At 39.3% G+C, this 57,671-nt stretch carries 45 protein-coding genes, 1 tRNA gene, 3 pseudogenes and 1 riboswitch (2 of these 50 cut by a window edge); of the genes and pseudogenes, 19 read left to right on the top strand and 30 right to left on the bottom strand.

The window, feature by feature from the left end; genetic code table 11:
• The 6 genes and pseudogenes from BQ4443_RS06040 to BQ4443_RS06015 form a co-directional block, all read right to left on the bottom strand.
• Positions 1 to 136: the 5' portion of an RNA-binding S4 domain-containing protein gene (locus BQ4443_RS06040; RefSeq protein ID WP_071058377.1), read on the bottom strand. 86 nt of this gene lie to the left of the window's left edge; 136 of the gene's 222 nt are visible here — the first part of the coding sequence; the start codon lies at positions 134 to 136; the stop codon falls past the left edge of the window.
• 319 nt (positions 137 to 455) lie between these two features.
• Positions 456 to 1,346: pseudogene (locus BQ4443_RS12625) on the bottom strand (branched-chain amino acid ABC transporter permease); the annotation flags it as partial.
• 99 nt (positions 1,347 to 1,445) lie between these two features.
• Positions 1,446 to 2,330 (bottom strand): annotated as a pseudogene (locus BQ4443_RS12620) (branched-chain amino acid ABC transporter permease); the annotation flags it as partial.
• Between the two features lie 64 nt (positions 2,331 to 2,394).
• Positions 2,395 to 3,595, bottom strand: a pseudogene (locus tag BQ4443_RS06025) (ABC transporter substrate-binding protein).
• 36 nt (positions 3,596 to 3,631) lie between these two features.
• On the bottom strand, positions 3,632 to 4,348 hold the full coding sequence (locus BQ4443_RS06020) for an ABC transporter ATP-binding protein (protein WP_071058373.1): 717 nt from the start codon (positions 4,346 to 4,348) through the stop codon (positions 3,632 to 3,634).
• A gap of 1 nt (position 4,349) precedes the next feature.
• Positions 4,350 to 5,123 carry an ABC transporter ATP-binding protein gene (locus BQ4443_RS06015; RefSeq protein WP_071058372.1) on the bottom strand — a complete coding sequence of 258 codons (774 nt, stop codon included), beginning with the start codon at positions 5,121 to 5,123 and terminating at the stop codon, positions 4,350 to 4,352.
• Positions 5,124 to 5,271: 148 nt separating this feature from the next.
• Positions 5,272 to 5,368: riboswitch (yybP-ykoY riboswitch) on the top strand.
• Positions 5,369 to 5,462: 94 nt separating this feature from the next.
• On the opposite strand from BQ4443_RS06015, the gene BQ4443_RS06010 reads away from it, so the two are divergent.
• Positions 5,463 to 6,038, top strand: a complete 576-nt coding sequence (locus BQ4443_RS06010) for a TMEM165/GDT1 family protein (protein WP_023951869.1) — start codon at positions 5,463 to 5,465, stop codon at positions 6,036 to 6,038.
• A 295-nt stretch (positions 6,039 to 6,333) separates the two neighbouring features.
• On the opposite strand, the gene htpG is transcribed toward BQ4443_RS06010, so the two are convergent.
• On the bottom strand, positions 6,334 to 8,223 hold the full coding sequence (gene htpG / locus BQ4443_RS06005; RefSeq protein WP_071058371.1) for a molecular chaperone HtpG: 1,890 nt from the start codon (positions 8,221 to 8,223) through the stop codon (positions 6,334 to 6,336).
• Positions 8,224 to 8,688: 465 nt separating this feature from the next.
• Here htpG and BQ4443_RS06000 point away from each other — a divergent pair, with 465 nt between their 5' ends.
• Entirely contained in the window at positions 8,689 to 9,783 is a 1,095-nt protein-coding gene (locus BQ4443_RS06000) for an NAD(P)-dependent alcohol dehydrogenase (protein WP_023951873.1), read from the top strand.
• Between the two features lie 111 nt (positions 9,784 to 9,894).
• Here BQ4443_RS06000 and BQ4443_RS05995 read toward each other — a convergent pair whose 3' ends face one another.
• From BQ4443_RS05995 to BQ4443_RS05980, 4 genes are read right to left on the bottom strand one after another with little or no spacing between them, the layout of a single operon-like run.
• The gene (locus BQ4443_RS05995; RefSeq protein WP_071058370.1) at positions 9,895 to 10,923 is read right to left on the bottom strand and encodes an L-threonylcarbamoyladenylate synthase; all 1,029 of its coding nucleotides are present in this window, start codon (positions 10,921 to 10,923) and stop codon (positions 9,895 to 9,897) included.
• Positions 10,916 to 12,103 (bottom strand): 5-(carboxyamino)imidazole ribonucleotide synthase, encoded by a 1,188-nt coding sequence (locus tag BQ4443_RS05990; RefSeq protein WP_071058369.1) that lies wholly within the window; start codon positions 12,101 to 12,103, stop codon positions 10,916 to 10,918. The genes BQ4443_RS05995 and BQ4443_RS05990 overlap by 8 nt, the downstream gene beginning before the upstream one ends.
• A complete protein-coding gene (gene purE / locus BQ4443_RS05985; RefSeq protein WP_071058368.1) occupies positions 12,096 to 12,599 on the bottom strand; it encodes a 5-(carboxyamino)imidazole ribonucleotide mutase in 504 nt (167 codons plus the stop codon). Before purE ends, BQ4443_RS05990 begins: the two co-directional genes overlap by 8 nt.
• A 41-nt stretch (positions 12,600 to 12,640) precedes the next feature.
• Positions 12,641 to 13,522 carry a phosphoribosylaminoimidazolesuccinocarboxamide synthase gene (locus BQ4443_RS05980; RefSeq protein ID WP_031274720.1) on the bottom strand — a complete coding sequence of 294 codons (882 nt, stop codon included), beginning with the start codon at positions 13,520 to 13,522 and terminating at the stop codon, positions 12,641 to 12,643.
• Positions 13,523 to 13,620: 98 nt separating this feature from the next.
• Here BQ4443_RS05980 and BQ4443_RS05975 point away from each other — a divergent pair, with 98 nt between their 5' ends.
• Positions 13,621 to 14,253 (top strand): DedA family protein, encoded by a 633-nt coding sequence (locus BQ4443_RS05975; RefSeq protein ID WP_023951882.1) that lies wholly within the window; start codon positions 13,621 to 13,623, stop codon positions 14,251 to 14,253.
• Positions 14,254 to 14,464: 211 nt separating this feature from the next.
• Here the strand turns inward: BQ4443_RS05975 and fba are convergent, their stop codons facing one another.
• The 7 genes from fba to tkt form a co-directional block, all read right to left on the bottom strand.
• Positions 14,465 to 15,529 (bottom strand): class II fructose-bisphosphate aldolase, encoded by a 1,065-nt coding sequence (gene fba, locus BQ4443_RS05970; protein WP_023951884.1) that lies wholly within the window; start codon positions 15,527 to 15,529, stop codon positions 14,465 to 14,467.
• A 95-nt stretch (positions 15,530 to 15,624) separates the two neighbouring features.
• Positions 15,625 to 16,434: a carbon-nitrogen hydrolase family protein gene (locus BQ4443_RS05965; protein ID WP_071058367.1), complete on the bottom strand. Its 810-nt coding sequence runs from the start codon at positions 16,432 to 16,434 to the stop codon at positions 15,625 to 15,627.
• 83 nt (positions 16,435 to 16,517) lie between these two features.
• Positions 16,518 to 18,746 carry a penicillin-binding protein 1C gene (gene pbpC, locus BQ4443_RS05960; RefSeq protein WP_071058366.1) on the bottom strand — a complete coding sequence of 743 codons (2,229 nt, stop codon included), beginning with the start codon at positions 18,744 to 18,746 and terminating at the stop codon, positions 16,518 to 16,520.
• Between the two features lie 35 nt (positions 18,747 to 18,781).
• Positions 18,782 to 24,355, bottom strand: a complete 5,574-nt coding sequence (locus BQ4443_RS05955; RefSeq protein ID WP_071058365.1) for an alpha-2-macroglobulin family protein — start codon at positions 24,353 to 24,355, stop codon at positions 18,782 to 18,784.
• Positions 24,356 to 24,389: 34 nt separating this feature from the next.
• The gene (locus BQ4443_RS05950; protein ID WP_071058364.1) at positions 24,390 to 25,586 is read right to left on the bottom strand and encodes a phosphoglycerate kinase; all 1,197 of its coding nucleotides are present in this window, start codon (positions 25,584 to 25,586) and stop codon (positions 24,390 to 24,392) included.
• Between the two features lie 98 nt (positions 25,587 to 25,684).
• Positions 25,685 to 26,695, bottom strand: a complete 1,011-nt coding sequence (gene gap / locus BQ4443_RS05945; RefSeq protein ID WP_023951892.1) for a type I glyceraldehyde-3-phosphate dehydrogenase — start codon at positions 26,693 to 26,695, stop codon at positions 25,685 to 25,687.
• A 14-nt stretch (positions 26,696 to 26,709) separates the two neighbouring features.
• Entirely contained in the window at positions 26,710 to 28,761 is a 2,052-nt protein-coding gene (tkt, locus tag BQ4443_RS05940) for a transketolase (protein ID WP_071058363.1), read from the bottom strand.
• A 75-nt stretch (positions 28,762 to 28,836) separates the two neighbouring features.
• On the opposite strand from tkt, the gene BQ4443_RS05935 reads away from it, so the two are divergent.
• The gene (locus BQ4443_RS05935; protein WP_071058362.1) at positions 28,837 to 29,568 is read left to right on the top strand and encodes a 16S rRNA (uracil(1498)-N(3))-methyltransferase; all 732 of its coding nucleotides are present in this window, start codon (positions 28,837 to 28,839) and stop codon (positions 29,566 to 29,568) included.
• 49 nt (positions 29,569 to 29,617) lie between these two features.
• On the opposite strand, the gene BQ4443_RS05930 is transcribed toward BQ4443_RS05935, so the two are convergent.
• The 3 genes from BQ4443_RS05930 to BQ4443_RS05920 form a co-directional block, all read right to left on the bottom strand.
• On the bottom strand, positions 29,618 to 30,085 hold the full coding sequence (locus BQ4443_RS05930) for a barstar family protein (RefSeq protein WP_071058361.1): 468 nt from the start codon (positions 30,083 to 30,085) through the stop codon (positions 29,618 to 29,620).
• A 147-nt stretch (positions 30,086 to 30,232) separates the two neighbouring features.
• Complete coding sequence (locus BQ4443_RS05925) at positions 30,233 to 32,530, bottom strand: NADP-dependent malic enzyme (RefSeq protein WP_071058360.1); 2,298 nt, start codon at positions 32,528 to 32,530, stop codon at positions 30,233 to 30,235.
• Positions 32,531 to 32,689: 159 nt separating this feature from the next.
• A complete protein-coding gene (locus BQ4443_RS05920) occupies positions 32,690 to 33,595 on the bottom strand; it encodes a hypothetical protein (protein WP_071058930.1) in 906 nt (301 codons plus the stop codon).
• A 127-nt stretch (positions 33,596 to 33,722) separates the two neighbouring features.
• Between BQ4443_RS05920 and BQ4443_RS05915 the strand changes: the two genes are divergently transcribed.
• Positions 33,723 to 34,886 (top strand): pyridoxal phosphate-dependent aminotransferase, encoded by a 1,164-nt coding sequence (locus BQ4443_RS05915; protein ID WP_071058359.1) that lies wholly within the window; start codon positions 33,723 to 33,725, stop codon positions 34,884 to 34,886.
• 9 nt (positions 34,887 to 34,895) lie between these two features.
• Entirely contained in the window at positions 34,896 to 36,440 is a 1,545-nt protein-coding gene (locus tag BQ4443_RS05910; protein WP_071058358.1) for a UbiD family decarboxylase, read from the top strand.
• 90 nt (positions 36,441 to 36,530) lie between these two features.
• On the opposite strand, the gene BQ4443_RS05905 is transcribed toward BQ4443_RS05910, so the two are convergent.
• From BQ4443_RS05905 to upp, 6 genes are all read right to left on the bottom strand, one after another.
• Entirely contained in the window at positions 36,531 to 36,938 is a 408-nt protein-coding gene (locus tag BQ4443_RS05905) for a HepT-like ribonuclease domain-containing protein (protein WP_023952296.1), read from the bottom strand.
• Positions 36,935 to 37,231, bottom strand: a complete 297-nt coding sequence (locus BQ4443_RS05900) for a nucleotidyltransferase family protein (RefSeq protein ID WP_023952298.1) — start codon at positions 37,229 to 37,231, stop codon at positions 36,935 to 36,937. The genes BQ4443_RS05905 and BQ4443_RS05900 overlap by 4 nt, the downstream gene beginning before the upstream one ends.
• Positions 37,232 to 37,492: 261 nt before the next feature.
• Complete coding sequence (locus BQ4443_RS05895) at positions 37,493 to 37,822, bottom strand: hypothetical protein (protein ID WP_023952300.1); 330 nt, start codon at positions 37,820 to 37,822, stop codon at positions 37,493 to 37,495.
• Complete coding sequence (locus BQ4443_RS05890; protein ID WP_071058357.1) at positions 37,815 to 38,243, bottom strand: phage holin family protein; 429 nt, start codon at positions 38,241 to 38,243, stop codon at positions 37,815 to 37,817. The genes BQ4443_RS05895 and BQ4443_RS05890 overlap by 8 nt, the downstream gene beginning before the upstream one ends.
• 15 nt (positions 38,244 to 38,258) lie before the next feature.
• Positions 38,259 to 38,570 carry an ElaB/YgaM/YqjD family protein gene (locus BQ4443_RS05885; RefSeq protein WP_071058356.1) on the bottom strand — a complete coding sequence of 104 codons (312 nt, stop codon included), beginning with the start codon at positions 38,568 to 38,570 and terminating at the stop codon, positions 38,259 to 38,261.
• 180 nt (positions 38,571 to 38,750) lie between these two features.
• On the bottom strand, positions 38,751 to 39,389 hold the full coding sequence (gene upp, locus BQ4443_RS05880; RefSeq protein ID WP_031274782.1) for a uracil phosphoribosyltransferase: 639 nt from the start codon (positions 39,387 to 39,389) through the stop codon (positions 38,751 to 38,753).
• A 254-nt stretch (positions 39,390 to 39,643) separates the two neighbouring features.
• On the opposite strand from upp, the gene queA reads away from it, so the two are divergent.
• The 5 genes from queA (at position 39,644) to secF (ending at position 45,245) form a co-directional block, all read left to right on the top strand.
• Complete coding sequence (gene queA, locus BQ4443_RS05875; protein ID WP_023952309.1) at positions 39,644 to 40,699, top strand: tRNA preQ1(34) S-adenosylmethionine ribosyltransferase-isomerase QueA; 1,056 nt, start codon at positions 39,644 to 39,646, stop codon at positions 40,697 to 40,699.
• Positions 40,700 to 40,708: 9 nt separating this feature from the next.
• Positions 40,709 to 41,848: a tRNA guanosine(34) transglycosylase Tgt gene (gene tgt, locus BQ4443_RS05870; protein WP_071058354.1), complete on the top strand. Its 1,140-nt coding sequence runs from the start codon at positions 40,709 to 40,711 to the stop codon at positions 41,846 to 41,848.
• A 61-nt stretch (positions 41,849 to 41,909) separates the two neighbouring features.
• Positions 41,910 to 42,257, top strand: coding sequence for a preprotein translocase subunit YajC (yajC, locus tag BQ4443_RS05865; protein WP_023952311.1), 348 nt, complete (start codon positions 41,910 to 41,912; stop codon positions 42,255 to 42,257).
• A 117-nt stretch (positions 42,258 to 42,374) separates the two neighbouring features.
• Positions 42,375 to 44,270: a protein translocase subunit SecD gene (gene secD / locus BQ4443_RS05860; protein WP_071058353.1), complete on the top strand. Its 1,896-nt coding sequence runs from the start codon at positions 42,375 to 42,377 to the stop codon at positions 44,268 to 44,270.
• 33 nt (positions 44,271 to 44,303) lie between these two features.
• Positions 44,304 to 45,245, top strand: a complete 942-nt coding sequence (secF, locus tag BQ4443_RS05855; protein ID WP_071058352.1) for a protein translocase subunit SecF — start codon at positions 44,304 to 44,306, stop codon at positions 45,243 to 45,245.
• Positions 45,246 to 45,424: 179 nt separating this feature from the next.
• Here the strand turns inward: secF and BQ4443_RS05850 are convergent, their stop codons facing one another.
• The gene (locus BQ4443_RS05850) at positions 45,425 to 46,690 is read right to left on the bottom strand and encodes an esterase-like activity of phytase family protein (protein WP_071058351.1); all 1,266 of its coding nucleotides are present in this window, start codon (positions 46,688 to 46,690) and stop codon (positions 45,425 to 45,427) included.
• Between the two features lie 233 nt (positions 46,691 to 46,923).
• Here BQ4443_RS05850 and miaB point away from each other — a divergent pair, with 233 nt between their 5' ends.
• The 7 genes from miaB (at position 46,924) to BQ4443_RS05815 (ending at position 53,633) form a co-directional block, all read left to right on the top strand.
• Positions 46,924 to 48,342, top strand: a complete 1,419-nt coding sequence (gene miaB, locus BQ4443_RS05845; protein WP_071058350.1) for a tRNA (N6-isopentenyl adenosine(37)-C2)-methylthiotransferase MiaB — start codon at positions 46,924 to 46,926, stop codon at positions 48,340 to 48,342.
• A gap of 5 nt (positions 48,343 to 48,347) precedes the next feature.
• Entirely contained in the window at positions 48,348 to 49,358 is a 1,011-nt protein-coding gene (locus BQ4443_RS05840) for a PhoH family protein (RefSeq protein WP_023951809.1), read from the top strand.
• A 5-nt stretch (positions 49,359 to 49,363) separates the two neighbouring features.
• Positions 49,364 to 49,819: an rRNA maturation RNase YbeY gene (gene ybeY, locus BQ4443_RS05835; RefSeq protein ID WP_071058349.1), complete on the top strand. Its 456-nt coding sequence runs from the start codon at positions 49,364 to 49,366 to the stop codon at positions 49,817 to 49,819.
• 126 nt (positions 49,820 to 49,945) lie between these two features.
• A complete protein-coding gene (locus BQ4443_RS05830) occupies positions 49,946 to 50,845 on the top strand; it encodes an HlyC/CorC family transporter (protein WP_023951804.1) in 900 nt (299 codons plus the stop codon).
• A gap of 4 nt (positions 50,846 to 50,849) precedes the next feature.
• Positions 50,850 to 52,496 carry an apolipoprotein N-acyltransferase gene (lnt, locus tag BQ4443_RS05825; protein ID WP_071058348.1) on the top strand — a complete coding sequence of 549 codons (1,647 nt, stop codon included), beginning with the start codon at positions 50,850 to 50,852 and terminating at the stop codon, positions 52,494 to 52,496.
• 23 nt (positions 52,497 to 52,519) lie between these two features.
• A tRNA-Ala gene (locus BQ4443_RS05820) sits at positions 52,520 to 52,595 on the top strand.
• A gap of 216 nt (positions 52,596 to 52,811) precedes the next feature.
• Positions 52,812 to 53,633 carry a class I SAM-dependent methyltransferase gene (locus BQ4443_RS05815; protein ID WP_071058347.1) on the top strand — a complete coding sequence of 274 codons (822 nt, stop codon included), beginning with the start codon at positions 52,812 to 52,814 and terminating at the stop codon, positions 53,631 to 53,633.
• A gap of 182 nt (positions 53,634 to 53,815) precedes the next feature.
• Here BQ4443_RS05815 and BQ4443_RS05810 read toward each other — a convergent pair whose 3' ends face one another.
• Positions 53,816 to 54,445, bottom strand: coding sequence for a glutathione S-transferase family protein (locus BQ4443_RS05810; protein ID WP_218118034.1), 630 nt, complete (start codon positions 54,443 to 54,445; stop codon positions 53,816 to 53,818).
• Positions 54,446 to 54,754: 309 nt separating this feature from the next.
• Here BQ4443_RS05810 and BQ4443_RS05805 point away from each other — a divergent pair, with 309 nt between their 5' ends.
• Positions 54,755 to 57,214, top strand: a complete 2,460-nt coding sequence (locus tag BQ4443_RS05805) for a glucose/quinate/shikimate family membrane-bound PQQ-dependent dehydrogenase (protein WP_218118033.1) — start codon at positions 54,755 to 54,757, stop codon at positions 57,212 to 57,214.
• A gap of 132 nt (positions 57,215 to 57,346) precedes the next feature.
• Here BQ4443_RS05805 and BQ4443_RS05800 read toward each other — a convergent pair whose 3' ends face one another.
• Positions 57,347 to 57,671, bottom strand: the 3' portion of a protein-coding gene (locus BQ4443_RS05800) for a cation diffusion facilitator family transporter (protein WP_023951797.1). 413 nt of this gene lie beyond the right edge of the window; 325 of the gene's 738 nt are visible here — the last part of the coding sequence; the start codon falls outside the window, past its right edge; it ends in the stop codon at positions 57,347 to 57,349.

The raw sequence follows: 57,671 nt of genomic DNA, 5'->3' as shown, positions 1-57,671 counted from the left end.
CATTACGATACACATACCCTTCAGCGATCAAGTTTTTAGCTTGTCCACCACTATCGACAACACCAGCCAATTTTAATAAATCACATAAAGCGATAAACTCTTGGTCTTGTAGAGAAAATTCTATCTGAGCACTCATCAATTATTCCTTATTAATAAGTCATTATTGTAGCGTATAGTATCTCTCAAGAACAAAAAGACAAGAATAACCTCTGATGGAAATTCTTGTCCGATGATTAATAATTAACTTTTTGTTTTTTGACGCACTGGTTTTTCAACTTAACAATCAAGTATAGAACCGTATCACTCTATTGAAAACATAAGCATTGAAAGCCTGAGCGCCGAAACTCCCTTTTTTGTTTTTGACGCTCAGTTTTTATCAAAGCCTGAGCGCCGAAACTCCCTTTTTTGTTTTTGACGCTCGGTTTTTATCAAAGCCTGAGCGCCGAAACTCCAGATCACACGTGTTTTTTCACAAAATTGTGTCTAAATTTATAACGTATTTCTCCCACAATGCCTCGTCTAAAAGTCATCACGCAAAGGATAAAGATTAAGCCCATCACTAAGCTAACTGACTCTCCAAGTGAGTTAAACCATTGAATTCCAGTAGTATCGGCAAATAATCTTCCCATATCACCGATTTTGTTCTCTAGTGAGACCACTATCAATGCACCTAAAACAGGGCCAATAAACGTTCCCATTCCTCCAATTAATGTCATCAAAACCACTAACCCTGATGTCTGCCATACGGCATCACTTAAGGTTGCTGAGACAAATACGATTGTTTTAGTGGCGCCTGCTAAGCCAGCCAAAGCAGCAGATAGGACAAAGGCAATCAATTTATATTGATCTACATCATAGCCTAGAGAGATACAACGTGATTCATTTTCTTTAATCGCCTTTAAAACACTACCAAACGGTGAATTAACACAGCGCCAGCAGATAAAGAAACCAAAGATAAAAATAGCTAATACCACATAGTACAAATTCAAATCTTTGCTCAGATCAATTAAACCGAATAAGGTACCACGAGGGACGCCTTGAAGTCCGTCCTCCCCACCTGTGAAAGGCGCTTGCAAAAAGAAGAAATAAATCATTTGCGATAAGGCTAAGGTAATCATAGTGAAATAAATACCTTTGCGTCGAATAGCTAAGCCACCAATAATGGCACCTAAAATAGCTGCCATAATCATGCCAAATAAAATACTTAGCTCTGTGCTCAGCCCCAAAACTTTAGCCGCATGCCCCGTAGCATAAGCAGCACCCCCTAGAAATGCAGCATGACCAAATGATAATAAGCCCACATACCCTTGTAATAAGTTAAATGCACACGCAAACAAGGCGTAGCATAAAATTTTCATGACAAAAATGGGATAAACACCAAACATTGGAAGAGCGCCAATAATGATGGCCAATAATATATATGCGATGAGTTGACGATTCATTATTTTTCTTTCCCAAAAAAGTCCAGCAGGACGAACTAATAAAACAAGTGCCATAATCATAAAGACCACAGTGCTTGATGCCTCAGGCCAGAATACTTTCGTAAGTCCCTCAATCACGCCTAAAGCAAGACCAGTCACAATAGACCCCATAATTGAACCCATTCCCCCAATAACCACGACGGCAAAAACCACAATAATAAGGTTAGACCCCATCAATGGAGAAACTTGCAACACCGGAGCAGCTAGAACGCCTGCAAATCCAGCTAATGCTACGCCAAACCCATACGTCAAGGTAATCATCAATGGGACATTAATACCAAATGCTTCTACTAGTTTGGCATTCTCAGTGCCCGCTCTAAGCTGTGATCCCAAGCGCGTTTTTTCGATCATAAACCATGTGAATAGACATACTACTAATGAAGCCACCACTACCCACGCACGATATTTGGGTAAAATCATAAAACCAAGATTTAAAGCTCCTTGGAGTGCTGTTGGTGTTGTATACGCCTGCCCTGATACACCATAAAAACTACGAAATAATCCCTCAAGAACTAATGTAATCCCAAACGTTAAAAGTAAACCATAGACATGATCTAATTTATAAAGATGGCGTAATAAAAGACGCTCTAACACCATACCAAAGATGGCAACCACAATAGGAGCAAGAACTAGCATTATCCAATAATTGATCCCTAAATAATTGCTTCCCATCCAAGCAATATAGGCACCAAGCATAAATAAAGCACCATGAGCAAAATTAATGACGTTTAATAGTCCAAAAATAATCGCTAAACCTAAAGATAAAATAGCATAAAAAGAGCCATTTACTAGACCTAACAAAATTTGCCCAAGGAGAGCTGGTAATGGGATGTCAAACACAGTCATCATAATTATTTAACACATTGAGGAGAACGAGCTAAGCTCGCCCCCCGATTAAACGAGTAATTAAAGTTTAAAGCTTGCAAGTAGATTCACTCTCTGGACCATAAGCCTCTTCACCTGACGCTTTACGAATAACTTTGTAATAGTCCCAAGGACCTTTTGATTCAGCAGGGGTTTTCGCCTGATATAAATACATATCATGCGCAAGCAAACCATCTTTACGAACCGTCGTATTTTGAACGAAGAAGTCATTGAGAGGATTAGACTTAAACCATTTCATTACCGCTTCCCCCATTGTCTGTACCCGTTTCCTTTACGGCTTTCAGATAATTGGTAACAGCACTATAATCGCCTGCATGAATAAATGATGGTTTACGTTTAACTTTTTCCTCAAAACGTTTTGACCATTCCCGCGAAGCATCATCTTGATCCCAATACCACGCACCTGTTAGATATAAACCTTGAGTAACTTCTAAGCCAAGAGAATGAACATCATTAATAAATACTAATAAACCAGCCGGTTTCATGCCCGGTGTTACCCCGAATTCACGAGCAGCTTTAATAGAGTTAATAAAATCACCACCTGCATTAGCCAAGCCTAGGATTTGCGCTCCCGACGATTGTGCTTGAAGCATATAAGATGAGAAGTCGCTTGTACTCAATGGTACTTTCACAGCGCCTTTTACCGTACCACCTGATTTTTTGACTACAGCAACGGTGTCTTTTTCTAGACTATGACCAAACGCATAATCAGCTGTAATAAAGAACCAATCTTTACCACCCTCTTTTACTACCGCCCCGCCAGTTACATTCGCCAGTGCCTTGGTACTATATCCATAGTGAATTGTGAAAGGAGTGCACGCTTCATTAGTTAATTGCGTTGAGCCTGCTCCTAATTGAATATAAGGAACTTTTTTCTCTGCTGCTAAACGAGCAACGGCAAGAGCTGCTGCCGAATTGGTTCCACCCACAATAATATCTACATGTTCTTGGTCAATCCACTCGCGAGCTTTAGCTGACGCTAAGTCTGCTTTGTTTTGATGGTCAAACGTTAATACTTCAATTTTCTTGCCATTTACTTCACCACCAGCATCAGCAATAGCCATTTTAATAGCTTCAGTGCCAGACGGACCATCAATATCAGAATAAACGCCTGACATATCGGTAATATGACCGATACGAATAACATCATTAGAAATAGTTTGTACCATAGCACTAGTCATGCTCATCGCAGCTAGGCTTGCTGTTAAACAGCTGAATTTGAACTTCATACTATATGTCACCTCAGTTTCTAGACTAGTTTGTTTTTAAACACCAAGTAAGGTGTGTAATGTTTGTTCTTTGCTACTAAGTTGAGAGGCAGTAAAACACTCCACCACTTCGCCATGATCCATCACATAGAATTGATCTGCCAATGGAGCAGCAAATTTAAAATTTTGCTCTACCATCACAATCGTGAATCCTTTATTTTTGAGCGCCACAATCATACGTGCTAAGGCCTGTACAATGACAGGTGCTAAACCTTCGGAAATTTCATCCAACAGCAAAATATTGGCTCCCGTACGTAGGATTCTTGCCACGGCTAGCATCTGTTGTTCTCCACCAGATAAACGCGTACCTGGAGACAAGCGACGTTCCAAAAGGTTAGGAAACATTTGATAAATTTCCTCCACAGACATCCCAATATCACGTTGCTTAGTTTTAAGATGTGGCGGTAATAGTAAGTTTTCTTCTGTCGTCAAACTAGCAAAAATACCTCTTTCTTCTGGACAATACCCTACACCTAAATGAGCGACCTTATAGGTAGGTAATCCTATAGATTCTGTACCATGAATTTTGATCGATCCCTTACGCTGTCCTGTCAATCCCATAATGGCACGTAATGTGGTAGTACGTCCAGCACCATTACGCCCTAATAGTGTGACTACCTGTCCTTTTGGCACTTGAATATTGACACCATGTAAAATATGTGACTCACCATACCATGCATGTAAATCCTTAATTTCTAACGCTAACGTACTCATCTCAATGAGCCCCCTCTAGAACACCTTCACTTGTCCCCATATATGCCTCCATCACAGCGGGATTTGTAGATACTTCAGCATAAGTGCCCTCGGCTAATACAGCCCCACGAGCTAATACCGTAATACAATCAGCAATCGATGAAATGACATTCATATTGTGCTCTACCATAAGAATGGTACGACCAGTGCTTACTTTTTTAATTAATTGGGTGGTCCGCTCCACGTCCTCCAAGCCCATTCCTTGTGTTGGCTCATCAAGCAACATTAACTCTGGCTCCATCGCAAGCGTTGTCGCAATCTCCAATGCCCTTTTACGTCCATAAGGTAAATCGGCTGTGATATGATTCTCAAACTCTAATAAATCAACCTCTGCCAATAATTCTCTACAACGATTGTTTAATCTATTTAATGAACTATCACTTCGTAAAAAGTTATACGTATTAGTGTGTGTGCGTTGAAAACCAATACGCACATTTTCTAAGACGGTTAATTCGGGAAAAACAGCAGATATTTGAAATGAACGAATAATTCCTTTACGAGCAATCTGTGCTGGCTTAGTTTGGGTAATATTTTCGCCATTAAAATAAATCTCACCAGACGTTGGCTTTAAAAACTTAGTTAATAGGTTAAAACACGTTGTCTTACCTGCCCCATTAGGACCAATTAAAGCATGAATATTGCCTCGTTGTACATGCAAGTCAACATTATTAACAGCAATAAACCCTAGAAAGTTTTTAGTGAGCTGCTTGGTTTCTAGAATTAAGTCTTTCTCCATACAAGTTCCTACATAGATGGTCAATTAAACGCATTCTTCAGTATTATTTCTTTATGTTTTTTTCTCATCATATTTGAATTTTCTGTTGGAAAATACTAGCAGTTACCATTAGATGAATTTGACCTCCTAGGAATTTTTATTTACAATACGCTTACTCATTGGGGAGTAGTCTCTTCTTTAAGAAGGTTTACGTCAACATACTTGGCAACACTTGCTATGGCGTAAACGATTAGTGATAGCTAATTTGACAAGACCTTTGATTGTATTTCTCTTCCTGCCGGATACGAGAAGTATGGTCATTCGTCTTTTATTGATTAGTATCCGGCTTAAGGAATCATAATGAACGCACTTCTCATCTCTACTGGTGTTGTTGCTCTCGCCGAAATGGGCGATAAGACTCAATTACTCGCTTTTTTACTAGCCGCTCGTTTCAAAAAACCTCTTCCTATTATCCTTGGTATTATCTGCGCCACTCTGCTCAATCACGCATTAGCTGGTGCACTAGGTGCTTGGGTAACCACGCAAGTTAGCCCTGAAATATTACGTTGGGTATTAGGCATTTCGTTTATCGCTATGGCAATTTGGATCATGATTCCCGATAAACTTGATGATGAACAAGCAGATTACTCACAAAAATTTGGGGTCTTTGGGGTAACCTGTATTGCCTTTTTCCTCGCAGAAATGGGCGATAAAACACAAATTGCAACCGTTGCAATGGCCGCTCGTTTTGATCAACCAATTTTAGTGATTATAGGAACAACATTAGGCATGTTAATTGCCAATGTCCCCGCTGTATTCTTGGGTGAAAAATTCGCCCAAAAAATTCCAATGAAAGTTGTACACACCATTGCCGCTGCCATTTTCTTTCTTTTAGGTATTTTTACTCTATTTAAAGGCGACCAGCTTTTTAGCTAATCGCTGGTGTAGTTATGATGGTGGACGTTTTCCACGATAGATCGATAAACAAGTCGAAAAATTAGTGTCATGAAAAAAGCATCACAGAGAAAATTTCTGTGATGCTCTGAATAACAGTAAAGCAATACTTATCGTGTAAAGCTCTTCCTAAAATGATAAGTCAATACACTTTTAGAGTCACTTTAAATACTGTACATCAACATTAAATAGTTAAATAGAGTTGTCTTAATACAGAGAAAAATAGTTTTAAATTTAACATAAATTTATTCACCTTTACCAAGAGCATTACCATTCACTATACACTTGCCAATAACCGATTTAGCTTCTGTACAAACTCAGCTGGGTTTTCTAATTGAGCACCTTCAACAAGCATCGCTTGATCTAATAAAACGTTTGCCCAATCTGCAAAATCCGCCTCATTTACCTGCTTCATTTTTTCAATTAACGCATGATTAGGGTTAATTTCGAGTGTAGGTTTGATATCAGGGATTTCTTGACCAGCTGACTTTAACATACGCAATAGATGTGGACTTAACTCATGTTGCCCTACTACTACGCATGCTGGAGAATCAACCAAGCGGTTGGTTATCTCTACTGTTTTAACTCTATCTTTTAAGACTGTTTGCAAACGTTCTACCAAAGGTTTCACATTTTCTGCCACTTCTTCTTGATGTTTCTTTTCTTCCTCATCTTCAAAAGCTGCTAAATCTAATCCACCTTTAGAAATAGACACCAATGATTTACCTTCAAATGTTTTGAAGAAGTTCAACGCCCATTCATCAACACGATCAGATAATAGTAAGACTTCAATTCCTTTTTTACGGAAAATCTCTAAATGGGGGCTACTTTTTGCATTGGCAAAACTTTCAGCGACAATATAGTAAATCTTATCTTGTCCTTCTTTCATACGTGACACATAATCTGCTAATGACACGGTTTGTGTCGCTTGCTCATCATGTGTGGAAGCAAAGCGCAATAGCTTAGCAATTCGCTCCTGATTACTTTGATCCTCTCCTAAACCCTCTTTGAGCACTTGTCCAAACTCCGCCCAAAAGCTTGCATAATCTGCTGGACGATTTTCTGCCAAATCTTCTAGCATACTCAAAACACGTTTAGCAGATCCTTCTCGAATCGTTTTCACATCACGACTTTCTTGTAGAATTTCACGTGATACATTTAATGGCAAATCAGCAGAATCAATAATACCTCGAACAAAACGCAGATAATTCGGTAATAATTGCTCCGCATCATCCATGATAAATACACGTTTTACGTAAAGTTTTACACCATGTTTGGCATCACGATCGTATAAATCAAACGGTGCATTTTTGGGAATATAAAGTAACTGAGTATATTCACTACGCCCTTCTACACGATTATGCGTCCACGTTAACGGATCATTAAAATCATGGCTGATGTGTTTATAAAACTCTTTGTACTGCTCTTCACTAATATCTGACTTATTGCGTGTCCATAGTGCATTTGCCTGATTAACTAACTCCCACTCATTACTTTTTTTCATTGTCTGAGCTTCTTGGTCATATTCTTCTTTTGGCATCTGTACAGGCAAAGAAATATGGTCTGAATAACGACGTAGAATTTCTTTTAATTTCCAACCATTTAAAAACTCTTCACCGTCTTCATTCAAAAACAAGGTAATGCTTGTACCTCTACTCTCTTTGGTAACGGTATCAATCGTATATTCACCTTGTCCCTCAGATACCCATTTCACCGCTTCATTCGCCGCTAATCCCGCTTTTCGAGTAAGTACTTGTACTTGTTTTGCCACAATAAAAGCAGAATAAAAACCCACCCCAAATTGTCCAATCAATTGGGCATCTTTCTGTTGATCTCCTGTTAATGAAGCAAAGAATTCTTTCGTCCCAGAACGTGCAATCGTTCCCAAATGAGCAATAACATCATCGCGACTCATACCAATCCCATTATCCTCAATGGTAATGGTTTTATTTGCTTCATCATAAGAGACTCGAATACGAAGCTCAGTATCTTCGGCTAATAACTCTGGATGTTGTAGTGATTCAAAACGCAATTTATCACATGCGTCCGAAGCATTTGAAATTAATTCACGTAAGAAAATTTCTTTATTTGAATAAAGAGAATGAATCATCAATTGAAGTAATTGTTTAACTTCTGTTTGAAAACCCATGGTTTGTGCAGTAGACATCAATAATCTCCTGAAAATAAGCTAATAAATCTGCCTTTAATTGAGGGCAATTTTTTTATTTTCAAGAAAGACAAAAAGAGCATAAGCAAATAAAAATTCCGCCAACAAAATTAGAACCATAAACTATGTAACTATCACAACAAATACTGTGGAATTATCATTAATTGTATTTATTTAAAGATGACATTCTTAGATATGATTTAACATCGTTTTTTATGTCATTATTGACTGTTATGAAAGAAAATTTAAGGCTTGCTTAAATACAAAATACTTTTCCATTTTTCAGCGCATATTTAATTAATTTTTTTTATTAAAACACCCTTAAAACACTAGCTATAGCTAAAGACCAACTAAATTATTATTTTCCATCTATTTTCATCATTTCTTCATCTAAAAGGACTATGATAAAAGCATCAGAATTAGCTATTTTAAGTGTTCCTTTCAACTGACTAGGAGGATAGTATTATGGCAATGATGAGAGCCGCAGCATTTATTGAACCAGGTAGAATTGAGCTTGTAGAAAAGCCTATTCCCGATGTTGGTCCAAACGATGCCTTAATTCGTATTACAACTACTACTATTTGTGGTACTGATGTGCATATTCTCAAAGGAGAATACCCTGTCGCCAAAGGGCTGACTGTAGGTCATGAGCCTGTAGGTGTTATTGAAAAACTTGGTAGCAATGTAAAAGGTTATCATGAGGGTCAGCGTGTCATTGCTGGTGCGATTTGTCCTAGTTTCACTTCTTACCCTTGCCAAGATGGTGTACCATCTCAAGACGGTGCTTATTTAACTGCTGATGGGACTTGTTCTTGCCATGGCTATAAGGCAACAGCAGGTTGGCGCTTTGGTAATATTATTGACGGGACTCAAGCTGACTATGTCCTCGTACCTGATGCACAAGCTAACCTAGAACCTATTCCTGACGGACTTACTGACGAACAAGTATTGATGTGTCCTGATATTATGTCTACAGGCTTCAAAGGAGCAGAAAATGCTAATATTCGCTTAGGTGATTTTGTGGTTGTTTTTGCACAAGGCCCTATCGGTTTATGTGCGACAGCAGGTGCCCGACTCTTAGGTGCTTCAACAGTGATTGCTGTAGATGGGATTAATGAGCGTTTGACTATCTCTCAAAAAATGGGTGCCGATGTGACTCTAAACTTCCGTGAGGTTGATGTCGTTGAAGAGGTCATGAAAATCACTAAAGGTCGTGGCGCTGATTCTGCTATTGAGTGTTTAGGTACTCAAAAAACATTTGAGACGGCTTTGCGCGTATTAAAACCAGGCGGTACATTATCAAGTCTAGGTGTTTACTCAGAAGACTTAGTTATCCCTGTGAGTGCATTTGCAGCTGGTTTAGGTGATCACAAAATTAATACAGCGCTTTGCCCTGGTGGTAAAGAACGTATGCGTCGCCTAATGAAAGTTATTCAAAGTGACCGCATAGATCTCAAAGCGCTCGTTACCCATGAATACAAGCTAGATGATATCGTTGCTGCTTATGATTTATTCGCTAATCAACGAGACGGTGTACTAAAAGTGGCGATTAAACCTTAATCGTTTATTTAGTCAAAAAACAAAGCTCTATTAGGGAGCTGACCCCATAAGTTAGATAACAAACTTATGGGGTATATTTTGAGACTAGCAATTTAGGTTGTAAACTATAACCTACTCAAACGCCGCTGCTGCCCTTTGTAATCGATCATTTAAGGCTTCCCAATTATCATCATCTTGTGGAAGTGATTGCACCATAATACGCTGAAACCCTTTAGTATCTAATTGACGTAACAAGGCATAAATATCATGTGCATAATCTTGTGCATTGGTCGATACATTAAAATAATTTAAATTTGAACTACTAGGAAGCGTATCTATATCTGCAAAAGTCAACACAGCCCATTTTTCTGTTGCAGGCACCAGACTCGGTAACCTATCTAGATCTGCTTCTTTGATAAGTTGTAAGGGAGTATTAGGCGCATAATGTGCTTTCAAAGAACCTGAAACACGTGGCGCTGATTTATCTGGACTAGCCGGCTGGTAGCCCAAAACTTCTGCCAATTGTGATCGGGTAATATGCCCCGGTCTTAGTAAAACAGCCCCTACCCCATCTTTAACACGAGAAAGATCTACAATCGTCGATTCAATTCCAATTTCCGAATCATCCCCTTCTAATACAGACAATATTCCTGAGGCTATTTCTTCAGGGAACTCAGAACGAACATGCACCGCACTCGTAGGTGAGACATGCCCAAACTTATTGGCAGAAGGTGCTGCTACTCCCCCTTGACCATTGGTTTTTAGCATAGCAAACGCTTTTAATAATTGCTGTGCCACGGGATGAGAGGGGCATCGTATACCAATACTATGTTGTCCTCCACTCACAGCAGAAGGAATATGATCAGCCTTGGGGAGGATAAGTGTTAAAGGACCTGGCCAAAATACCTCCATTAAGGCAAACGCTTCCTCCGGAACAGAAGATGCCCAATAGTGAATATTTGCATCAGGTGCAATATGCACAATCAGAGGATGATTAGCAGGACGTCCTTTAGCTTGATAAATCTTCGTAACAGCATCAGGATTTTCAGCATCTGCTCCTAAACCATAGACTGTTTCTGTAGGAAACGCGACTAATTCCCCATTTAACAGTTTTTTAGCCGCTTCAATAAGGGTTGAATCAAATAAATAAGTATCAGACATGCGCATTCAAATGTAAAATTTCACTTACTTGACGAGCATAGTGTAACACCTGTTGAGGATCTTTATTGACGATATTCACATGCCCCATCTTACGCCCTTTTCTAGCCTCTGCCTTTCCATATAAATGCATATGGACACCTGGTAAGGCTAATACTTTATCCCAATCAGGTTCTTTGGCCTCTTGACTATCAATAAACCAACTATCTCCAAGAATATTCAGCATAATTGTCGGCGCTAATAAATCCGTTGCTCCTAATGGCATACCAGCTAATACACGAACTTGCTGTTCAAATTGGCTAGTAAGGCAAGCATTCATTGTGTAATGACCGCTATTATGGGGACGTGGTGCAATTTCATTGGCTACCACACTATCATCTTCAAGAACAAAAAACTCAACACACATAACACCAAAATAGTTTAAACCTGAAGCAATTTTCACTGCTGCTTCTTTGGCTTTTTGTTCGATGAGAGGAGAAATGGATTCAATCCCTACCACTGAACTAGATAAGATTCCATTAATATGAGTATTCACGCCAACTGGAAAGGTAACTACATCTCCAGAGAAACCTCGTGCCATAACAACAGATATTTCTTTTTTCAATGGCAACATAGCTTCTAGTACGCAAGGCACTTCACCAAATGATTTAAATGCCTCTATAGCCTCATCTATCGTCTTAACTCTTGCTTGTCCTTTGCCGTCATAGCCTAGTCTTGCGGCTTTTAAAATTCCCGGGAATAATGTCGCTGGAACTTGAGCTAAATCTGTTGCCGTTCTAACTTCAGCATAGGGGGCAACATCAATACCTTGAGAGGAAATAAAAGCCTTTTCAGCAATACGATCTTGTACAACAGCCACAGCAGCAGCGGATGGACTTACCCGCGCTTGCATAGAAAGATACTTAAGACTCGTAGCTGGTACATTCTCAAACTCTGTCGTAACAGCATTTGTATAATCCAGTAGCTTAGCCAAGCCGTCTTCATCATCATAACTCGCTACAACTTCATATTCAGCCACACTACCAGCTGGACTAGCTACATGAGGCTCAAGCACGACAACCTTATACCCCATACTCTGTGCAGCATGACAAAACATACGGCCCAATTGTCCACCACCTAACATACCCAGCGTTTGTCCGGGTTGTAACACGGTGTTATAAGGCAACGGTTGTTTTTCACTCATGGCTACTTACCTCTGGTAATGTCATCGCTCTTGCTACTTGTGTTTGTTTCTGACGAAACTCAATTAATTTAGCTCGCAGATGTTCATCCGTCATCGCCAATGTTGCGATAGCATGCAACGCAGCATTCGCTGCACCAGCCTCGCCAATAGCAAATGTAGCCACAGGCACTCCCTTAGGCATTTGTACAATAGATAGCAACGAATCCTCACCTCGCAAATACCGTGATGGCACAGGTACGCCAAATACAGGTACCTCTGTTAATGCGGCCATCATACCCGGCAAATGTGCTGCTCCTCCTGCACCGGCAATAATAGCTCGAATACCATTTGCATAGGCTTTTGCACCATACTCCACCATATCATGAGGCATTCTATGTGCTGAAATCACTTGTGCTTCATACTCAACACCAAAATCTTTTAAAATGCGTACAGCATTTTGCATGATATCCCAATCACTAGAGGAGCCCATAATGACGCCAACTTTAGCTACAGTCATGTCTAATCCTAACTCGATTTAAATATAAACAAATTTTTATATTAGCCACGTAAACGATCTAACGCTTCACGATATTTAGCCGCTGTTTTTTCCAATACATCTTTAGGCAAACGTGGCGCAGGAGGTGTTTTATCCCATACCTGTGTCTCTAACCAATCACGTACAAATTGTTTATCAAAAGATGCTGGACTTGTACCCTCTTGATAAGTATCAGCCGGCCAAAAGCGAGAGGAATCAGGCGTCAACACTTCATCCATTAAATGGAGTTTGCCATTTTCATCAAGACCAAACTCAAATTTTGTGTCAGCAATAATAATGCCTTTTGTTGCTGCGTAGTCAGAGGCTTCTTTGTATAAGCGCAAAGTAACGTCACGAATCTGCTCAGCTAGCTCTTTACCTACTACATTCACTACATGCTCAAAGCTCACATTTTCATCATGCTCACCTAAGTCTGCCTTTGCCGCAGGTGTAAAAATAGGCTCTGGTAATTTACTGGCTTGTTTTAAGCCTTCAGGTAATTTAACCCCACAAACAGAGCCCGTTGCTTGATAATCTTTCCAGCCAGAGCCAATAATATAGCCACGAGCTACCGCCTCAACCAGCACTGGTTTCAATCTTTTCACTACCATCGCACGCCCCTTGACTTGTTCGAGCTCATCAGGTGCAACAACATCTTCAGGGCGAATACCAGTTTCATGGTTTGGGATAATATGAGCAAGTTTTTTGAGCCAGAATTCTGTTAGCTCAGTAAGTACCTGACCTTTACCTGGAATCGGGTCATCTAAAATTACATCAAAAGCAGAAATACGATCGCTCGCAATAATTAATAATTTGTCATCACCCACAGCATACATGTCACGCACTTTTCCACGTGCTAATAAAGGTAACGATTTCAAACTAGATTGATGTAATGTACTCACGATAAGCCCTTTAAATTACAAAAAATGATGGCTTATTTTACTACAAATAGCTCTATTTTCCCTTACAATATCCGTTGATTTTATTATTCACCCACAGACTCATGATTTCAACTATTATTGATTTTATTCTTCACATTGATCAACACTTGACCGCCTTATCTGCCAGTTACGGACTTTGGATTTATGCCATTTTATTTCTGATTATTTTTTGTGAAACAGGTCTTGTAGTTACTCCTTTTCTTCCGGGGGATTCTTTACTATTTGCTGCGGGTGGTATTGCCGCTGTTGGGGGAATGAATATTCATGTCATGGTGGGTGTCCTCATTGCGGCAGCGATACTAGGTGATGTGGTTAATTTCACCATTGGAAAGTTTTTTGGGCAAAGACTATTTTCTAATCCAGATTCAAAAATTTTCCGTCAAAGCTATTTAGACAAAACACATGCATTCTACGAAAAATATGGAGGTAAAACCATTATCATTGCTCGTTTTGTACCTATCATCCGTACCTTTGCTCCCTTTGTTGCGGGTATGGCAAATATGCATTATGGGAATTTTTTACGCTATAACGTTATTGGTGGTGCATTATGGGTTGTCCTTTTCTCTTATGCAGGATATTTCTTTGCTAATATTCCAGTTGTCAAAAATAACCTCGGCTTAGTATTAGTAGCCATTATTATTATTTCTGTCTTACCTGCTGTGATAGAGGTTATTAGAGCAAAACGTAGTAAATAGTTAAACCACTTTGGGCATTATTATGTTTATACCCTGTCAGTTTTTTAGTATTTAAGAATTGTTGGCTAAACAACGGTTAAATCTTACCCCTATCATGACCCACACTAACTGGCTATACGGCAATAATCACCACTCTCCCAACAACAAATAACTCCATAAACACTATATGCCTATGGAGTTATTTTTGTCACAACACACTAACAATCAGCGATTACTTCACTTGTTGTGCTAGTTCACCTTTTGCATAGCGAGCAGCCATATCCACTAATGAAATTGGTTTAATTTTACTAGCTTGACCAGCTGCACCAAATGCCTCATAACGGGCGATACATACTTTTTTCGCCGCCTCACGTGCTGGTTTATTGAACTCACGTGGGTCAAATTTTGAAGGGTTTTCAAACAAGAAACGGCGCACTGCTGCCGTCATCGCTAAACGAATATCTGTATCAATATTCACTTTGCGAACACCATATTTAATCGCTTCTTGAATTTCTTCTACAGGCACACCGTAAGTTTCTTTCATATCACCACCGAATTGACGAATTTCTTCGAGCAACTCTTGAGGTACACTTGAAGAACCATGCATCACGATATGTGTGTTAGGTAAGCGAGCATGAATCTCTTTGATACGTTGGATAGAAAGAATATCACCTGTCGGCTTACGTGTGAATTTGTAAGCACCATGACTTGTACCAATAGCAATTGCCAACGCATCAACCTGCGTTTGACGAACAAAGTCAGCTGCTTGCTCAGGGTCTGTCAATAATTGTTCACGTGTCAATGTACCATCTGCACCGTGACCGTCTTCTTTATCACCCTGCATTGTTTCTAATGAGCCCAATACACCTAACTCACCCTCAACAGAGATACCCAAGGCATGAGCCATTTGAACAACTTCTTTCGTTACATCAACATTGTACTCATAACTAGCGACTGATTTACCGTCAGACATTAAGGATCCATCCATCATCACACTAGAGAAACCTAAATCAATAGCTCCTTTACAAATAGCTGGCGATTGTCCATGATCTTGATGCATGACAACCGGAATTTCAGGATAAGACTCTACAGCCGCTTGAATTAAATATTTCAAGAAATGTTCACCCGCATATTTACGTGCACCAGCAGAAGCTTGCATGATAACAGGGCTATTGGTTTCTTTGGCGGCTTCCATAATCGCTTGAACTTGTTCAAGATTATTCACATTAAAGGCTGGTAAGCCATAACCATTTTCCGCCGCATGGTCTAATAATTGACGCATTGACACGAGTGCCATACAAAAACTCCTAGATAATTTGAAAATCTATAATTTCTCTATTTTAAAGCGTATTAAGACTAAAGACTATTTAACCTTCAAAACTTAATAAAAAATTACACTAACCGACGATTGGCTAAACAAGGTAATAACTCTCTCACCTCTTCTATTCTCTTGATAGAAAGGTCTTGAACTTGTATACCCACTTGTTCGCCACAGCTAGCTAATACAAATCCCATAGGGTCAATAACCATACTTTGACCCACGCCTTTAGGTGCCGTTTGTCCACTCGCTAACACATATGAGGTATTTTCTACTGCTCGTGTGCGTAGCAATAAATCCCAATGCATTTCTTTATATGCGCCAGGTATCCAATTCGCACTAATACTTAACACATTAACTCCTCTACTCACTAAAGCACGAGCTAATTCAGGAAAGCGCAAATCATAGCAATTAATCAAACCAAAGCAAAATTCTTTAATCTTAAAAATACCAAACATTGAACCATCTTCATAAAGCGTTCCAGGTTGTACTTTGTCAGATTCTTTAAATTTGAACGCATCATATACGTGAATCTTATTGTATTGGCTAATCACTTCCCCTTTATTATTCAATACTAATAATTGGTTCTGTACACGTTGCTCTGCAGTATCTTTATTAAGGCTCAGTACACCAACAACAATATGCATATTATGCTGTATGCTTAATTGCTTGATAAACTCAATAAAGTCTGGTGTATGCCGTTGTGACATCTCTCTTAATACATTAAGCTCTGATGCAAAAGAGCACATTGATGCTTCCGGAAGTACCAATAACTCAACTTTTGCCATGGCAGCTTTATTGACAAGTTGGCTAATAAATTGCTTATTTTCTTCTATATCATTACTGGCAGGAAATTGCCCCACCGCTACTTTTAATGTATCCATTGCTTACCCATTCATGAACTTTGTTTATGACTATTACAAATCATTTGTTTTTATCATAACCGAGAAACCGATAATTATTTAGATTAACGTATTCCTCGCACAGAAAAATGCACTTCGTCTAGTTTCCTACCATCAATTGAGAATAATTCAAGCGTAAATTTACCTGTTGTAATGGGGAGATAATACGGGTTTTCTCGGCTAATTTCTTTCCCATTCAAATACCAAATAATACGATCTGCTCGTTGCTGATTAACATTATTTGCGGCTAGTTTTAAAGCTTGCTGAGACACTGGAATATCAGGATCGATGGCAATAATTGTGCCATCTGTAGGCTGACTAATCATGGCATTAACTGTAACATCGGTCGTTATATCAGACTCTTCTGTATGCGGTGATTGTTGTGATAGTCTTACCACATCCATTTCTGTACCATGAATAAAAAACTCTTGTCGATCTGCCTCAACAGTAGGCTCATAATGCACTTGTTTCGCCACTATCCCTTGAGGCATTGGGTCAAAAAATACATTATTATTTTTATGCAAATAATCCATCACATCATGCCAAATAGGTGCAGCCCCAGAAACACCACTAATATTACGCATACTTTCGCCTGCACTATTACCCACCCAAACCCCAACGGTATATTTCGGTGACCAACCTATTGTCCAATTATCTCGCATATCTTTACTGGTTCCCGTTTTTACCGCCGTATGATAAGGCGTACTCAAAGCACTATCCAAACCAAAAGTGATAGTTCTTGCTGTCCGATCAGATAAAATGTGTTGGATGATCCATGCACTTTGCTCACTAAATACACGTATTTCTTTTCCCGTATCTTTGGTGCGATTTTCTGATTGATGAGGGTTTGAATACTCAGAATTTATCCATTGTACTGGCGAATAAATCCCTTTATTGGCTAATGCACGATAAGCATTGGTTAAACTTAATAAGGTAATATCCGCACTTCCTAGAGCAAGACTATAGCCATAATAGTCACCACTTTCATACAAAGGCAGCCCCAAAGCAACCAATTCATCTCGAAAATCTTCAGCACCTATCATAGTTAAAGTTTGTACGGCAGGAATATTCAATGACGATGCCAATGCTGTACGAACAGATACCCATCCTTTAAAGCCTTTATCATAATTTTGAGGAATATATAAACCTGTATCAACAGCGACACTCATTTCACTATCATTCAGTAATGATGCTGCTGTCAATAATCTATTATCAAACGCCTGAGCATAAAGAAAAGGTTTTAAGGTTGATCCTGCTTGACGCAATGCTTGCACATGGTCTACCTGAGACGCATTCGATAAGTTGGCTGATGACCCTAGATAGGCAAGAATTTCACCAGAGTTATTATCCAGAACGACCACAGCAGCATCACTCACTTTTTCTTGGAACAGCTCAACTAATCTAGCATGCACTCGTTGCTTCACATATTGCTGCAATTTCTTATCTATGGTTGAACGGATAACTGGTGGTATAGTAAGTTTATTTTTTTGATACTCACTTAATAACGCTCTAGCATAATGAGGGGTTTCTTCTGGATTATCTAAATAATAACTTTGCGGAGAGTTTACAGCATTCGCAATAAAGTCTGGCATATAGTCACATGTCTTCGACTCTATTAATAAACAAGCACGTTTTGCCAATAGAGAAACAGATACATTTGGTGCCCGTAGCATCGCTGCTAATACACTCGCTTCCCGTTTATTCAACGCATAGGTATATTTTTGGAAAAAAGTCTTAGCACCACTTGGCATACCTACCACCTCACCTCTTAATGGCACAAGATTAAGATAGGCCTCCAAAATTTGTGCCTTTGTCCAATGCATTTCTAGACTTTGAGCATAGTATAGTTGTTTTATTTTTTGCCATAATCTACGTTGTCCGCTACCTTGCAATGAAGGGTCTAATAAACCTACTAATTGCATCGTGATAGTAGATGCCCCTCGTTTATCTACCTGCAGCAAGTAGCCCCTGAAAGCATTTGCTAAGGCAATCCAATCAACACCATGATGCTGATAAAAACGTTTATCTTCTGAACGCAAAACGGCTTGTTTCAAATGTTCTGAAAAGTCTTTTTCCTCAACCCACTCACTTTTTCTCGTATCAAAGTCAGTTCGAATAGAAGATAATGATTGTTGTTGTCTATCAAAAATTTGGATATAAGAGCTTTGATTATTTTGTCTAACAGATTGATACGTTGGGGTATCAATAGTGGCAATAATTATTCTCAATACTAATAAAAAAAGCATCGCAAGGATTAATAAAAACACTAGGCTCTTGACTAGATATTTTCTCATGTTCAATCCTTGGATGCTTTCTCACTCACTCGTCATTAGTGAGTTTTCACATAAAAGTCAGTATTAATTGTTTCTCCAAATACAGACGGTGCATACATACCATCAACTCGTGTTGGTGGCATAGTAAATCGACCGACACTATTTAATCTCACCGTGTAACTAAGGTTAACTTCTCCCTGATCCACGAACTGATAATAGGCACGATAAATATCCGCCTTACGTTCCACAAAATCAGGATTTAGATAGTTATCTTCGGTATTCTGACTATTCGATAAAATAGCAGAGTCACGACCTAAACCACTACCTAAAATAGTTGATCCACTTGGAACAGGATCGCTTAGCACTACCCATGTCATCGGTGCATCGGCTGTAATTTTAATTTTTACACGATACACATCGCCAACTGACCATTGTCCAGTAAGTCGTCGTGTGACAGGCTCAATCACCTTTTCTACCCGATAACCAGCATATGTTGGCTCAACAGGATTCACTGCTGCTAGTGTTGAGACTGTTGCCCATACCGTTCCTTTACCCGCTAAATTTAGGTGTAAATTGGCTGGTTTTTTATCGAGCCAAGGCGTAACTATTGTTTGATTCAATGCTACGCCATTCCACTGTTGTGGCTCACCATACCCAGCACCACTCATGCGAATATTAACTTCACCACTCGCTGGGACACGCTCAAATACTCGGCTAAAGTTCTTAATCGCCAACGCCCCTAACACATTATTAGTCGTCATACCCCATTGACCTTTATCCTGTGCTTTAACTAAAGCATTAGTAAGATACGGCACCTCTTCTTTCCACATTGGATCATTAGCTACAGCGGAAATTAGTCTGGCTAAGACAGTTTTGTTATCCTCCATCAGCCACCATAAACCATTCAGTTTAGTCGCCTCTTTGAATACCATACTATCGCCTTGTTTAACCATTTTATTCAAAATAGCTTCACGCAATATTTTCAGTCCCTGTTTCTGGTCAACACCGTCTAAATGCTGATAAATCGTATACAGATTAACAAGACCTAAGGCTGTATAGGAATCATTTAATGAATAATTATCAAGCATATTAGGGGTAACGGCATTATATCTTGCCGCCGCCGCCAATAAAGTCAATTGATAATCGACTGAATCTGGTAATGGTTTCCAGTCACGGTTACGGTTTACTCTACCTTGTAAATAATTGACCAAGGCTTCTAACATTTTTTGTCTAGCATTTTCAGGGATTTCAAATGGCTGCCCAACTTTTGCTGACTCTGCAGAAATAGATAATAGGTAAGCATTGAGTAAAGGGCTTCCTTGTAGATAAGCTGATGGGTAATAACGTACAAAGCCTAAATCATCCATATAGCTAGAAATTTGTGCCATCAAGTCATTCCAAGCAGAATGGTCATCTAACCCTAACGCTACTGATGCTTGTTGTTCAAAGCAAATATAGGGATACTCTTTAAAATAGCGTTTTACACCATCAAGACTGGCACTTAGATTTTTCTGCAATTGTACTTGGATACCGCCACGAACTTTATCATTAATGGTTAAAGCCCTAGTCGGTGCTTGAATAGGCACATTAGTTCCCTTTGAATCGGCGGCAATACTAATAAGCTGAGCATTTCTGATGGTAACAGGCACATAAGGAATTAATGCTTGGTTAATCACTACACGATCTTGAGCGGGTTTTTGAACCGATGCATTAGCTTCTTTAGCATTAAATGTCCATACCAAGTTCTGACGTCCCTCAGTATCACTTAATCGAATAGGATCTACCGACCATGTCATTGTCTGTGCTCTACCAGCAGGGATACTCACCTCTCTAGGCTCTAGCGATAATGCTTGATCATGCCCTTTCTTAACACTACCATCTACAGTTACCGTCATCGTTCTATCGGTAGTATTTCTTAGGGTAATTTGTGCTTCAAATGCATCGGCATCGCGAATGACAAGCGGTAATCCAGAAATAATCTGCAAGTCTTGACGACTAGACAAATCAATTTTTTGCGTACCAAATAAGTCATTACCTGATTCAGCAACAGCAACTACCTCAAATTGAGAAATACTATCGTTTAATGGGAATTCGACTTTTGCCGTTCCTTTATCATCTAGGACAAGATTGGCTTTCCAAAATACCAATGCATCGAATAACTCGCGTGTTGGTGCCAAACCACCGCCACCACCAGCAGGAATAGCCTTACGTCCATAGTGACGTCGTCCGACAATCTCACCTTGAGCTGTCGCTGTTTCGATATCCCAAGAACGTTCTGGGTTCATCACTGCCAATAAATCAGTCGTATTATTTTTTGCTAATTCCAATAATGCCTTATCAACAACAAACAAGGTTACATTGGCATTACTGGCAGGTTGGTTGTTTGGCAAGGTAGCAGAAATATCAACGGTTGCCTTTTCTTTCACTTGATAAACTGCCTTATCAAGTTTCAACGCTAGGTCGATTTTTTGCTGAGAATTATCGACATTAACCTTTACCACACCCATTCTGAATGATGGTTTGGCTAAGTCAATAAGTGTACTTGCCCCATTAGATTGCTCATCATTGGCTAACCAAACTTTACCTGCATCATTTTTGTCACCACGAATTCTTCCACGCACAGATAACACATTGACATAAACATTTGGCAACCAATTTTGCTCAACTTTAAGCTTAAAGGTTGAACTATTTTTCTCGAAATTAACCACTTTATATTCAAGAATATTTTCACGCTCAATACTCACCAATGCCGTTGCTTGACTGAATGGAATACGTACATCAAAAACAGCCTCATCACCGATTTTGTACTCTTTTTTATCAGTAATAACGTCTACTCTATCAGTATCATTTCCGGTATACCAAGAGGCACCTTCAAATACCCATAGCGGAGAATTAACGATGAACTCATTATTATTAGCATCTTTGGCCACCGCTGTTAAATCTAACTCCCCCTCCTCTTTGAGTTGTACCTTACATTTTAATACCCCTTCACTATTACTAGTACCTGAGCACAAATCCCCAAGGTTCTCTACGACAGGATTAGAGTCATATGTATAAAAACCACCCACTAAACGCTTACGTACAACATTATATTTTGTCTTAGTGGCATTAACAGTCACTGGCATATTTGCTGTAGGTTTTCCTTCCGCATTAACTGTCAACACTTCAAACTCGAAGTCTTGGTTTGGCTCAAAATAAGCCGCACTACGTATCCCAGGAATTACAGCACCTGACACCGCACTCACTTTTTGCGAAATTGTTTGTACTTGTCCATTTGGATCCATAAAACTAACTTCAATCAATAAGTCAGTCTGACCTTTAATAGGAGGAATGTTATCAATTACAAATTGACTATTTCCATTCTTATCTAAGGTTAATTTTTTCTTGTCTAAAAAGACCTTGCGACTAACTTCTTCATCCTCTACAGAGTTTGAAAAATTCACATTCTCAAGATTATTAACAGTAAACTCACTTGGAATGGCTACCGCAGACACTTCAATAGGTAACTCAGAGGCAGCACCTCCAGCAAGAAAACTTACCTGAACATTAGCCGTTAATGACTTAGGATTAATTAATTTAGCTCCCTGCTGTTGCTCACTATTTACTTGGATACTACCTTTCAAGAAAGGTAATTTAAACTCCTCAACCTGAAATGAAACGGTCGGCGTATGCGTATTTACCCAACTTTCATCTTCACCTTGTTGGTAGCTAATCTCATATACACCATTTTTGGCTGTTTTAGGCACCACCCACGTAGTCTCGGCATATTGGCTACCATTTTTAGTAGTTTGCCACTTTAATGGTAATTTAATTTGTTCATCTAGAGCGGATAGGTTAAATACTACCGTGTCTGGTAAGACTGTTTGAGCCGTCGGGAAAGCCACACCATTCGGTGTTTGTTGGCGTACAAAATGTTTAATCGTTACTGTTTCGCCTGCTCGCAATAATGTACGGCTAAGTAAAGGATGAATAATTAATTTTGTATCATCGCTATCATAAGATGAATAACTTGACCCTACATTAAATTGCCAATTTTGAATGCCTTTATTCCAATCACTCATGGCAAATGAATAATCAGCAACGCCATAAGACATCGGATGAGTCGCAGGGATACTGGCACTCGCCATATAATTGTAATCATATAGGCACTCTTTATTTTGAGGTATTTTTCCTGAGAACTTAAAAATACCATCTTGATTTGTTTTTCCTGATGCAATCACTTTATTATTGCAACTGGTAATCATCACATCTGCATCTGGAACAACTTTAGAATCCTCTAGCCGAGTAACCCAGACCATAGCATCGTTTGTACCTGTTTTGAAATGCACAGCCATATTAGTGACTAACGCTGCCGTACGTACAAACATAGGCTTAGACTCTTGAGTTAGGATAGAACCTAACTGTGGTGATTGTGCTTCAAAAACATAAAATCCTGGCTGATAAACAGGCAAACCAATCACTTCTGAATCATTCTTTGTATCACTTAAGGCAGGTAATTGAAACTGTGTTGTCCCTTGTTGATGTTCTAATATAGACAAATTACGTATATCTACTTCTGCTTCATTTTCTCTATACTCAGTAGGTAACCCTTCCATGATACGGTCGAAATTTCTAGGACTGATAGTGCGTTGCCCATCAACAGAATCCATCACACTTAACCATTTACGGATATCAGCATGATTCTGGGCTTTAATCTGAGAAACTTTTGCAGGGGTTAATTTACCATTGATACCTAATTCTTTTTCTACATTACGCACCGTCAATGGAATCAACGCAGGTTGCTCCATTAAATTTGCTCCAACTTGTTTAGCATTAGCATAGGTTTCAATAATGCCGAACTTACCTGTTGAAAATTTTAGCAATGGAGGATAGTCACCAAACCCTGATTCTAGCGGGAATTTTTTTGCATTCCGTGCTAAACGTCCACTATCGTCTTGCATATTGTCGGGTAAAGTAACCCAAATCTTAGCATTTGGTGTAAATGGACCTTTATATACCAAACTATCCACTAAGGTTTCTACTTCATTACCATTTTTGAGACTAGGCTTAATTTCTTTGTCATTAACGGTGACTTTGATTTTATCAGCCATCTCTTTTTTAACGTAACTACTGAACAAGAGTCTAAAATCACCTAACGGAGAACAAGGCGTTTTTAATTTAACACGCTCACAAGAAAACAATACTGTAAATGGAGGTCTCACCTTATAAGACAGTACAGAATCTCTTAAGGTTTTATCGCCAGTATTGCTTTCTACGCCTTTTTTAATAACTAAATTAACTTTTGCTCCAGTTGGCAATTTTCGACCGCATTGAACGATAGCGGTTTTGGCTGGGTTATCCGCCGCCATCCAAGGAAAACGATTAAGGATTTGTTCTCTATCTTTTCCTAAGACAAGTTGAACAGGAATATCTTCACCGATATTTGTAGATTGGCAAAAAGTCTGCTGTTCGAGGGATTTAAGATTAACCTCATCCTCAAATGTCAACAAAAACGCTTGTTCTTCATCAATCTCATCACCGTCACTAGGATAAACAGATTGTAAATTAGCTATTTCAGCATGTGCAAATGTACTCGCTACAAATAGGCTCAGCAATGTTGTTATCAACACTTTATGTTTAAATAAAGCCATTCTTTCACCCTATATCAGTATCTTAAATAAGAATCTATGTATCGTTACGTTTTTCTAAAATTTCTACTGCTGGTAATACTTTTCCCTCTAAAAATTCTAAGAAAGCACCTCCACCTGTAGATATATAACCCACCTTATCCGCAATATCAAATTTAGCGATAGCAGCTAAGGTATCTCCGCCTCCAGCAATAGAGAAGCCAGAAGACTCAGCAATCGCTCGAGAAATGGTTTCTGTTCCTTTGGCAAACTGATCAAATTCAAAAACGCCTACTGGTCCATTCCACACAATAGTACCTGCCTTTTTAATGATTTCTGCTAAGATATTCGCTGTTTCAGTACCAATGTCAAAAATCATTTCATCCTCAGCCACCTCTGTCGCTTTTTTGGCAATTGCAGGGGTAGTCGCAGCAAATTCTTTTCCAACCACAACATCTGTCGGGATAGGCACCGTAGCACCACGTTTTTCCATTAAATCAATAACAGCTTTGGCTTGCTCAATTTGGTCTGGCTCCGCCAAGGATTTACCGATAGAAAGGCCTTTTGCCAACATAAATGTATTGGCAATACCACCACCCACAACAAGTTGGTCTACTTTTTCTGCCAATGACTGGAGAATTGATAACTTAGTAGATACTTTTGAGCCACCAACAATCGCCACTAATGGACGTTTTGGATCTTTTAATGCACGCCCCAAAGCCGTTAATTCAGCTTCTAATAAAGGACCAGCACAAGCAATCGGCGCAAACTTAGCTATACCATAAGTCGTTGCTTCTGCACGATGGGCTGTACCAAACGCATCATTAACATAAATATCACACAAAGAAGCCATTTTTTTAGCGAGTTCTTCGTTATTTTTCTTCTCACCAACATTTACACGGCAGTTCTCTAATAAAACAACTTCCCCTGCTTGTACCTCAACACCATCTACCCAGTTTTGTACAAGCGGTACTTCTCTACCAAGTAATTCTGACAAACGCTTTGCTACAGGCTTTAATGAATCCTCCTCATTTAATACGCCTTCTGTAGGACGCCCTAAGTGCGATGTAACCATCACCGCAGCACCAGCATCTAAAGCCATCTTAATGGCAGGGATTGATGCTTTAATTCTTGTATCTTCGGTGATCTGTCCTTGTTCATTGAATGGTACATTTAAATCTGAACGAATAAATACTTTTTTATTTTTTAATTCACCCGACTTTGTAAGTGAGGATAATGTTTTAACATTTAGCATTCTGACACTCCATTTTATTTTTTGAATTATCGTTGAAATTAGAAAAAAGGCTCCCATTCATTGTATGAGAGCCAATATGTATAGGTTAAACGACGAAATTACTTAGCATTCATCATAGCGACTGTCGTATCTAACATACGGCAAGAAAAGCCCCACTCATTATCATACCAAGCAGATACTTTTACTAAACGACCATTAACCTTGGTTAACGTAGCGTCGTAAGTACTAGACACTGCCGTATGGTTAAAGTCTGAAGACACTAATGGATCTGTATTAAAGGCTAAGATACCTTTTAATGCACCCTCAGATGCGTCTTTTAATACTTTATTAATTTCATCAATATTAGTATCACGTTTTGCAACAAACGTTAAATCCACCATAGAAACATTAATTGTTGGCACACGTACCGCATAACCATCCAACTTACCATTTAATTCTGGCAATACGAGACCAACGGCAGCGGCTGCACCCGTTTTAGTTGGAATAAGGTTGGTTGTCGCAGAACGAGCACGACGTAAATCTTTATGACGTACATCAATCAACACTTGGTCATTAGTGTAAGCATGGATAGTTGTCATTAGACCATTTTCGATGCCAATCGCATCTTGTAACGGTTTAACTAATGGGGCTAAGCAGTTTGTTGTGCAAGAAGCGTTAGACACTACTGTATGCTCTGCTTTTAATACATCATGATTAACACCATAAACAACAGTCGCATCCACATCCTTACCACCCGGCGCTGAAATCAACACTTTTTTAGCACCAGCCTGTAAATGTAAGCCAGCTTTTTCTTTTGAAGTAAAGGCTCCTGTACATTCAAGTACAACATCTACATTTAAATCTGCCCATGGTAATTCTAATGGATCACGAGTACTAAACAAACGAATACGGTCACCGTTCACCACCATATAGTCACCGTCCAATGAAACGTCTGCATTAAAGCGACCATGTGTCGTATCATATTTTGTCAAATGTACATTAGTTTCTGCAGAACCTGATGCATTGATAGCCACGATTTCGATATCGTGTTTTTTACCATATTCATAGTGTGCACGTAACACCATACGTCCGATACGACCATAACCATTAATCGCTACACGAATAGCCATTTTTTTCTCCTAATTTATAAAATCTCTTTGACTTTTTGGGCAATATTTTCGGCAGTTAATCCAAAATACTTGAATAACGCACTAGCTGGTGCAGACTCTCCATATGAGTCTATTCCAACCACCGCCCCTTGACGTCCAACATATTTATACCATGCACCAGAACAACCTGCTTCCACAGCTACGGCTGGTAAATTTAGTGGTATAACTTGTTCTTGATAATCTTTTGTTTGACAATCAAATACATTTGTACTAGGCATTGATACTACTCGAGTATTAATACCTTCTTGTGACAATAATTCTTGTGCTTTAAGAGCAAGCTCTACTTCTGAGCCAGTAGCAATAATCACAGCTTTGGCATCAACGGTATCTTTAAGAATATACCCACCTTTAGCCACGTCAGCAGCTGTTTTCTCATCTCGAGTAACAAAAGGCAAGTTTTGACGTGACAACAATAATGCACTTGGACCACCATTCTTGACTTGCATACCCAAACTAGCAGGACGACTAACGGCTGATTGCCATGCCACTGCCGTTTCATACGTATCACAAGGACGCCATACATCTAAGTTAGGAATGAGACGTAAACTCCATGCATGCTCAATAGATTGATGCGTTGGACCGTCTTCACCAAGCCCAATCGAATCATGCGTAAATACATGCACAACTCGTTGTTTCATTAAGGCTGCCATACGAATAGCATTACGAGAATAGTCAGAGAACGTTAAAAACGTACCACCATAGGGTAAGAATCCACCATGTAATGCGATACCATTCATAATGGCAGCCATACCAAACTCTCTTACACCATAATTAATATGACGACCTAACTGAATGCCACTATCACCTGCTCGTACAGGAGCAACACCCTTCCAATCGGTAAAATTTGAGCCTGTTAAATCAGCTGACCCACCTAAGAATTCAGGTAAAATTTGCGCTAAGGCAGTAATAGCAAATTGTGAAGCCTTGCGACTTGCTACTGTTTCAGCTTTATTAACGGTTTCTTCCAAATAGTTGTTATATTGTGCAGCAAAATCAGCGGGTAATTCACCTTGCATACGCCGAGAGAAGTCAGCCGCCAATTCTGGGTAAGCTTGCTGATACGCTACCCATTGTGTATTCCAAGCATTTTCTTGCTCAGCACCTTGTTTTTTGTGGCACCACGCTTGCATAATATCAGCTGGAATCTCAAACGGTGCATTTGTCCAACCTAAAGATTCACGTGTTGCGGCAACTTCTGTCGCACCTAATGGAGAACCATGAACTTTCTCTGACCCTTGCATAGTAGGTGCGCCTTTGCCAATCACTGTCTTACAACAAATTAATGTTGGACCAGCACCTGATTTTAGGGCATTGTCTTTGGCGGCTTGAATTGCCGCATCGACCGCATCAATACTATGACCATCTACATCACGAATAACATTCCAACCATAGGCCTCAAAGCGTTTTGGCGTATCGTCCCCAAACCACGAGGAAACTTTACCATCAATGGAAATACCATTGTCATCGTATAACACAATTAACTTGCTTAACTTTAATGTTCCTGCTAATGAAAAGGCCTCATGTGAAATACCTTCCATCAAACAACCATCCCCCGCAAATGCGTAGGTAAAATGATCAACGATAGCGTGACCTTCACGATTAAACTCAGCAGCTAACAATGCCTCTGCTAATGCAAAACCAACTGCATTCGCAATACCTTGACCTAATGGACCCGTTGTTGTTTCTACACCAGCCGTAATCCCAACTTCAGGATGGCCTGGCGTTTTTGAGTGTAATTGGCGAAAATTCTTTAACTCACTTATTGGTAAATCATAACCAGTTAAATGTAGCAAAGAATAAATAAGCATAGATCCATGACCATTAGATAAAACAAAACGGTCTCGATTAAACCATTGGGGATTAGTAGGATTATGCTTTAGATGACGATGCCATAAAGCCACGGCAATTTCTGCCATACCCATTGGGGCGCCTGGATGACCAGAGTTAGCTTGTTGAACAGCATCCATTGATAATGCACGGATAGCATTAGCCAAAACCGTTGGCTGAATAGTCGATTGTGTGTTCATTTGAGTCCTGTTAGGTCTGACAAACTTTTTCAACGTATAATTTTAACACTTGTAAACAATTTTATTTGACTGATAATGACCTTACCACGTTTTTTCTGCCCTATTCCAATTGAAAATAACTCTATTATTGCATTACCAGCTACGGTGGCTCATCATGCAGGTAGAGCATTACGGCTACGAGAAGGTGACCGTATTGTGCTATTTAATGGTAAAGGTGGAGAATATGAAGGGATTTTGCGATTTAACAAAGGTGAAGCTTTAGCAGAAATTGATTGCTTTCGAGATACGAATAGAGATTTATCCACAAAAATTACGCTTGTTCAAGCACTCGCTTCTGGTGATAAGATGGATTGGATTATTGAAAAAGCGGTTGAAATGGGAGTCTCACAATTTATTCCCATCCAAGCGGAACGCTCTGTGTTGCAACTATCGGGAGCACGTCTAGAAAAAAGACAATTGCATTGGCAAAGTATTATCCAATCAGCAAGTGAACAATGTGGACGCAATACACTGATGACACTAACACCAGTAGTTGCTTTAAAAGACTGTTTTGTATTTTTACAAGACACACTAAAGCTTGTGGCTGACCCTGAGGCAGCACAATCATTAACCACTGTGCTCTCTGAACAAAAACCACATAGCTTAAGTTTTTTTATTGGTCCAGAAGGAGGATGGTCAAGTAAGGAAATTAACACTATTGTTCAACAAGACGCTTTAGCCATTCGCTTTGGTGAGCGTATATTACGCACGGAGACAGCTGGAATTGCCCTAGTCAGTGCTAGTGCTAGTTTACTCAATCTAATTTAAATACCCACTCTCTTTATTCATAACACAAGTGGGCGTACATAACTACTAATTACTCTGCGGCCTCAGCATATTTTTGAGGCTCAACACCCGGTTCTGGCGCACTTAATTTACCTGCATGCTCAACAACGAATGCAAAAATTTTCTTATGTTCTTGGGCATTTTTTACCACTTCATTTAATATTAAAAATATTTCTGCAACATCGGCTTTTAAACTAGGGTCGGCTGAATGCAACTCTTGAACCCATAACACGCAACCTGCTTTTTGTTCAGCAACAGTTTCCACTAAACAATCATAAAATGCGTCCAAATCTTTACCAAAAAATACAGGGTAATCAACTCCTTTAGCAAACGCCCTTAACAACGCTGATAAGTTTCTAGCTTTAGAGCAATCTATGGTAAACATTGCCAAACCCATTTCATCTAGTTGATTAAGCAACTCGTCTTGTTTGTTAAGCCATGCTTTGGGCAGCTCACCACCTTGCTCAATTTCCTGCTTAGGGGTCAATTTTTTTGCCATTAGTCCTCCTGTTTCGGGTGCAGTTTATTTTCTTTTAAAGAAATGTAATTGTTTAACTACCTCAACGTCAATAATTTTTTACAAAAAATTCTCAGCTAGTAATAATTTTTTTAATAGCCGAGAACTTCAGCGTTGCTACCTTAGTGATTAGTTACCATCTTTACGCGTGTTAGCATCAACCACAGCTAATGCAGCCATATTAACAATACGTCTCACCGTAGAGCTCGCCGTTAAAATATGTACTGGTGCACTTGTTCCTAATAAGAATGGACCAATGGCAACATTACTGCCTGCGCTCACTTTTAATAAATTATACGCAATATTACTTGCATCCACATTAGGGCAAATTAATAAGTTTGCTGCACCTTTTAATGGACTATCTGGCATAACGCGTTGACGTAATTTCTCATCTAATGCCGTATCTACATGCATTTCGCCATCAATTTCTAACGTAGGATCCAACTCTCTAGCAATCTCTAGTGCATCACGCATTGTTTGCCCAGAACTTGGTTTATCTGTACCATAGTTTGAACTTGAAACAAGTGCTACCTTAGGATCCAATTGCAAGTAACGCATTTCTCGTGCAGACATAACCGCTATCTCTGCCAATTCTTGTGCATTTGGTTGAGCATTAATGTGTGTATCGGCAATAGCAATCATAGACTCTTGCGTCAAGATAATATTCATCGCAGCATAAGTTGATACACCCGGTGCTTTACCTAATACTTGATCAATTAATTCTAAATGATTACTATAACGACCGATAGTGCCACAAATCATACCGTCAGCTTCACCAAAGCGAACCATCAATGCACCTACCAAAGTAGATCGACGACGTACTTCTAGGCGTGCAAATTCTTTGGAAACTCCACGACGACGCATGATTTCCCAATATTCTGTCCAATAACGGTTATAGCGCTCATCATGTTCGCTATCCACAACTTCCACGTCTTTATCCAAATCAAAACGTAAGCCATAGCGTTGAACACGAGTTTTAATAACAGCAGGACGACCAACAAGAATCGGCGTACATACTTTTTCATCAACCAAGACTTGAATTGCTCGTAGAACGCGCTCATCCTCTCCTTCAGTAAAGACAATACGATCTTTACCACCTTCTTTTTTGAACCGTCTCGCCATAGAAAAGATAGGTTTCATAAATGAGCCAGAGTAATACACAAACTGTTGCAACTGTTCAGCATAAGTTTGTAAATCCTCAATAGGACGAGTCGCGACCCCTTCATCCATTGCTGCTTTAGCCACAGCTGGTGCAATACGCACAATTAAGCGAGGATCAAATGGTTTAGGTATAAAATACTCTGGACCATATGATAAGCCTACTGTTCCATAAGCCGCAGCAACTACTTCATTTTGCTCTTCTTTCGCTAATTTACAAATAGCATAAACAGCCGCTTTTTCCATATTCCGCGTAATAGTGGTTGCACCCACGTCTAATGCACCACGGAATATATAAGGGAAACAAAGCACATTATTCACTTGGTTAGGGTAATCTGAACGTCCTGTTGCCATCACCACATCACCTCGTGCCGCTTTAGCATCCTCTGGTAAAATTTCGGGGTTAGGATTTGCTAAAGCGAGGATTAATGGGTTAGATGCCATCATTTTAACCATTTCTGGCTTGAGCACATTACCTGCCGATAAGCCTAAAAACACATCCGCATCAACAATAATTTCTGCTAGTGTGCGCTTTTCTGTCTCTTGTGCAAAACGCTCTTTGTCAGGATCCATCAAGGTTGTACGTCCTTTATAGACAACCCCTTCAATATCCGATACCCAAATATTCTCAATAGGTAGCCCCATATCAACCATTAGGTCTAGACACGCCAATGCAGCAGCACCTGCACCAGATACCACCACTTTAACCTCGCTAATATTCTTGCCAACAACACCCAGACCATTGATAAATGCCGACGTAACACAAATCGCTGTACCATGTTGATCGTCATGGAACACTGGGATATTCATTTTTTTGCGGAGTTCACGTTCCACATAGAAACATTCCGGCGCCTTAATATCTTCTAAATTAATGCCACCAAATGTAGGCTCTAACCCTGCGATTATTTGTACTAATTTTTCAGGGTCAGTTTCATTAATTTCAATATCAAAGACATCAATACCAGCAAATTTTTTGAATAATACAGCTTTACCTTCCATTACAGGCTTAGATGCCAAAGCACCAATATTTCCTAAGCCAAGAACCGCCGTACCATTACTAATTACGCCAACTAAATTACCTCGGCTGGTATATTGAACTACATTAGCTGGATCTTTGACGATTTCTTCACAAGCAGCAGCCACCCCTGGTGAATAAGCAAGTGCTAAATCGCGTTGATTAGATAATTGTTTTGTCGGTACTACGGTAATCTTACCGGGTCGCCCCGCCTTATGATACTCCAAGGCTGCTTGGCGTAAAGTGTCTTTCATCATTAATTCCTGTGAGGTCAATATTTTTTATAAGCTTAAATCATACTAAAAAATTCAACCTTTGTGTATAGAGACGATTAGGTCTGATAGGGTTTTATCAACTCCGTGCCGTAAAACTCAGTCTTTTGGGGCGAGGGACGTCAAAAACTACCGAATAAACTACCCGATGACCTCATCATCATACAAAAAGATACCCGTAGGATCAAAAAGCCCTTTTATTCTGTCATTGATGCGAGCAATACTCTCCGAATCAGCACACTCCTCTTCAGGTAGCTGCGCTTTAAGTAATAGTACATCTTGTGGAATTTTACGAATTACCCATTGTTGTACCCAAATTATACGCCCCTGATGTCCCTGAAAAAAACGTGCAATATTGATATCCACCAGGTTCTTTTTCAACGAATCTAGACGATAACTATACGGCCAATAATCACTTGCTAACTGTGTTTCTACGCTATCCTCCCTTAGTAATTCAAATAAATTGGGGATACAACGACTTAATATAGGCACTGAGAGGGCTGAACGATCATCCACACCAAATCCACCTACAACAGCTTGAGAACCATCAGCAAAAATGGCATTGATTCTTTCTACCCCTGATAAAAAACTAAAATAAGGTCGGCAATCATGGTAAAGAGGACTAGCAAACCATTGTGCAATCGTCATCTCCGCAGGAACCCGGCTAAATTGATAATAACCAAGCGCAAGTAACTGCCCTGCTGTCACCGAAGGTTGTGCTAGGCATGCTTGTTCTCCTAATTCCTCAATTATATTTAACGATGGACTAAATTGCACCATGAGCAAATCACGGGTATGGACCGTTTGAGGGGAGGCAAATCCATCAAGTACCATAGCAACCTCATATTCTCGACATAACGCATAAATATGCTGTATGTCTGCCAATCGATAGATACATATTTGAGCAGCGTGATAAGCCTCATTAAGACCATCTAACCGTTTAAAGTCACCCCGTACAGTTCGTTGTAAGCGATGACAAAAAAGATCCCAAGGGGTTTCTGGCAATACCCCTGAACGACCAAACTGTAAAAATGAACGCCTATCCATACCTAGCATTTTTCAACTAAAAAGATAGCTAATTTTAACGAGTTTCTCTAATAAAACCCACAACAAAAGCACAACAAACTAAAATGTAGCATTACTTCTTACCACCAACGATAGTGTTATTATTGTTATGTTAAATGTTGCTTCTAGAGTACATCAGGCAGTTACCTTTCAAGCCGTAGAAATAACCAAACAAGCACAAGCCTTGCGTGAACAAGGCAAAGATATTATTAGCTTAGGTATTGGTGAACCTGATTTTACCGCTCCACCAATTGTTGTAAATACTTTGCACAAAGCCGCTTCTGCGGGGTTAAGTGGCTATAGCCCATCATTAGGAATTACACCTTTACGGATGTGTATTGCTGATTATTACAACAAAGAGTTTGGTACATCTATTACTCATGAACAAGTCATTGTGACCACTGGTGCTTCTGGTGCATTATCACTAGCGTGTATGGGTCTCCTCAATCCTGGTGATGAGGTATTAATGCCTGACCCTTATTATCCGGCCAACTTTAATTTTATTCTATGCACAGGTGCAACCACAAAGCTCATTCCTTGCTATCCAGAGGAACGCTTTCAATTAAGTGCAGACTCAATTGCGGCAAATTGGAGTGATACAACCAAAGGCGTATTAATCGCTTCTCCAAGTAATCCTACCGGAACAAGCATTACCGAAGATGAATTAAAAAAAATACTCGCTTTGGTTAAATCAAAAAATGGTTTTGTTATTCTTGACGAAATTTATCTAGGCCTAAGCTATGACGGTAAACCTAAATCTGGGCTTGCTTTGGATGATGACATTATCATTATTAATAGTTTTTCTAAATTCTTTAATATGACTGGTTGGCGTCTTGGTTGGATTATTGCGCCCAAGTATTTTGTACCTCACCTAGAAAAACTAACCTCAAGTTTAAATATTTGTGCCCCTACCATCGCACAGCACGCCGCCATTAGTTGCTTCAGTGACGAAGCCATGGCAATTTATAATGAGCGTAAGCTAGCATTCAAAGAGCGCAGGGACTACCTATTACAAGCACTATCAACGTTAAATCTACCAGTTCCAGTCAAACCTGACGGTGCTTTCTATATTTATATTGATATCAGTGCTTATTGCGACGATAGCATGATCTTTTGCCAACGCTTACTTAATGAAGCTGGTGTGGCGGTGACTCCAGGATTAGACTTTGGTCCAACATGGGCAAAGAAAATGATTCGAATTTCTTACGCTACATCGCTTGACCGCTTACAAGAAGCCATCGCTCGTTTACAAAAATTCTTACCCACTTTATAAGGTATCGGTGTGAAATACAAAGATTTACGTGATTTTATTGCCCAATTAGAACAAAAGAACGATTTAAAAAAAATTAATCTACCTGTTTCTACACGCTTAGAAATGACTGAAATAGGTGATCGTACCTTAAGAAAAGCAGGACCCGCCCTTTTATTTATCAATGCACAGCATAATGGAAAAACAGCTAACATGCCTGTGCTCACTAATTTATTTGGTACACCAAACCGTGTCGCTTGGGGGATGGGGGCTGAGGATATCTCGGCATTAAAAGATATTGGTGAATTATTAGCCACACTGAAAGAGCCCGAGCCACCACGCAATTTAAAAGATGCATTTGGTAAGGTCTCCATGCTGAAATCGGCGTTGTGGGATATGCAGCCCAAAATGTGTCGTACAGCACCTTGTCAAGAAATCGTTTTAGAAAAAGATCAGGTTGATTTAAATCAGTTACCCATTCAAGAATGCTGGCCTGGTGATATTGCTCCATTAATTACATGGGGATTAGTCATTACCAAGGGACCTAATGCCAAACGACAAAATTTAGGCATTTATCGCCAACAGTTAATCGGTAAAAATAAACTTATTATGCGCTGGCTATCCCATCGTGGTGGTGCATTAGACTTTAGAGACCATTGTTTAGCGAATCCTGGTAAACCATTCCCTATTTCAGTTGCCTTAGGGGCTGACCCTGCTACTATTTTGGGGGCTGTTACACCAGTACCAGATAGCCTATCAGAATACCAATTTGCTGGTCTGTTGAGAGGTTCCAGAACTGAGCTTGTTAAATCAATCGGCAATGATTTATCTGTACCCGCTTCGGCAGAGATTGTTTTAGAGGGACATATTCTACCCTCTACTCATCCAGATGCTAAACCATTTACTGTTCCACCCGGGGTTTCTCCTCCTAAAAATACTGACTATGAAGTTGCCTTAGAGGGACCTTATGGTGATCACACAGGCTACTACAATGAACAAGACTGGTTCCCAGTTTTTACTGTTGAGCGTATTACTATGCGCAAAAATCCTATTTATCATAGTACCTATACAGGCAAGCCACCAGATGAACCTGCTGTCCTAGGCGTTGCTCTCAATGAAGTTTTTGTTCCATTATTACGCAAACAGCTTCCAGAAATTATAGACTTCTACCTACCTCCTGAAGGATGTAGCTATCGTCTAGCAGTAGTATCTATCAAAAAACAATATGCTGGTCACGCCAAACGCGTTATGTTTGGTGTTTGGAGTATTTTGCGTCAATTTATGTACACAAAATTTATCGTTGTCGTGGACGATGATATTGATACACGCAATTGGAAAGAAGTAATCTGGGCAATGACCACGCGCATGGATCCTGTTCGTGATACGGTATTAGTAGAAAATACGCCCATTGATTATTTGGACTTTGCTTCACCTATTTCAGGTCTTGGTGGCAAAATGGGCTTAGATGCTACCAATAAATGGCCTGGCGAAACCTCTAGAGAGTGGGGAATACCGATTACTATGGACGAGACAACCAAATCTCGTGTAGATAGTATTTGGCAAGAGTTAGGGCTGTAAGTATCAAAATTAATATTGTGCACTACGCCCATAATGAATGTTTAATTTATGGGAGTAACTCATTTAGATAATTAAATGTTTATAACTGAGTTATATTTCTGATTTAGACTCTGGCAGTTCTTGGGACTGCATTAAATACTTTTGTGCGACCTCTTTTAGATAAGGTATTTGGTTTAAAAGATTCGGTATATGCTCCTGAGTAGCCATCCACACTAAATCTTCCTTAATATTAAAATAACCATGCACTAACTGATGTCGCATACCTGCTATTTGTTTCCATTCAATTTTTGAAGCTTGCTCAAGAAATTTGGGATAATCATTTTTTAAAACTGTACTTATCTCACCTAAATAAATAAGATTTAATGTTACAGCCTGAAGAGTTTTTATATCTGCCAAAAACTCTTCTTTTGTCATATCGTTAACATATTCTAAAATTAAAGACGCATATTTTTCAATATCCAAAATGCAATGGTCTATTCTAAGCTCCGACCGTTTCATACTTGAAATGCCTCTTTGAAAATTTCAGGTTTAAATTTTTCAGGAATTGATTGTTCCTCAACTAAATCAAATTTGTGACCAAAATACTCCTCTAAATCAGAATATAATCCACCTAACTCAAATACTGATGCATTTGGCTTTGCAGATACCAGAAAATCAATATCGCTATCTTCTCTATCTTCGCCACGGGCAACTGAACCAAAGACCCTTAAATTAGATAGTCTCGGATGATTTTTAAGAAACATTTCCCTAATCGCATCTCGATTAGCATAAAAAACTTCTGAGGGTCTCATATTATCTCCTTACTTATACAGATATTTTATATGAACTATAAGCCAGTTATAAAAGGTCTCTGTATATCAACCATGATATACAGTGTAGCCAAACACACTTTGATGAAAAATCCCTAAAGAATATTTTTCAAAATAGCTAACATTTAACGCAAAGCATATCTGGTAGAAATACATCCCTGAATACCTAATTAAAAAGACTGCAATCTGTTAAATACAGACGACAGCCCTAAGCACATTAATACATCACGTTTTCAAAGCAAATTACTTCTTAAATCGATTATAAATAAACCAAGAAGCCGCACCTAATCCTAATGTCCGAATAATGGCATTATCTACTTTTGTTAATCTTAATAACGTCTTAGCAATACCTAAGCTTAAACCGGGGTATTTTTGTAAATAGTGAAAAACGCTATTAGCTTTTGGCATCATATCAGCAAACACATTTGCACTTGTATTAAGAACATTTGACTTGATTGCTTCAGGTGTTAGTCCCTGCTTTAGATGATGCCAATCTGCTTTAACTTGTAAGCGATCAATATGCGCTTTAGTGAGTAAAGCCTGCAATGCTAAGTCTTCATCATGATTAGACATGGCTCTCTCCCTCTTTTTCTGTTAATCGCTCTGCTACTACGACAGCATCTGTAGGGTGATTGGATTTAAACGTCGCAATATCATCTTTGAGAGTTGCTACGGTGTACTTAAATGGAGGCTTTGTACTAAAACTATTTTTTCGCATACAAATGATACAAATAGCTGATATCAATAAATAAGCAAAAAACATTCCCCAAACAGCGGTATGTCTATAAGGTGTATCCCAAAAATACACTGCCACAGCTACGCTTAATGCTAGTACGGCAAACACGGCAAATAAGAATGCCACGACGCCAAGAATTATCGTTGAAACAACTCTAGTTTTTTCTTGTGATAATTCCACGGCGAATAGTTTGGCACGCGTTTCGCTAAACGATGCCAAACTACTCACTAAATAAGCAAAATCTCGTTGTAAGCTCATAAGCTTCTCATTGACTTATTTACGACCAATGATAATACCTAGTAATAATGCCGCAATACTCACTGCTCCTACAGCACGCCATGGATTATCATAGACATACGTATTTGTGGCATTAACAGCCTCTTTAGTACGCTCGACAACTTCTTCTTTCTTCTCTTCAAAACCCTCTTGTACAGAGTTCAAAAGCTGCTTAGCACGCGAACGAAGTTCATCAGCTTTTTCATTGCCAGCTTTTGATGCTTGATTTAACAATTCCTCAGCATCCTCTACTGTCTTACGCAAATGAGCTAATAACTCTTCTTCTGTCGATGTTTTACGGGTTGCCATATCAATCTCCTTTATAAAATTTAAAATGAAGCACAATTAACTCAATTATTTTTTAAAGCTAAAAGCAAATTAAATTATCGTTGCTGTACTTCTATAATAGGGCCGAATGTAAAAAAAACAAGTATTATTCGAATTTTGTTACATATTAGCACTATTAGTCACAGCAGGATTTGAACCAAATCAATCTTCTTTTTGACGAGTACCAAATAAGCGATCACCGGCATCGCCTAAACCAGGAATAATATAGCCATTTTCATTAAGACGCTCATCAATGGCGGCTGTATAAATATCGACATCAGGATGTGCTGCTGTCACTTTTGCAATACCTTCTGGTGCTGATACCAATGTCAACGCTCTAATCTCTTTACAGCCAGCAGCCTTTAACATATCAATAGTCGCAATTAAAGACCCCCCAGTTGCTAGCATCGGATCAATAATTAACGCCAAACGCTGATCTAGTTCTCCCACTAGTTTTTTGAGATAAGTTCCCGCCTCTAGTGTCTCCTCGTTGCGAGCTATCCCTACAGCACTCACCTTTGCACCAGGAATTAAGTTCAGTACACCATCAAGCATACCAATGCCTGCCCTTAAAATAGGGACTACAGTCACTTTTTTACCTGCAATTTTTTGTACGTTGACTTCACCACACCAGCCTTCAACTGTTGTTTCCTCTAGCTCAAAATCCTTGGTGGCTTCATAAGTCAATAAAGTAGTCACTTCTTGTGCTAATTCTCTAAAGCTTTTTGTGCTTAGTTCCGCTTTACGCATAAGACCCATTTTGTGCTTAACCAAAGGGTGTTGGATTTCTTGAATAGCCATTAAAACTCCAAAAATAAACCACATCAATAACTTCCTAAATTCTAGCATGTAAACAGCATTTGAATATAGTAATAGCGAAGAATAATTGACAAGATAATCAATAGAAATCAACCCTATTCATCGTCTTTCTTTACATATTTAGAATGATGTCTATAACAATTTATTTATTCTTGGAAAGAAAGTATTAAAAGTGAGCATCTAGAATTTTATATAATGATTGCTTTGTTTTTGCTTCGTTTGTACCAAACACTTTGATGATAGATCCAAATTTGCACTTGGCTGACTTTGATTATGAGTTGCCTACAGAATTAATTGCCCAAAAGCCGACAGCTCAGAGAACGCAAAGTCGTCTGCTACGTATTGATGCTCAGCGTCATTGGCACGACCATCATTTCATAGACTTACCCTCTTTTTTAAAACCCAATGATTTGCTTGTCTTTAACAACACAAAAGTCATTAAAGCTCGCTTATTTGGCACAAAAGAAAGTGGTGGAAAAATTGAAGGATTAGTCGAACGCATCCTAACGCCTACTCAGGCACTGATGCATATAAAATCCAGTAAATCACCAAAACCTGGTAGTAAGATTATTTTTGCTAATGCCATAGAGGCCACCGTACTAGGTCGTCAAGACGATTTATTTGGGGTAGAGTTTGCGGTAGATATACTCACAACGCTAGACCAATATGGCTCATTACCTCTGCCACCTTATATTCAACATGCGGCAGATGAGCAAGATTCAGAACGTTATCAAACTGTTTATGCCAGTCCTGTAGGTGCTGTAGCTGCCCCCACGGCTGGCTTACACTTTGATGAGCAAATGCTAGAAACACTAAAGCAGCAAGGCATTAATACCTCTTTTGTGACATTACATGTGGGTGCTGGTACATTTCAACCTGTACGCGTAGATAAGATTAGTGATCATATCATGCATGCAGAATGGTACGAAGTTTCTGAAGAAACCGTCGCCGCTATTAAACACTGCCGTGATCTTGGGGGGCGAGTCTTTGCTATTGGCACAACTAGCGTCAGGGCACTAGAATCTGCCGCTATCCAAGCCGGAACTATTGAAGGCAAACGTATTCCCAAACCTCATCGTGGCGACACACGTCTATTTATGACGCCTGGTTTTGATATCAAAGTGGTGGATGGCTTATTAACTAATTTCCATCTTCCTCAATCCACCTTATTAATGCTCGTATCAGCCTTTATCGGTATTGACAATATGCGTGCAGCCTATGCATATGCCATTGAACAAAAATACCGTTTCTTCAGTTATGGCGATGCGATGCTTATTGAACCTACTTTTTAAATAATAATTATGTCTGGACTTAGTTTTAATTTAATCAATACAGAGGGTAAAGCACGCCGTGCTAGCATGACGCTCAATCATGGTACGGTACAAACGCCTATGTTTATGCCTGTAGGGACGTATGGTAGCGTTAAAGCCATGCTTCCTCACGAATTAAAAGAAATTGGCTCTCAAGTCATTCTAGGTAATACGTTTCATTTATGGTTACGCCCAGGTACAGATGTTATCGATAAACACAATGGATTGCATGGGTTTATGCAATGGGATAAGCCGATACTGACTGACTCAGGTGGTTTCCAAGTATTTAGTTTGAGTGACTTGCGTAGCAAAATCTCAGAAGAAGGCGTAAGATTTTCCTCTCCTATTGACGGCGCCAAATTATTCCTCACACCAGAAGAATCTATGCGTATTCAACGTTCGCTCAATTCTGATATTGTGATGGTGTTTGACGAATGTACACCTTATAAAATTGGTGATCGTCCTGCCACTCATGAAGAAGCGGCCAAATCAATGCGTATGTCATTACGTTGGGCAAAACGCTCTAAAGATGCCTTTAATGCACTAGGCAACCCTAATGCCCTCTTTGGCATTGTTCAAGGGGGAATGTTTGAAGATTTGCGTGACGAATCACTTGCAGGTTTAACAGATATAGGCTTTCATGGCTATGCCATCGGAGGTTTATCGGTTGGTGAGCCCAAAGAAGATATGGAACGTATCTTAAACCATCTCGCCCATAAACTACCTGAAAATGCTCCCCGTTACCTAATGGGGGTAGGAACACCTGAAGACTTAGTCTATGGTGTATCCCAAGGTATTGATATGTTTGACTGTGTTATGCCCTCTCGTAACGCACGTAATGGTTGGTTGTTCACACGGTTTGGCGATATTAAAATTCGTAATGCTCGTTATAAGGACGATACTCGCCCACTCGATCCTACTTGCCATTGCCATACTTGCCAACACTTCTCTCGTGCCTATTTGCACCATATGCAAAAAGCCAATGAGATTACCGGTGCTCGCTTAAACACCCTACATAATTTGGCTTTCTATCTACAAATTATGCAAGAAATGCGCGATGCCATAGAGCATGGTAACTTTGAAGCATGGAAAGAACAATTTCATAAAGATAGGGCAAAAGGCATAGAGTAGTCGATAAACGGCTACAATATAGTGGAATTTCAAAAATTTAATTGTAAAAACGGAGCAATACATGTTATTAAATGACTTAATCCAATTATCTCTAGGTCAAGCTGCAGATGCTGGTGCTGGTGGTACTTTAGCAGGCTTATTGCCTATCATTCTGATGTTTGTGGTGCTTTATTTCTTAATGATTCGCCCACAAATGAAACGTCAAAAAGAGCACCGTGCCTTAGTAGAAGGATTAAAAAAAGGTGATGAGGTAATTACAGCAGGTGGTTTACTTGGTAAAGTTTCTCGTGTAACTGATAACTATATCGCTATTGAAGTAGCTCAACAAAACGGACAATCAGTAGAAATTTTATGTCAACGTGTAGCTGTCACTACCGTATTACCTACAGGCACTATCAAAGATTTATAATTTTTTGCTATCCAAGGGGCTGATTTCTTAGCCTCTTTTAATGGTTACGGTGGGCATTATCGTTGTGTTCACCGTATTTTCTATCCAACTGGATTTTATTTTTTATTGCGGCTAGGTATGAATCGCTATCCTCTCTGGAAATACTTAATCGTTCTTGTTGCCTTAATTTTTGGCATTCTCTACACGATTCCTAATATTTTTGGGCAAGCTCCAGCTGTCCAAATTTCAAGTGCAAATGTGGCTCGTAAAATTGATGAGTCTATGCTGTCTCGTGTAGAACAAGTTCTCAAACAAAACAATATTCCTTTTACTAGCTCTCAGCTACAAGTCAATGGGTCAGTCGGCACTATTCGCGTACGTGTAGAATCACCTAGTATTCAATTACAAGCAAAATCTGCCATTGAAAAAGCACTTAATACAAACCCTGCAGAGCCTGACTATGTCGTTGCCTTGAATCTGCTACCTGCCTCACCTGACTGGCTAAGTAAGATTGGGGCTCATCCCATGTTCCTAGGTCTTGACCTACGTGGCGGTGTGCATTTCCTTTTACAAGTTGATATGCAAGGTGCTTTAGAGACACGTTATGACTCTCTTAGTAATGAGTTACGCACCCTCTTTCGTGACCAAAAAATTGCTGTAGATAGCATTAACCGTGCTGGTCAAACAATTACCTCTACGTTTGCGACAGAAGATGCTTTAACCAAAGCACAAGATTTAATTCGAACAAGATTGCCTGAATTACGCTCAACAGTGACATCCGCTGATGGTAAATTCATTTTAAATTCAACCATCAATCCAACTGAAATTACTCGTGTACAAAATACAGCATTACACCAAAACATCGTTACGCTACACAATCGTATTAATGAGCTAGGTGTTGCTGAACCGGTTATTCAACAACAAGGGGCTGATCGTATCGTTGTACAACTGCCAGGCGTACAAGACGTGGCAAAAGCCAAAGATATTCTTGGGCGTACGGCAACATTACAATTACGTTTAGTGGATGATTCACCGTCAGCAATTACGGCGCTATCTTCTGGAACTGTTCCTTTTGGTTTAGAAAAATTTAAAGATAGTGATGGTCGTGAGATTTTATTACGTCGACAAGTATTACTCACTGGTGAGAATCTTGAAAATGCGCAATCTGGACGTAATCAACAAAGTCAGCAACCTACTGTTAATCTAACGTTGGACAGCAAAGGATCGCGTATTTTCCGTGATGTAACTCGCGATAATATTAACAAACGCATGGCAATTGTCTTATTTGAAAATGGTAAGGGTCAGGTAGTTACCGCTCCTGTTATCCGTTCTGAAATTCCTAATGGTCAAGTGGAGATTTCAGGTTCGATGACGCCTACACAAGCAGCAGATATTGCCTTACTACTACGTGCTGGATCTTTAGCTGCTCCAATGTCAATTATTGAAGAGCGTACTATTGGCCCTAGCCTAGGTGAAGAGAATATTCAAAAAGGCTTTAAATCAACCTTATATGGCTTTATGATGGTCGCTGTCTTTATGATTATTTATTATCATATTTTCGGTATTTTCTCGACTATAGGTTTGATGTTTAACGTCTTACTATTACTTGCTTTACTATCATTATTACAAGCGACATTAACCTTGCCTGGTATTGCCGCAATTGCCTTAACATTAGGTATGGCAATTGACGCTAACGTACTGATTAATGAGCGTATCCGTGAGGAGTTACGAGAAGGTCTTTCTCCTCAACAAGCCATTAATATTGGTTTTGATAAAGCATGGGGTACTATTCTTGACTCTAACATCACCTCGCTGATTGTAGGTCTTGCACTATTAGCATTTAGTGGTCCTGGTCCTATCCGTGGTTTCGCTGTGGTTCACTGTCTTGGTATCTTAACGTCAATGTTCTCTGCTGTTGTGGGTGTGAGAGCGCTAGTTAACCTTTGGTACGGTCGTAAGAAAAAACTTAAATCAATTTCTATTGGTACCGTGTGGAAACCAAGCACCTCTGCCAACACAGAAACAACTGATTAATACCGTAGTGATGTTAGGTTTTTAGGAAATAAAATGGAATTATTTAAAATTCATAAAACCATACCGTTTATGAAACATGCACTTGTACTCAATATTATTAGTGCAATTACCTTTCTATTAGCGGTATTTTTCATTGCAACTCGTGGCTTTAACCTATCCATTGAGTTCACAGGTGGTACCTTAATTGAAGCTAAATATGCTCAAACAGCTGATTTAGAAAAAATCCGTGGCGCAATCAGTAAATTGAATTACTCAGACTTCCAAGTACAAAACTTTGGTACCTCTGAAGACGTGTTAATTCGCCTACCCTTGCAAGAAGGCAAAAGCTCTGCTGAACAAAGCCAGCAAATTCTTTCAGCGCTTCAGCAACAAGATAGCTCTGTTAAATTAACTCGTGTAGAATTTGTCGGTCCTCAAGTCGGCCATGAGCTATACAGTAATGGACTTAATGCTTTTATCTTTGTGATTGTTGGTATCTGTGTATACCTAGCTTTCCGTTTTGAGTGGAAATTTGCTATTGCTGGTGTACTTGCCAATATGCATGACGTAGTGATTATTCTCGGTTTTTTTGCCTTTTTCCAATGGGAGTTCTCACTAGCTGTACTTGCCGGCGTATTGGCGGTATTAGGTTATTCAGTCAACGAATCGGTAGTGATTATGGATCGTATCCGTGAAAACTTCCGCAAACAACGCAAATCCTCTGTTATTGAAGTGATTAATAGCTCTATTACTCAAACTATCTCCCGTACAGTGATTACTCACGGCTCAACACAAATGATGGTTTTAGCAATGCTATTTTTTGGTGGTCCAACCTTACACTATTTTGCACTAGCACTAACCATTGGTATTTGGTTCGGCATTTATTCTTCAGTATTTGTTGCTGCTGCCATCGCTATGTGGTTAGGTATTAAACGAGAGGATATGGTCAAAGCACCGAAAAAAGAAGATCCTGCGGCAGAACTTCTTGAGGGTTAATTAATCACTCTGCTAGATTAAGATGCCGTTTACTAAAAAATGGCATCAAATAAAAACGGTGGATATATTTTCATATCCACCGTTTTTTTATTCTATCTTTATCCCTAATCAGCTATTCCTCAATATCATCCAGACGGTGAGTTAATCAAACTCACCACCGAACAATTAAAAGATAGATATTATTTAAGTGAGATAGGTAATACATAGAGCATATTACTATCTACTTTTTGATTAGGTAATGTCTTAATTTTGATTCCGGCTTTCTTATCCCCTACAGGAGCAATCGCAAAGTCATCATCATTAATCACGGCTAAATGGGTACGAGATTTGTCAGTAAAGAACATTCCTTCAAATTTATCATGCCCATATCCACCTTTAACATCTTTTGTTAGGCTTAACAGTTCTTTCTTTTGTGCTGGTTTAATACCAGCTTTTTCCAATGCGTCCCATTCTGTTTGCTCTAGGGTTTTACCGTCAACAAGTAAACCAGTTTCAGAAGCTACATCACCAGATACATCCGTTGCCTCAGAAATATCTACTAAATAAACTTTTTTACTGCCATCAAACTCACTATCTCGCTCATCAACTAAAAAATGTTTATCATCAATCGCCAAAATTTCTGAGTTAGCATAATCAGCTTTATCTTGTTGATATAAATATTGTTGACTTGCGCCGGTTTCTAAATTTAGCGTCACAATACGAGTTAAGGTTTTGTTTTTAACCTCATCTTTTGAAGGATTAAATAACGTTGATTGCATGATACCCACTAACGTTTTACCGTCAGGCAATATAGTAAGACCTTCCATCCCTCTATTCGCACGACGTTTAGCCAATACCGCAGGTAACGCCAATTTCCCCGTATTAGATTTCATGCCCAAAGGTGAAATACGCTCTAATTGTTTACCTTCAGCGTCAAAATGGGCAATATGTGGACCATATTCATCTGACACCCAGAATGAACCATCATCCATGACCACTAAACCTTCCGAATCAATACCATTATCATCCGTACCTACTTTATTACCTTTCATATCGACGGCAATTTCACCAGTTGATCCATAGCCTTTAGAATTAGGTAATCCCGTAATTGGCTTTCCTTCTGCTGTATGAAATTTAATTTCTTTGATTAATACAATAGAGCCGTCATTTTTGACTTCGAAATAGCCAATGGTTGGTTGGTAATCTGGGGTAGGAAAAATTTTCTCATTTTTATTTGGGCTATCTGCATTAGGGCCTCGATCTGTCATCGCATAAAAACGATTTTCATTTTTAGGATCAGCGGCAGCAGCAGAACCATAACCACCGTGATGAATAGGAACATTATCAATCATAGTCAGTACAGAAAAAGGTAATGCTGTACCTTCCGCTGGAATATGGCTGAAACCAGCCATTGCAGATGAACAGGCAAGCGTTAACAACGATGGTAATAAATAACGTGCGAACATAATAATCCTTTGAATAGACAAGAAATACTTAATAAAAAGTGATTAATTCTATGATGTGGATATGACTATTCAATGACAATTAATTTTTTATACTTAACGTTCTCAAATATAGTTAAAGCCCTAAACATTTTTTTGTTTTAAAACAAAAAGATAGCTATTTTTACTTAATAAACCGAGTACAATAACGCTTTTAAACTTTACCCCCGGGAAAAACCCGTTACGGTACATCTATTATGCAAGAATTATCTATTAAGCGCGAAGGCGCGACCACTCAACAAACCACACCAATCGAAAGCGAACAAGTCATTCTTCCAGAAGGCGCCAAAAAACTTTACATTAAAACATTTGGCTGCCAAATGAATGAGTACGACTCTGAAAAAATGGCCGATATTCTCAATGCCGAAAAGGGTTTAGAGCTAACAGAAAACCCTGAGGAAGCTGATGTTATTCTATTAAACACTTGCTCCATTCGTGAAAAAGCCCAAGAAAAAGTATTCTCTGACTTAGGTCGTATGAATCTACTTAAAAAGAAAAATCCTAATCTCGTCATTGGTGTAGGTGGTTGCGTGGCTAGTCAGGAAGGCGCCACGATTATTCAACGAGCACCTTATGTGGACGTGGTATTCGGCCCACAAACATTGCATCGTTTACCACAATTAATCGATCAAAAAGAAGCGACTGGTCGAGCTCAGGTTGATGTCAGTTTTCCTGAAATCGAAAAATTTGATGCATTACCACCAGCCCGTGTTGATGGACCAACAGCCTTTGTATCTATTATGGAAGGTTGTAGTAAATATTGTTCATACTGTGTTGTACCGTATACTCGCGGTGAAGAAATCTCTCGTCCATTTGAAGATGTTTTAGTTGAGGTAGCCGATTTAGCTGACCAAGGCGTTAAAGAAGTCAATTTATTAGGGCAAAACGTAAATGCTTATCGTGGCGTGATGAAAGAAACAGGGGAAATTGCAGACTTCGCCATGCTGTTAGAATATATTCATGAAATTCCTGGTATTGAGCGAATTCGTTATACCACATCTCACCCTAAAGAGATGACAAAACGCTTAATTGATGCCCATGCTACGTTACCTAAATTAGTTCCATTCTTGCATTTACCTGTTCAAGCAGGCTCTGATCGTGTACTAGCTGCCATGAAACGTGGTTATACTACGCTTGAATTTAAATCTATTGTGCGTAAATTATATGCAGCTCGTCCTGGCTTAACCTTATCTTCGGATTTCATTGTAGGTTTCCCTGGCGAAACAGATGAGGACTTTGAGGCAACCATGAAATTGATTGAAGATGTCAATTTTGATACCTCTTTCTCGTTCATTTACTCTCGTCGTCCTGGCACACCAGCAGCAGATTTACACGACGATACGCCTTATGATGTCAAACTAAAACGTCTGCAACGTTTACAAGCACAAATTAATAAGCAGGCTAAGGCTATTAGTGAAAAAATGCTTGGTACCACCCAACGTATTCTGGTAGAAGGTAAATCTCGTCGAGATAGCAATGAACTCATGGGACGCACCGAAAACAACCGTATTGTGAATTTCCAAGGTGGCGATCGTCTTATCGGTCAAATGATTGATGTAAAAATCACGGCAGTCTACACAAACTCTTTACGTGGCGAAGTCGTTCACAAAGACTAAACAGGATGACTAATAAACAACAATCTATCTCTGTTATGCTTGATGGAGACAACACCCATCTCGCTAATTTTCTAGGACCTTTGGACGAAAATTTACGCCAAATTGCCGTTGCTTGGGATGTGCATATCGGTCGCAATGGTAATCGTGTCCTAGTGGAGGGTAAAAATGCTCAAGCTGCTGCTAACACAATTGAAGTCTTCTTCATGCGTGCACGTCATACGGCACTATCTGTGGACGATATTCAATTAGGGCTAGTTGAACTAAAAGCAAAGTTTGAGAAGAAAAAAACAACTGAGAATACTGAGTCAGATGTAGAATTACCCTCTCTCACCGATGAAAACGAGGTTTTTCATCTACGCACTCGTAAAAGCGATTTACGTCCTCGCACTCCTCGCCAAAAAAACTATTTACAAAATATTTTACGCAACGATATTACCTTTGGCGTGGGACCTGCCGGTACGGGTAAAACATGGCTAGCCGTAGCTTGTGCTATTGATGCCTTGGAGCGTGATAATGTACAACGCATTATTCTGACACGACCTGCTGTTGAAGCAGGTGAACGATTAGGCTTTTTACCTGGTGATTTAGCACAAAAAGTTGACCCTTATCTACGACCTCTCTACGATGCATTGTATGATTTAATGGGTTTTGAAAAAGTCCAAAAACTCTTCGAAAAACAAACGATTGAAATCGCCCCTCTTGCCTATATGCGTGGTCGTACACTTAATCATGCATTCGTGATTTTAGATGAGGCTCAAAATACGACACCAGAACAAATGAAAATGTTTTTAACTCGTATTGGATTTGGTAGTAAGGCTGTCATCACGGGTGATCCAAGTCAAATCGACCTCCCCAAAGGACAAAAGAGTGGCTTAGCACATGCGTTAAGTATTTTACAAAATATCCAAGGCATCCAGATTAGTCGTTTTACCAGTAAAGATGTTGTCCGACATCCTTTAGTCGCTCGTATTATTGATGCCTACGAAAACCACGAAAAAGATTCTTCTACTAGATAATCATTATGTTGCAATTTACCGTTCAATATACTGTTGCTATACCCGAATTAAGCCGCCAACAATTGCGTGCATGGGCATTACGCGCTGCTAAGGCAGCACATCAAGACGTTGCTTTTGACGTGGCTGAACTCACCCTTCGCTTTGTAGATACTGAAGAAGCAATCGCCCTCAATAAAGCTTATCGAGAAAAAGACTATGCCCCTAATGTGCTAACGTTTGAATATGGCATTGATGAGTTAGATACCGTTAGAGGAGACATTATTATCTGTGTCCCTATACTAAAACAAGAGGCTCAACAGCAGCATAAAACGCTTAAACAGCATGCAGCACACTTAGTTATCCATGGAGTTCTACACGCACTAGGCTATGATCATATCGAAGAAGCTGATGCACAAGAAATGGAAGCACTAGAGGCGAAGATTCTAGCCGATATAGGATTTCCTAACCCTTATGAGACATAAAATAAGCCAAATTATCCATATGATTTTTAATGATATCTACATACAATTAATGTAAAGTTAAAAATTTTTAACCAATTTTTCATATTTTTAGGTTATTCTATTTATTCCTTAACTTGACGTCCAAAGATGTCCACTGAACCTTATCCGTCCGCGGCCCCTGATTCGGACTTAAAAACATCGGCCAAACATTCGTTAGCTCGTCGTCTTTCTCAAAAAGTAAAAGGCTTATTTAGTCTACAGCATGAGCCTGAGGATCGCGAAGATATTAATGAATTACTCAATAGCGCCCATGAAAAAGGCATCATCGATCAAGATGCTTATGACATGATTTTAGGCTCTATTTCTTTTAGCGAAAAAATCGCTAGCGATATTATGGTACCTCGCTCAAAAATGGACTGTATTGATATTAATCAGCCTATCAGTGAGATTGTGCCATTTATCATTGAAACAGCGCATTCTCGTTTCCCTGTTTATGAAGTAGAAAAAGATAATATTATCGGCTTATTGTTAGCTAAGGACTTATTGCGCTATGTCATAAACCCAGAACAAAGTCTACGCTCACTTGTGCGCCCTGCTTATTTTGTCCCAGAGACAAAAGCATTAAACAATCTCATGCAAGAATTCAAAACCACCCGCAATCACATTGCAATTGTTATTGATGAGTATGGTAGCCTGACTGGTTTAGTCACCATGGAAGACTTACTCGAACAGATTGTTGGCGATATCGAAGATGAATACGATGAAGACGCCGAACAAACGATTTTCCCCGAGTCAGCAAACAGTTGGCGAGTTATGGGTGTTAGTTCCATTAAACATTTAAACGAAACCATTGATGCCAACATTCCAGAAGACGAATATGACACAATTGGTGGTTGGTTAGCTGCTGAGTTAGACCATATCCCAAAACGTGGTGACACCTACGAATTCCACCATTTTAAATTTAAAGTTCTTCGTGCCGATGAAAAACGTGCTCAATGGATCCATATTCGACGAGCACAACCATCTCCTCAACCACAAGAATCCTAATAGTATGCCTTGGATCATTTTACTTATTGCAGGTATTATTCATGCTCAAAGCTTCTCTGCTAGCGTAATACCTGCTTATTTATTGAGCTATATTGAAATTTTTACACTAGCCATTTTATTTTATTATTGGCTAAGTAGTACTTCTATTAAACAAGTGTTGATGAGAACATTTGTTTTCACCATTGGTCATTTCTGTGCTGGTATTTACTGGTTATTTATTAGCATGAACACCTATGGTAATCTTGCACCTCCCTTAGCTGCTGCTGCGGTATTTTTACTTTCTGCCTACTTGAGCATTTACCCCATGTTAGCCGCAGCAATCTTTCGTTTTTTTACCCCCATAAATCGCCCAAGCATTTTCACTGTTTTTTTAATAGCAGCGACTTGGGCACTCGGTGAATGGTTACGAGCAACTATCTTTACAGGTTTCCCATGGCTAACTATTGCCTATGCTCATGTAGATGGATTTTTGGCAACTTGGGCACCTATTTTAGGCGCATATGGCGTAGCGTTTATGGCAGCTTTATGTGCAGCTCTATTAGCGCTTGCTCTCTATCAAAGAAAAAACTCTAGCACACAATCTGAAGCCCCCCTAAAAAAAGCCTCTATTCCTGTGATTGTTGCACTATTAGCGATTACTATAATAAGTAGTATAGGCTTGCATCAGCTAAATTGGAGTCACCCTACTGGCACACCAATTTCTGTGCGTTTGGTACAAGGTAATATTAATCAGCATGATAAATTTAATCCTGCCAATATGCTTAATAGCTTAATGAGCCATTTTGAATTAGCCAATTTACCCCCAGCAGATACTCAACATCCACCTAAAGTTGTTATTTTTCCCGAAACTATCATTCCTGGCTATCAATCAAACTTAGCCCCTGAATTATGGGAACATATCCGCCACGAAGCAGAAAAGCTCAATGCAGATTTCTTTATTGGTACACCTTATTTAGCTAAAAACCCTTCTGACGGTAGTCCATATGTGGCAAATAGTATGCTACTCATCAATGGACAAACAGATATCAATCGCCTATATGAACAAAATGGTGTTCCTCGTTATGACAAGCAACATCTAGTCCCTTTTGGGGAGTTCATTCCTTATGGTTTCCGTTGGTTTGTTGAAGCGATAGGTATTCCAATGGGAGACTTTAATCGTGGCGAAAAACGTCAGCAAAACTTTATCGTTGATAACCATGTTTTTGCAGCTAATATTTGCTATGAAGACGTATTTGGAGAAGAGTTATTACCTGCTCTATATCCCCATAAAGTCAAATTTGGAGATACTGAAAATCTTAACCCAGGTGCAAATATCCTTTTTAACGTTAGCAATTTAGCCTGGTTTGGCGATAGCTCTGCATTAGGTCAACACTTACAAATGGCTCGTATGCGTGCCCAAGAAACAGCTCGCCCTATGTTACGTGCTACCAATACAGGTGCTACTGCTCATATCAATGCTAATGGTGATGTGGTTGCTATTCTTCCTTATCACTCAGCAGGTGTTTTAGATGTGATGGTTCAAGGAACAGAGGGACTCACATTATATTCACGCTTAGGTAATAAAGGGATTTTAATTATTATTGTCGGGATTTTATTAATGGCGCTACGCCGAAAAGTATTTGACAAATATTTAGCGTTAGAGGTAAGATAACTCCCTTATCTAAGATTGTCTTTGGGGGTATAGCTCAGTTGGTAGAGCGCTTGCATGGCATGCAAGAGGTCAGCGGTTCGATCCCGCTTACCTCCACCAGAAATATCAAAGGGTTAGCTTTTATTTAGCTAACCCTTTTTGCTTTTTAATTACCTACTTATTCCACACAGCCTGTTATCTGCCATCTTTCTCATGATTTTTAACTAAGTAATTGATTTTATTAAAAATTAAACCCCATTTATATACATTAAATGGAATTAATGTTAGTATGATCTTAATGTGACTTTTATTTGGACATTACAAGGAGGGCGTGCCATGCAATTATCCTTAAATGCCGTAGGAGAAACAGCTTTAATTACGTTGTATATTAAAGCGAAAGACTATACATCCCCTTATCACTCTGTACTAAATGATAAGCTTTCTTGGGAAATTCTCAATAAAATTGATTACAATTTTGACAAATTCAATCATGCTTGGTCATCATATTATGGTGTGTTGGCTAGAGCCTTAGTCTTTGATGCCCAAATCAAAAAATTTTTACACAGATATCCAGATTGCATCGTTATTTGTTTAGGTGCTGGCTTAGATACAGAATTTTATCGTATTGATAATGGTACGATTGATTGGTATAACATTGATTATCCAGAAACAATTGCCGCAAGAGAGCTCTTATTTGATGCTCATCCTAGAGTACATAATATCGCCAAATCGATTCTTGATCCAAGCTGGCCAACAGACATCCATGTAGACGGTCGTAAACTCTTATTAATCGCCGAAGGAGTCTTGATGTACTTAACTGAACAAGAAGTTAAGTCATTTCTAAACTTACTGACAGATTCATTTCAGGAATTTACTGCTTTATTCGATTTAGCTTACACCGGCTGGGTTAACAAAGGAAAATTTCATGATGCGGTCAGTAAAATGAATGTTGATTTTCAATGGGGAGTAGTTGATGGCAAAGAAGTTGTACAGTTAAACCCTAAATTAACACAAATTGACTTCATCAATATCACCCATAGTATGACAGCACTGCTTAACGGCTGGGGTTTCTTACTCTATCCCTTTATTTATATGAGTAATAACAGAATAGGGATTTATAAGTATCAAGCTCGTTTACACAAAAGAGCTTTGCCATAGTAAAGGCTTTTCTAGAAAAAAGTAGGAGCATGGTTAAGTCAATGGTATGCGGTAGAACAATATTCTTACCGAATAAGCCATGATTAACCATGCTCTTTTATCATAAAATAGAAACGAAACTCTACTTGCATACTACAAGAGCTTTTATTTCCATCTATTAGATGAATTTAGTGTAGGCTACTCTAGCCCAATAAGCCCTGATCTTTTAACGCTTTTTGCACACCAGCATTATTTTCAACGCGTTTGAAATATGCTCCTAAATGAGCAAACTCACTTAAATCAACTTTCAATGCCACTGCCCAACGACTGATAACATAAAAATATACGTCACCAATTGTAATGGTATTCCCACATAAATAATCATTAGCCGACACTGCCTTCTCCACTTGCGCATAAATGCTTTTAATGCGACCAATCATTACCGTAGAGATTTTCTCCTTCGCCTCTTCACTATCAGCTAAAAATGGTAATTTGAATAAAATACCGAAACTACCATGCAAGTCTGTATTAGCTAATGCCAGCCATTGGCGTGCTTTGGCTTGTTCCTTAAGCGAACCTTGCCCAAAAAGATGCGCATCAGGATACAAGGTATTAATGTATTCAACAATAGCTACATTCTGAGCCAATCTCCAGTCGCCATCCTCTAGCAGAGGAACACTTCCTTGTGGATTTTTGGCTAAAAAATCAGGTGATTTTAATTCCTCTCTTTTTACCAATTGAATGGTATAGTCTGCTTTCGCCCATTCTAATGCAACGTGTGGGACAAGAGGACAAGCACCAGGCATATAATAAAGTTTTAACATACGATTCATTCTCCAAAATTTTAACTTTATCAGCAGTCTCGCTGACTGTTTTCACAGTCAGCAAAAAACTCTTTGATTCTTGTTGAGTAGTTTACCTGATTAATTAAAAAATCATTTATTCTTTTTTGTAAGTCTTGTTAAAAGCTTATAATAAAACCTATTCACGTTCATGATGGTTCAAAAATTAACGTGTTATTTCTCTATCTCTATTAATACATAAGCATTTACCTTAACTTATAACTCTCTTTTAAATGTATTTTGTTATTCTTCGTAGATATGGAACTATATTGAGTCCTCATTTCTTATTAGGAACTCATTATGAATAAGTCCCCCCAAACCATGATGTCAAGATCACAACGGATGTCTATTCCGCTCAAATTTTGGTATGCCATTTTATTTTTATTACTATTCTTCACTGGCTTATTTTTTACTGTCGGTGGTGTTAAATTAGCCTCTTTAGGTGGTTCGTTATATTTCGTGATTGCCGGTATTGCTATTTTACTCACATCACTACTTTTGATTCGCCGTAAATCAGCTGCCGTTTGGTTATTCTTACTTACCTTTATTGGTACAGTTATCTGGGCATTTTATGAGTCAGGATTGGCATTTTGGCCCTTGTTTTCTCGCTTAATGTTTCCTGCGGGATTATTGATGCTATTGCTCTTCACATTACCATCATTAAGACGCTTAGAAGGAAAATCTACATTAAGAACGCCTGCCTTACTTTCAGGCACTCTCGTCTTATTAGGCATGCTGGCTAGTTTAGCAGGAATGTTTAAGCCTTACCCTACCGTAACTAGCAATGGTAAATTACTAGATTTAGTTTCTGTGCCCACCAATCAAACGCCTAGCAACTGGGAGCATTATGGTAATGACTCAGGCGGCAGCCGTTTTGCTCCTTTCGCACAAATTACTCGTGAAAATGTAGGGGAGCTCAAAGAAGTTTGGCGCTACCGTACAGGTGATTTCACTACAGGAAGTGGTAATAATGCAGAGGATCAACTGACGCCACTGCAAGTGGACAATAGAGTTTTTCTATGTACCCCACATAACAATATGATCGCATTAGAAGCGGATACGGGCAAAGAACTCTGGAAAGTAGAAGTGAACTCAAAAGCCGCCGCTTGGGAACGTTGCCGAGGCGTTGCCTATTTTGATAGCACAAAACCTCTAGAACAACCTACGCTACCAGACTCAACACCGGTTACAACAGTCTCTACAAATAGCAAATGCCTTCGTCGTATTTATACCAATACCCCAGATGCTAGATTAATTGCTGTCAATGCGGATACTGGCGAATACTGTGAAGATTTTGGTAATAATGGAACCGTTAATCTTTTAGAAGGATTAGGCAAAGGTACAGAAGCACCGCGTTTTGAAGTCACCTCTGCCCCTACTATTGCAGGTACTACTATTGTGGTAGGTAGTCGTATTGCCGATAATGTTGATGCGGATATGCCTAGTGGTGTTATTCGTGGATATGATGTTATTACCGGTGAGCTGCGTTGGGCATTTGATGCCCGTAACCCTGATAATAATTACAAGCTCAAACCAGGTGAAACTTATATCCGTAGCGGTGCTAATGCATGGGCAGCATTATCTTATGACCCCAAAATGAATACTGTATTCTTGCCTATGGGAAGCTCTTCTGTTGACCTTTGGGGAGGCAATCGTCGTCCCCTTGACCATATTTACAATACCTCAGTATTAGCGTTAGATGCAACCACAGGGCATCAAAAATGGGTATACCAGACAGTCCATAATGACTTATGGGATTTTGACTTACCTATGCAACCTAGTTTAGTGGACTTTCCAATGCCTGACGGTCATTTACAACCAGCTGTAGTGATTGGTATAAAATCGGGACAGTTCTTTGTGCTTGACCGAGTAACAGGCAAGCCATTAACAAAAGTAATTGAACAACCCGTGAAAGCGGCTAATGTTCCTGATGAACAATATTCATTGACTCAGCCTCGTTCTGTGGAAATGCCTCAAATTGGTAATCAAACCCTAACAGAAGCCAATATGTGGGGGGCAACACCTTTTGACCAATTGATGTGCCGTATCAGCTTCAAATCTATGCGCTATGAAGGCTTATTTACCGCACCAGGACTAGATGTTTCCTTAAGTTTCCCTGGCTCTCTTGGTGGCATGAACTGGGGAAGCATTGCCTTTGATCCAAATCATCATTATTTATTTGTTAATGATATGCGCTTAGGTCTATGGATTGAATTAATGAAACAAACCCCTGACGATATTGCTGCTCAAGCAAATGGAGGGGAAGCCGTCAATGTAGGCATGGGTGCTGTTCCTTTAAAAGGCACTCCTTATAAAGTGAATAAAAACCGCTTCATGTCTGCGCTAGGCGTACCTTGCCAAGAACCTCCTTATGGAACAATGACGGCCATTGATATGAAAACACGTCAAATTGCGTGGCAAGTACCTCTAGGCACTGTTCAAGATACAGGTCCAATGGGGATAAAAATGGGATTACCTATTCCCATTGGCATGCCAACAATTGGTGGTCCTCTAGCTACTCAAGGCGGATTAGTATTCTTTGCGGCAACACAAGACTATTATTTAAGAGCCTTTGATAGTTCAACAGGAAAAGAGCTTTGGAAAGATCGTTTACCCGTTGGTAGCCAAGGCACTCCAATTAGCTATATTTCACCAAAAACTGGCAAACAGTATATTGTTATTTCCGCGGGTGGTGCTAGACAGTCTCCTGACCACGGTGATTATGTCATTGCTTATGCACTTCCAGAAACTAAACAATAACTAGTCTTTAATTGGCGTTTAATTATTGTATTAATTAACGCTTCTCTACAAAAAAGCAGGCATAATACCTGCTTTTTTGCTTGAACTTTTGTATTAGAAATAAGCCTTTATTTTTATTGAGCAAAAAATTGATTATACATTTGACAAACTACTTTTTGGTTTAAGCAACAACTGTATTGCCTGCCATAAAACTTCCCAACCACTTTTCAAGATAAAAAAACCTAATATAAAACTAGCGACTAAATCAACCCATTGCCATGAAAAAAAGTAAGCACTTAGTCCAGCCGTAATCGCTACTAATGAACCAAACAAATCCGCTATTACATGTAAATAGGCTGCTTTAATATTAAGATTTTCATGATTACTTTTCAGCATTATCCACGCCACACTAATATTTACAATCAACCCCAAGACAGCAACACCAATCATAGGTAAGGCATCTAGCATTACTGGATTA

Source organism: Pelistega sp. MC2, from assembly GCF_900099475.1.
GTDB lineage: Bacteria > Pseudomonadota > Gammaproteobacteria > Burkholderiales > Burkholderiaceae_B > Taylorella > Taylorella indica.
Note: the sequence above shows the minus strand (reverse complement) of the source record. Positions and strands in the feature narration are given on the sequence as shown.

Coding starts and splice junctions, on each gene's coding strand:
- BQ4443_RS06020 (WP_071058373.1), bottom strand. CDS start 4,348: ATGAGTACGTTAGCGTTAGAAATTAAGGATTTACATGCATGGTATGGT.
- BQ4443_RS06015 (WP_071058372.1), bottom strand. CDS start 5,123: ATGGAGAAAGACTTAATTCTAGAAACCAAGCAGCTCACTAAAAACTTT.
- BQ4443_RS06010 (WP_023951869.1), top strand. CDS start 5,463: ATGAACGCACTTCTCATCTCTACTGGTGTTGTTGCTCTCGCCGAAATG.
- htpG (WP_071058371.1), bottom strand. CDS start 8,223: ATGTCTACTGCACAAACCATGGGTTTTCAAACAGAAGTTAAACAATTA.
- BQ4443_RS06000 (WP_023951873.1), top strand. CDS start 8,689: ATGGCAATGATGAGAGCCGCAGCATTTATTGAACCAGGTAGAATTGAG.
- BQ4443_RS05995 (WP_071058370.1), bottom strand. CDS start 10,923: ATGTCTGATACTTATTTATTTGATTCAACCCTTATTGAAGCGGCTAAA.
- BQ4443_RS05990 (WP_071058369.1), bottom strand. CDS start 12,103: ATGAGTGAAAAACAACCGTTGCCTTATAACACCGTGTTACAACCCGGA.
- purE (WP_071058368.1), bottom strand. CDS start 12,599: ATGACTGTAGCTAAAGTTGGCGTCATTATGGGCTCCTCTAGTGATTGG.
- BQ4443_RS05975 (WP_023951882.1), top strand. CDS start 13,621: ATGATTTCAACTATTATTGATTTTATTCTTCACATTGATCAACACTTG.
- fba (WP_023951884.1), bottom strand. CDS start 15,529: ATGGCACTCGTGTCAATGCGTCAATTATTAGACCATGCGGCGGAAAAT.
- BQ4443_RS05965 (WP_071058367.1), bottom strand. CDS start 16,434: ATGGATACATTAAAAGTAGCGGTGGGGCAATTTCCTGCCAGTAATGAT.
- pbpC (WP_071058366.1), bottom strand. CDS start 18,746: ATGAGAAAATATCTAGTCAAGAGCCTAGTGTTTTTATTAATCCTTGCG.
- BQ4443_RS05955 (WP_071058365.1), bottom strand. CDS start 24,355: ATGGCTTTATTTAAACATAAAGTGTTGATAACAACATTGCTGAGCCTA.
- BQ4443_RS05950 (WP_071058364.1), bottom strand. CDS start 25,586: ATGCTAAATGTTAAAACATTATCCTCACTTACAAAGTCGGGTGAATTA.
- gap (WP_023951892.1), bottom strand. CDS start 26,695: ATGGCTATTCGTGTAGCGATTAATGGTTATGGTCGTATCGGACGTATG.
- tkt (WP_071058363.1), bottom strand. CDS start 28,761: ATGAACACACAATCGACTATTCAGCCAACGGTTTTGGCTAATGCTATC.
- BQ4443_RS05935 (WP_071058362.1), top strand. CDS start 28,837: ATGACCTTACCACGTTTTTTCTGCCCTATTCCAATTGAAAATAACTCT.
- BQ4443_RS05930 (WP_071058361.1), bottom strand. CDS start 30,085: ATGGCAAAAAAATTGACCCCTAAGCAGGAAATTGAGCAAGGTGGTGAG.
- BQ4443_RS05925 (WP_071058360.1), bottom strand. CDS start 32,530: ATGAAAGACACTTTACGCCAAGCAGCCTTGGAGTATCATAAGGCGGGG.
- BQ4443_RS05920 (WP_071058930.1), bottom strand. CDS start 33,595: ATGGATAGGCGTTCATTTTTACAGTTTGGTCGTTCAGGGGTATTGCCA.
- BQ4443_RS05915 (WP_071058359.1), top strand. CDS start 33,723: ATGTTAAATGTTGCTTCTAGAGTACATCAGGCAGTTACCTTTCAAGCC.
- BQ4443_RS05905 (WP_023952296.1), bottom strand. CDS start 36,938: ATGAAACGGTCGGAGCTTAGAATAGACCATTGCATTTTGGATATTGAA.
- BQ4443_RS05900 (WP_023952298.1), bottom strand. CDS start 37,231: ATGAGACCCTCAGAAGTTTTTTATGCTAATCGAGATGCGATTAGGGAA.
- BQ4443_RS05895 (WP_023952300.1), bottom strand. CDS start 37,822: ATGTCTAATCATGATGAAGACTTAGCATTGCAGGCTTTACTCACTAAA.
- BQ4443_RS05890 (WP_071058357.1), bottom strand. CDS start 38,243: ATGAGCTTACAACGAGATTTTGCTTATTTAGTGAGTAGTTTGGCATCG.
- BQ4443_RS05885 (WP_071058356.1), bottom strand. CDS start 38,570: ATGGCAACCCGTAAAACATCGACAGAAGAAGAGTTATTAGCTCATTTG.
- upp (WP_031274782.1), bottom strand. CDS start 39,389: ATGGCTATTCAAGAAATCCAACACCCTTTGGTTAAGCACAAAATGGGT.
- queA (WP_023952309.1), top strand. CDS start 39,644: ATGATAGATCCAAATTTGCACTTGGCTGACTTTGATTATGAGTTGCCT.
- tgt (WP_071058354.1), top strand. CDS start 40,709: ATGTCTGGACTTAGTTTTAATTTAATCAATACAGAGGGTAAAGCACGC.
- yajC (WP_023952311.1), top strand. CDS start 41,910: ATGTTATTAAATGACTTAATCCAATTATCTCTAGGTCAAGCTGCAGAT.
- secD (WP_071058353.1), top strand. CDS start 42,375: ATGAATCGCTATCCTCTCTGGAAATACTTAATCGTTCTTGTTGCCTTA.
- secF (WP_071058352.1), top strand. CDS start 44,304: ATGGAATTATTTAAAATTCATAAAACCATACCGTTTATGAAACATGCA.
- BQ4443_RS05850 (WP_071058351.1), bottom strand. CDS start 46,690: ATGTTCGCACGTTATTTATTACCATCGTTGTTAACGCTTGCCTGTTCA.
- miaB (WP_071058350.1), top strand. CDS start 46,924: ATGCAAGAATTATCTATTAAGCGCGAAGGCGCGACCACTCAACAAACC.
- BQ4443_RS05840 (WP_023951809.1), top strand. CDS start 48,348: ATGACTAATAAACAACAATCTATCTCTGTTATGCTTGATGGAGACAAC.
- ybeY (WP_071058349.1), top strand. CDS start 49,364: ATGTTGCAATTTACCGTTCAATATACTGTTGCTATACCCGAATTAAGC.
- BQ4443_RS05830 (WP_023951804.1), top strand. CDS start 49,946: ATGTCCACTGAACCTTATCCGTCCGCGGCCCCTGATTCGGACTTAAAA.
- lnt (WP_071058348.1), top strand. CDS start 50,850: ATGCCTTGGATCATTTTACTTATTGCAGGTATTATTCATGCTCAAAGC.
- BQ4443_RS05815 (WP_071058347.1), top strand. CDS start 52,812: ATGCAATTATCCTTAAATGCCGTAGGAGAAACAGCTTTAATTACGTTG.
- BQ4443_RS05810 (WP_218118034.1), bottom strand. CDS start 54,445: ATGAATCGTATGTTAAAACTTTATTATATGCCTGGTGCTTGTCCTCTT.
- BQ4443_RS05805 (WP_218118033.1), top strand. CDS start 54,755: ATGAATAAGTCCCCCCAAACCATGATGTCAAGATCACAACGGATGTCT.